At 59.5% G+C, this 57,671-nt stretch carries 54 protein-coding genes (2 of these 54 running past the window's edge); 12 read left to right on the forward strand and 42 right to left on the reverse strand.

The genetic code is table 11. The annotated features are described in order from the left end of the window. The 9 genes from AB4N47_RS17465 to AB4N47_RS17505 form a co-directional block, all read right to left on the reverse strand. On the reverse strand, window positions 1-46 hold the start of the coding sequence (locus tag AB4N47_RS17465) for a phage tail protein I (protein ID WP_341638583.1). The gene continues 590 nt to the left of window position 1, outside the view; 46 of the gene's 636 nt are visible here — the first part of the coding sequence; it begins with the start codon at window positions 44-46; its stop codon lies beyond the left edge, outside the window. Next, window positions 43-1,038 carry a baseplate J/gp47 family protein gene (locus tag AB4N47_RS17470; protein WP_341638582.1) on the reverse strand — a complete coding sequence of 332 codons (996 nt, stop codon included), beginning with the start codon at window positions 1,036-1,038 and terminating at the stop codon, window positions 43-45. Before AB4N47_RS17470 ends, AB4N47_RS17465 begins: the two co-directional genes overlap by 4 nt. Next, complete coding sequence (locus AB4N47_RS17475) at window positions 1,035-1,367, reverse strand: phage baseplate protein (protein WP_016771443.1); 333 nt, start codon at window positions 1,365-1,367, stop codon at window positions 1,035-1,037. Before AB4N47_RS17475 ends, AB4N47_RS17470 begins: the two co-directional genes overlap by 4 nt. Window positions 1,368-1,381: 14 nt before the next feature. After that, on the reverse strand, window positions 1,382-1,990 hold the full coding sequence (locus tag AB4N47_RS17480) for a phage baseplate assembly protein V (RefSeq protein WP_341638581.1): 609 nt from the start codon (window positions 1,988-1,990) through the stop codon (window positions 1,382-1,384). Window positions 1,991-1,993: 3 nt separating this feature from the next. Next, window positions 1,994-2,515, reverse strand: coding sequence for a hypothetical protein (locus AB4N47_RS17485; RefSeq protein WP_341638580.1), 522 nt, complete (start codon window positions 2,513-2,515; stop codon window positions 1,994-1,996). Window positions 2,516-2,586: 71 nt separating this feature from the next. After that, window positions 2,587-2,925 carry a phage holin family protein gene (locus tag AB4N47_RS17490; protein WP_056783240.1) on the reverse strand — a complete coding sequence of 113 codons (339 nt, stop codon included), beginning with the start codon at window positions 2,923-2,925 and terminating at the stop codon, window positions 2,587-2,589. A gap of 139 nt (window positions 2,926-3,064) precedes the next feature. Next, entirely contained in the window at window positions 3,065-3,469 is a 405-nt protein-coding gene (locus AB4N47_RS17495; RefSeq protein ID WP_341638579.1) for a tail fiber assembly protein, read from the reverse strand. 132 nt (window positions 3,470-3,601) lie between these two features. Further along, window positions 3,602-4,018 carry a tail fiber assembly protein gene (locus tag AB4N47_RS17500; RefSeq protein WP_341638578.1) on the reverse strand — a complete coding sequence of 139 codons (417 nt, stop codon included), beginning with the start codon at window positions 4,016-4,018 and terminating at the stop codon, window positions 3,602-3,604. 519 nt (window positions 4,019-4,537) lie between these two features. Continuing rightward, a complete protein-coding gene (locus AB4N47_RS17505) occupies window positions 4,538-5,281 on the reverse strand; it encodes a LexA family transcriptional regulator (protein WP_073476015.1) in 744 nt (247 codons plus the stop codon). A gap of 202 nt (window positions 5,282-5,483) precedes the next feature. On the opposite strand from AB4N47_RS17505, the gene mutS reads away from it, so the two are divergent. Both mutS and fdxA read left to right on the forward strand, forming a co-directional pair. Then, window positions 5,484-8,066: a DNA mismatch repair protein MutS gene (gene mutS / locus AB4N47_RS17510; RefSeq protein ID WP_341638577.1), complete on the forward strand. Its 2,583-nt coding sequence runs from the start codon at window positions 5,484-5,486 to the stop codon at window positions 8,064-8,066. A gap of 163 nt (window positions 8,067-8,229) precedes the next feature. Then, on the forward strand, window positions 8,230-8,553 hold the full coding sequence (gene fdxA / locus AB4N47_RS17515) for a ferredoxin FdxA (protein ID WP_016771449.1): 324 nt from the start codon (window positions 8,230-8,232) through the stop codon (window positions 8,551-8,553). Window positions 8,554-9,086: 533 nt separating this feature from the next. On the opposite strand, the gene rpoS is transcribed toward fdxA, so the two are convergent. From rpoS to AB4N47_RS17555, 8 genes are all read right to left on the reverse strand, one after another. Next, entirely contained in the window at window positions 9,087-10,094 is a 1,008-nt protein-coding gene (gene rpoS / locus AB4N47_RS17520; protein ID WP_016771451.1) for an RNA polymerase sigma factor RpoS, read from the reverse strand. Between the two features lie 106 nt (window positions 10,095-10,200). Further along, window positions 10,201-11,070: a peptidoglycan DD-metalloendopeptidase family protein gene (locus AB4N47_RS17525; RefSeq protein ID WP_016771452.1), complete on the reverse strand. Its 870-nt coding sequence runs from the start codon at window positions 11,068-11,070 to the stop codon at window positions 10,201-10,203. A gap of 212 nt (window positions 11,071-11,282) precedes the next feature. After that, complete coding sequence (locus tag AB4N47_RS17530; RefSeq protein WP_160768345.1) at window positions 11,283-11,918, reverse strand: protein-L-isoaspartate(D-aspartate) O-methyltransferase; 636 nt, start codon at window positions 11,916-11,918, stop codon at window positions 11,283-11,285. A gap of 43 nt (window positions 11,919-11,961) precedes the next feature. Continuing rightward, complete coding sequence (gene surE / locus AB4N47_RS17535; RefSeq protein ID WP_447121762.1) at window positions 11,962-12,705, reverse strand: 5'/3'-nucleotidase SurE; 744 nt, start codon at window positions 12,703-12,705, stop codon at window positions 11,962-11,964. Next, window positions 12,693-13,751, reverse strand: coding sequence for a tRNA pseudouridine(13) synthase TruD (gene truD / locus AB4N47_RS17540; RefSeq protein WP_341638576.1), 1,059 nt, complete (start codon window positions 13,749-13,751; stop codon window positions 12,693-12,695). Before truD ends, surE begins: the two co-directional genes overlap by 13 nt. Next, a complete protein-coding gene (ispF, locus tag AB4N47_RS17545) occupies window positions 13,748-14,221 on the reverse strand; it encodes a 2-C-methyl-D-erythritol 2,4-cyclodiphosphate synthase (RefSeq protein WP_341638575.1) in 474 nt (157 codons plus the stop codon). The genes truD and ispF overlap by 4 nt, the downstream gene beginning before the upstream one ends. A gap of 43 nt (window positions 14,222-14,264) precedes the next feature. Further along, window positions 14,265-15,110: an S-formylglutathione hydrolase gene (fghA, locus tag AB4N47_RS17550; RefSeq protein ID WP_341638574.1), complete on the reverse strand. Its 846-nt coding sequence runs from the start codon at window positions 15,108-15,110 to the stop codon at window positions 14,265-14,267. 88 nt (window positions 15,111-15,198) lie between these two features. Further along, complete coding sequence (locus AB4N47_RS17555) at window positions 15,199-16,311, reverse strand: S-(hydroxymethyl)glutathione dehydrogenase/class III alcohol dehydrogenase (RefSeq protein ID WP_110600129.1); 1,113 nt, start codon at window positions 16,309-16,311, stop codon at window positions 15,199-15,201. A gap of 116 nt (window positions 16,312-16,427) precedes the next feature. On the opposite strand from AB4N47_RS17555, the gene AB4N47_RS17560 reads away from it, so the two are divergent. After that, window positions 16,428-17,324, forward strand: coding sequence for a LysR substrate-binding domain-containing protein (locus tag AB4N47_RS17560; RefSeq protein ID WP_310214472.1), 897 nt, complete (start codon window positions 16,428-16,430; stop codon window positions 17,322-17,324). A 132-nt stretch (window positions 17,325-17,456) separates the two neighbouring features. Here the strand turns inward: AB4N47_RS17560 and ispD are convergent, their stop codons facing one another. From ispD to rpsB, 23 genes are all read right to left on the reverse strand, one after another. Continuing rightward, window positions 17,457-18,164, reverse strand: coding sequence for a 2-C-methyl-D-erythritol 4-phosphate cytidylyltransferase (gene ispD / locus AB4N47_RS17565; protein ID WP_341638573.1), 708 nt, complete (start codon window positions 18,162-18,164; stop codon window positions 17,457-17,459). Beyond that, window positions 18,161-18,439 carry a cell division protein FtsB gene (gene ftsB / locus AB4N47_RS17570; protein ID WP_016771460.1) on the reverse strand — a complete coding sequence of 93 codons (279 nt, stop codon included), beginning with the start codon at window positions 18,437-18,439 and terminating at the stop codon, window positions 18,161-18,163. The genes ispD and ftsB overlap by 4 nt, the downstream gene beginning before the upstream one ends. 169 nt (window positions 18,440-18,608) lie before the next feature. Then, window positions 18,609-19,898, reverse strand: coding sequence for a phosphopyruvate hydratase (gene eno, locus AB4N47_RS17575; protein ID WP_341638572.1), 1,290 nt, complete (start codon window positions 19,896-19,898; stop codon window positions 18,609-18,611). A 155-nt stretch (window positions 19,899-20,053) separates the two neighbouring features. After that, a complete protein-coding gene (gene kdsA / locus AB4N47_RS17580) occupies window positions 20,054-20,899 on the reverse strand; it encodes a 3-deoxy-8-phosphooctulonate synthase (protein WP_016985082.1) in 846 nt (281 codons plus the stop codon). A gap of 4 nt (window positions 20,900-20,903) precedes the next feature. Then, window positions 20,904-22,535 carry a CTP synthase gene (locus tag AB4N47_RS17585; RefSeq protein WP_016771462.1) on the reverse strand — a complete coding sequence of 544 codons (1,632 nt, stop codon included), beginning with the start codon at window positions 22,533-22,535 and terminating at the stop codon, window positions 20,904-20,906. Between the two features lie 274 nt (window positions 22,536-22,809). Beyond that, window positions 22,810-24,138 carry a tRNA lysidine(34) synthetase TilS gene (gene tilS / locus AB4N47_RS17590; RefSeq protein WP_341638571.1) on the reverse strand — a complete coding sequence of 443 codons (1,329 nt, stop codon included), beginning with the start codon at window positions 24,136-24,138 and terminating at the stop codon, window positions 22,810-22,812. A 132-nt stretch (window positions 24,139-24,270) separates the two neighbouring features. Continuing rightward, the gene (locus AB4N47_RS17595; RefSeq protein WP_130912752.1) at window positions 24,271-25,218 is read right to left on the reverse strand and encodes an acetyl-CoA carboxylase carboxyltransferase subunit alpha; all 948 of its coding nucleotides are present in this window, start codon (window positions 25,216-25,218) and stop codon (window positions 24,271-24,273) included. A gap of 139 nt (window positions 25,219-25,357) precedes the next feature. Beyond that, entirely contained in the window at window positions 25,358-28,879 is a 3,522-nt protein-coding gene (gene dnaE, locus AB4N47_RS17600; protein WP_341638570.1) for a DNA polymerase III subunit alpha, read from the reverse strand. Window positions 28,880-28,955: 76 nt separating this feature from the next. Next, the gene (gene rnhB / locus AB4N47_RS17605) at window positions 28,956-29,582 is read right to left on the reverse strand and encodes a ribonuclease HII (protein ID WP_016771466.1); all 627 of its coding nucleotides are present in this window, start codon (window positions 29,580-29,582) and stop codon (window positions 28,956-28,958) included. 11 nt (window positions 29,583-29,593) lie between these two features. Continuing rightward, on the reverse strand, window positions 29,594-30,724 hold the full coding sequence (gene lpxB / locus AB4N47_RS17610; RefSeq protein ID WP_341638569.1) for a lipid-A-disaccharide synthase: 1,131 nt from the start codon (window positions 30,722-30,724) through the stop codon (window positions 29,594-29,596). 2 nt (window positions 30,725-30,726) lie between these two features. Beyond that, window positions 30,727-31,503 (reverse strand): acyl-ACP--UDP-N-acetylglucosamine O-acyltransferase, encoded by a 777-nt coding sequence (lpxA, locus tag AB4N47_RS17615; protein ID WP_016771468.1) that lies wholly within the window; start codon window positions 31,501-31,503, stop codon window positions 30,727-30,729. Beyond that, a complete protein-coding gene (fabZ, locus tag AB4N47_RS17620) occupies window positions 31,500-31,940 on the reverse strand; it encodes a 3-hydroxyacyl-ACP dehydratase FabZ (RefSeq protein WP_016771469.1) in 441 nt (146 codons plus the stop codon). Before fabZ ends, lpxA begins: the two co-directional genes overlap by 4 nt. A 106-nt stretch (window positions 31,941-32,046) precedes the next feature. Next, window positions 32,047-33,102: a UDP-3-O-(3-hydroxymyristoyl)glucosamine N-acyltransferase gene (gene lpxD, locus AB4N47_RS17625; RefSeq protein ID WP_223629961.1), complete on the reverse strand. Its 1,056-nt coding sequence runs from the start codon at window positions 33,100-33,102 to the stop codon at window positions 32,047-32,049. Window positions 33,103-33,105: 3 nt separating this feature from the next. Further along, window positions 33,106-33,609 (reverse strand): OmpH/Skp family outer membrane protein, encoded by a 504-nt coding sequence (locus AB4N47_RS17630; RefSeq protein ID WP_003222140.1) that lies wholly within the window; start codon window positions 33,607-33,609, stop codon window positions 33,106-33,108. Between the two features lie 45 nt (window positions 33,610-33,654). Continuing rightward, window positions 33,655-36,045 (reverse strand): outer membrane protein assembly factor BamA, encoded by a 2,391-nt coding sequence (bamA, locus tag AB4N47_RS17635; RefSeq protein ID WP_076566125.1) that lies wholly within the window; start codon window positions 36,043-36,045, stop codon window positions 33,655-33,657. Between the two features lie 74 nt (window positions 36,046-36,119). Beyond that, window positions 36,120-37,472, reverse strand: coding sequence for a sigma E protease regulator RseP (gene rseP, locus AB4N47_RS17640; RefSeq protein ID WP_341638568.1), 1,353 nt, complete (start codon window positions 37,470-37,472; stop codon window positions 36,120-36,122). A 54-nt stretch (window positions 37,473-37,526) separates the two neighbouring features. Then, window positions 37,527-38,717 carry a 1-deoxy-D-xylulose-5-phosphate reductoisomerase gene (gene ispC / locus AB4N47_RS17645; protein ID WP_341638567.1) on the reverse strand — a complete coding sequence of 397 codons (1,191 nt, stop codon included), beginning with the start codon at window positions 38,715-38,717 and terminating at the stop codon, window positions 37,527-37,529. Continuing rightward, window positions 38,714-39,520 (reverse strand): phosphatidate cytidylyltransferase, encoded by an 807-nt coding sequence (locus AB4N47_RS17650; protein ID WP_341638566.1) that lies wholly within the window; start codon window positions 39,518-39,520, stop codon window positions 38,714-38,716. The genes ispC and AB4N47_RS17650 overlap by 4 nt, the downstream gene beginning before the upstream one ends. Next, the gene (uppS, locus tag AB4N47_RS17655) at window positions 39,520-40,275 is read right to left on the reverse strand and encodes a polyprenyl diphosphate synthase (protein ID WP_016771475.1); all 756 of its coding nucleotides are present in this window, start codon (window positions 40,273-40,275) and stop codon (window positions 39,520-39,522) included. Before uppS ends, AB4N47_RS17650 begins: the two co-directional genes overlap by 1 nt. A 14-nt stretch (window positions 40,276-40,289) precedes the next feature. Further along, window positions 40,290-40,847, reverse strand: a complete 558-nt coding sequence (gene frr, locus AB4N47_RS17660; RefSeq protein ID WP_007954771.1) for a ribosome recycling factor — start codon at window positions 40,845-40,847, stop codon at window positions 40,290-40,292. Next, window positions 40,844-41,587 (reverse strand): UMP kinase, encoded by a 744-nt coding sequence (pyrH, locus tag AB4N47_RS17665; protein WP_003222124.1) that lies wholly within the window; start codon window positions 41,585-41,587, stop codon window positions 40,844-40,846. The genes frr and pyrH overlap by 4 nt, the downstream gene beginning before the upstream one ends. A 208-nt stretch (window positions 41,588-41,795) precedes the next feature. Beyond that, complete coding sequence (tsf, locus tag AB4N47_RS17670; protein WP_016771476.1) at window positions 41,796-42,659, reverse strand: translation elongation factor Ts; 864 nt, start codon at window positions 42,657-42,659, stop codon at window positions 41,796-41,798. Between the two features lie 191 nt (window positions 42,660-42,850). After that, complete coding sequence (gene rpsB / locus AB4N47_RS17675; protein WP_003222119.1) at window positions 42,851-43,588, reverse strand: 30S ribosomal protein S2; 738 nt, start codon at window positions 43,586-43,588, stop codon at window positions 42,851-42,853. 373 nt (window positions 43,589-43,961) lie between these two features. Here rpsB and map point away from each other — a divergent pair, with 373 nt between their 5' ends. The 4 genes from map (at window position 43,962) to AB4N47_RS17695 (ending at window position 49,853) form a co-directional block, all read left to right on the forward strand. Next, entirely contained in the window at window positions 43,962-44,744 is a 783-nt protein-coding gene (gene map / locus AB4N47_RS17680; protein WP_133334983.1) for a type I methionyl aminopeptidase, read from the forward strand. Window positions 44,745-44,784: 40 nt separating this feature from the next. Continuing rightward, window positions 44,785-47,487, forward strand: a complete 2,703-nt coding sequence (locus AB4N47_RS17685) for a [protein-PII] uridylyltransferase (protein ID WP_133334981.1) — start codon at window positions 44,785-44,787, stop codon at window positions 47,485-47,487. A gap of 222 nt (window positions 47,488-47,709) precedes the next feature. Continuing rightward, window positions 47,710-48,909, forward strand: coding sequence for a succinyldiaminopimelate transaminase (dapC, locus tag AB4N47_RS17690; RefSeq protein WP_125925188.1), 1,200 nt, complete (start codon window positions 47,710-47,712; stop codon window positions 48,907-48,909). A gap of 188 nt (window positions 48,910-49,097) precedes the next feature. Next, window positions 49,098-49,853 carry a M12 family metallopeptidase gene (locus AB4N47_RS17695; RefSeq protein ID WP_341638565.1) on the forward strand — a complete coding sequence of 252 codons (756 nt, stop codon included), beginning with the start codon at window positions 49,098-49,100 and terminating at the stop codon, window positions 49,851-49,853. A 24-nt stretch (window positions 49,854-49,877) separates the two neighbouring features. Here the strand turns inward: AB4N47_RS17695 and AB4N47_RS17700 are convergent, their stop codons facing one another. Beyond that, window positions 49,878-51,512 (reverse strand): Na+/H+ antiporter, encoded by a 1,635-nt coding sequence (locus AB4N47_RS17700; protein WP_460154294.1) that lies wholly within the window; start codon window positions 51,510-51,512, stop codon window positions 49,878-49,880. Window positions 51,513-51,790: 278 nt separating this feature from the next. Between AB4N47_RS17700 and AB4N47_RS17705 the strand changes: the two genes are divergently transcribed. The 4 genes from AB4N47_RS17705 to AB4N47_RS17720 all read left to right on the forward strand — a co-directional run bounded on the left by AB4N47_RS17705 (window position 51,791) and on the right by AB4N47_RS17720 (window position 54,952). Then, window positions 51,791-52,153: an ArsC family reductase gene (locus tag AB4N47_RS17705; RefSeq protein ID WP_038860603.1), complete on the forward strand. Its 363-nt coding sequence runs from the start codon at window positions 51,791-51,793 to the stop codon at window positions 52,151-52,153. Between the two features lie 31 nt (window positions 52,154-52,184). After that, the gene (dapD, locus tag AB4N47_RS17710; RefSeq protein WP_123443055.1) at window positions 52,185-53,219 is read left to right on the forward strand and encodes a 2,3,4,5-tetrahydropyridine-2,6-dicarboxylate N-succinyltransferase; all 1,035 of its coding nucleotides are present in this window, start codon (window positions 52,185-52,187) and stop codon (window positions 53,217-53,219) included. Between the two features lie 126 nt (window positions 53,220-53,345). Further along, window positions 53,346-54,551 (forward strand): aminotransferase class V-fold PLP-dependent enzyme, encoded by a 1,206-nt coding sequence (locus tag AB4N47_RS17715; protein WP_341638563.1) that lies wholly within the window; start codon window positions 53,346-53,348, stop codon window positions 54,549-54,551. Further along, the gene (locus tag AB4N47_RS17720) at window positions 54,548-54,952 is read left to right on the forward strand and encodes a SufE family protein (protein WP_110645890.1); all 405 of its coding nucleotides are present in this window, start codon (window positions 54,548-54,550) and stop codon (window positions 54,950-54,952) included. The genes AB4N47_RS17715 and AB4N47_RS17720 overlap by 4 nt, the downstream gene beginning before the upstream one ends. A 125-nt stretch (window positions 54,953-55,077) precedes the next feature. Here AB4N47_RS17720 and tcdA read toward each other — a convergent pair whose 3' ends face one another. Then, the gene (gene tcdA / locus AB4N47_RS17725) at window positions 55,078-55,896 is read right to left on the reverse strand and encodes a tRNA cyclic N6-threonylcarbamoyladenosine(37) synthase TcdA (protein ID WP_102900544.1); all 819 of its coding nucleotides are present in this window, start codon (window positions 55,894-55,896) and stop codon (window positions 55,078-55,080) included. Between the two features lie 214 nt (window positions 55,897-56,110). Here tcdA and AB4N47_RS17730 point away from each other — a divergent pair, with 214 nt between their 5' ends. Continuing rightward, on the forward strand, window positions 56,111-57,671 hold the 5' portion of the coding sequence (locus tag AB4N47_RS17730; RefSeq protein WP_056783195.1) for a glycosyltransferase. The gene runs 1,031 nt beyond the window's last position; the window shows 1,561 of its 2,592 coding nt (coding positions 1-1,561); its start codon is at window positions 56,111-56,113; the stop codon falls past the right edge of the window.

Raw genomic sequence — 57,671 nt, forward strand, 5'->3', positions numbered from 1 at the left:
AGCTGTTGGCTGGCAGTAAGGTCGGGCGCTGAGTTTTTTCACTCATAGCGTCAGCACCTCGACTTCGACCGCGGTGCAATAAGGCGCCTGAAAAGCGGTGGTGACGATCGGCGCCAGCGGTTCGAGAATCTGCAGTTGTACGGCGCCGGCGCTGTGCAACGTGTAGTCGATCCAGCTCGGATCGACCCGACCTTCGAGGCGATGGCAACTGTCGGCATACGCCTGCAATTGTGCTTGCGCGGCGACCCTGGTCAGGCCCGAATCAGGGCCGGAATTGATCTTGGCAATGACGCGGATTTTGTAGCGCTGGATCTCGGCAGCCTTGACGGTGACGAGGTCGGTTTCCGGGCGCACATCAGGGCGGGCAAAGTGCTGACGAACGCCGTCGAGCAATGTCTCGGAAGGTGTGCCATCGCCTTCTCGCGAAAGCACGGTGACCTGCACTTCGCCCGGCGCAGTGCGCCGCCCGTTGCCATCCTTGACCTGCGCGGCGAGGCCGTCGGGATCGAAGGTGTAGGTGACGTTTACCACGCCGGAATCAGTGGACTCGACCTGCACCGTGGGCCGCTCGCCGAGGGTGAATACCTCACGGCGATACTGCATCCGCGAACCCGCCGCCGGTGCATGGGGCGCGAGGTAATAACGCAGCCGAGCGTCGTCATCACTTTCATAAATCGCCGGCACCGGCGGGAATGCCGCCGGGTCGCCGGGATCGAGCAATTGCCGCTCAAGGCCCATGTCCGCCAGCCGCGCATCCAGATTGCTGCCGGTCGCCCACCACGCCAGCATCTGCTTGATGCGTGCGTTGTATTTGCGCTCATGGGTTTGCAGACGCACGCAGAACGCTTCCAGCGCCAGGGTCAGCAATTCGCTTTCGTTTTCCAGACTCGCCTTGAGATTCACGGCGCTGGCCGGAGAGCGAGCCCCCACGTATTCGATGACGAAACTCTTGAACTCGGCGAGCAAGTCTTCGAACGCTTCAACCGTGATCAGCGCGGGTTCGGCCAACTGATTCTGGCCAGGTATCAGCATGCTCATGTCAGCACCTCGAAGGTTTGTTGGCGGTTTTTCCAGGTGCCGGCGAAGCGCAGCAGCAGGCCGTCGCCGTGACGGCTGGCGACAATCACTTGCGGCTGAAAATCGTCGATGCCGTTTTGCGAGTTGTAGAACGCTTGCGCGGCGTGGCTCTGTGCCAGAAGCAGAATGTCGTCACCGAGGTTCTGCCCGAGCAGCGTGGGAATCAGCGAACCGTACAAAGGTCGTTTCTGCCGGGTGCCCAGCGGTGTGGTCAGGGCTCGGGTCGCGCGCTGCACAAATTGCAGCCAGTCGTCGACCGTGGCCCCGCTGTCTCTATCGATTCCGATCATGGGAGGCTCTTGAATCAGGGGCTGATGACGCGGCCCTGGTGATCGACCAAGGGGCCACTGAAGTGCACGCCCGAGGCGTCGATGCTCAGGCCGACGGCGCCCAGTTGCAGGGTGATCAGCTGTGGCGACATGGCCAGACGTGCAGGGCCGATGCTCAGTTCGAGCGACTCGCGAGACCCGTTGAATTGCGCGGGTCCGTTCAGCCAGTGCAAGGCGTGGCTGGCGTCGTCGTAACCGCTTTCGCTGCCGTCCCGATGCACCCGACGGGTCAGCGTCGGCACAGTCGAGGTCGGGGGGAAACGGTCACTGTTCAAGCCGAACAACGCGACACTCTGCGCACCGCTTTCACCGCTGCCGTAGTTGAACAGCAGGCACTGCTCTCCCACCGTGGGGATGCGCGATTCGCTTTGCGCACCGGCGCTAGGGTTGAAGAATTTGATCGCCGGGGTGAACAATCCACCATGGCTGACTTGGCAAGTGTTACTCGCCGCATCAACTGACTGACAGATGCCAATGCGACAGAAACTCTCGGCGCGGCGGTGCAAGTCTTCAATTTCCGCTTCCATTTCCGCCAGACGCTCAATGATCGGGCCAAGCTGCATACGCAGTAATGCATCGAACATCGGTCAGCCCTCCAGCGCGGTGTACTGGTCTGGATCGTCGATGTTGCTGACTTCCCAGGTGCGAGCGAATTTCGGCATGCCCAGCGGATCGTCGAGCAGGGTCGAGCCGAGGTAGAGCGTCTGCTCGAAGGTCAGGGTCCAGGCTTTGTATTGTTGATCCGCACTGATAAGCAACGACGGCAAGCCATCGATATTCAGGGGCAGATCGCATTGATCGCCGGGCAATCCCCAGCGGTTGTCGGTGATCAGGTTTTTCAGCAAGGCGATCAGATCGCACGCTGCAAAAGCGGTCGCAGAAAGCGCCGGGATGACTTGCAGTGACAACGTCATGACATGAGCGATACGCCCATCAGCGCCGCGCACGCCGGACGCATTTCGGGCAAAGTCGATCAGTACCCAGGCTTGAGCGCCCGCCACTGTGAAATCAGCGTGACTACCGACATTGAGGTTGAGACCGGCGGTGTTGCGCAGTGTCGTCGCGATGGCTGTGAACAGTTGCGACGGCTGCTGGATCGGTGTGGGCATAGATGACCTCCTTTTCAATCGTCCACGCGCAGCCCTGCCGCCAACATGGCGGCACGGAGAAATATTCAGGGTTAAGGGTGGTCGCGCGGCGGCACTTCGCAGACGCCGATGCGCTTGGCCGCCCAGCGTTCGTAAAGGCCGATGGCGACATCAGCGCCGGCCATCGCGGTCAGGCAGCCAAACGCGCCAGCGGCCCAGATCGACATGCCGGCGGCATACAGCAGCATGATTGCCGACACGCCGCAGATCATGCAGGCACCAGAGCGTAGCGCCAGCCGCCGTACCAGTGACCAGCCGCGGGCGCCCTCCTTGTCGGCACGCCACATTTCGCCGGACACCCCTCCGACGACGGCGAGGAGGATGACCAGCCAGATCGGCATGTCCGCCAACGCTTGTTGCTCGTTTGTCATGTCACGCCTCCGTGGGCAGTGGGTGATAGATGGGAATCGAGTTCAAATAATGTCTCTTCAGGCAGGCATTCCAAAAAGCCCGGCCTTGCGCCAGGCTTTTCAGCAATGCGGTCCCGCCGATCGATTACTCGAGTTGGAATCAGTAAGGTGCGACTGGCCACGCGATGTTCGCCGGATAACCCGACTGCTGATCGATGTCGCTGAGGGCGATGCAGTATTGCTTTTGGGCCAACAGCCGAGCCTGGTCTTCGCTGGTGGCGACGCCGACGTCGACTTTGAACTGCAGCGAGTTCATCAGTAACCAGTTGGCGGCCCCATTCAGCAATTGCCACTTCTGCTGTTCGGCTTCGTTTCGCAGCTCTTCTTCGGTCGGTGCAGAGAAGGTCCAGACCCCATTGAAGGTTGCGCTCCAACCCACCCGAATATCCGTACTGCCGGTTACATCAACCCAAACCGAGGTTGGCGAAGCGGGTGGTTCAAGACTCACTTCACTTTCTTTCAACTGGACAACTCGGTTGTATTCAACCAGTGCATAAAGACTCATTGGGTCTTCCTCATTTACTCTTTGGCAGGAATGTCGCCGTGCAACTGGCAGGTATTTAAAAGCCCGGCAACAAGGCCGGGCTCTTCAGTAATGCACTGCGCATTTCAATATTGCGGATGCGTCAAATGTCGCTTATGGCACTTCAGGCCAAATGACGCTCAGTGGATAGCCCGGCTGTTTGTTGACTTGGCTCATCGCGATGAAGAACTGCTTGTAGGCCAGCAGTGCGGCCTCTTCAGCAGGTGTTGCCAGCCCCAGCTCGACTTTTTGTACCAGCGCGGACGATGCCAGGGTGAAGTTGACTTTATCGAAACGAGTCACTCTTTCGTTACGCATTTGAATAGCCAACATGGACGGTTGCCCCCACATATCGCTATCAGTAAATGTCCAGACGCCGTCGGTGTTCACCGCGTTCCAGGAATAATCGATCTTGGGCAATGCGCTGACATCCACCCAGACTTGGTCCGCCGGAAACTCATCGGTGATCGGGTTCGCGGTTTCAAAAATGTTGTCGACTTTGCCAGCGACGACACGTGCGTATTTCTTCATGCTCATCATCCTTATTGAGTGCCGGCATCCCGGCGTTTCAGTTCCTGCCCGGTAGGCATTCCAAAAAGCCCGGCGCTTGCACGCCGGGCTTTTCAGTAATGCGCTCCTTCGCCTTCCTTCCAATCCTGTGTTCGAGAAGGAAGCTGACTTTTCGGCGCTACTGGCGCGGTACGAGTCCATTCAGATTGTTTTTCCGACCGCGGTCCCTGCCCGCCGGATAACTGCTTCTGGTGCTTTACGCTGCACACCCGGGTCAGTTGCCAACCCTCTGAACCGTTGAGGCCGGTTCATCGCTGCCTGTTCTTGTGGAACTAAAGAGCCTGTCTTGCCAGCCGCTTTGTCGAGCGGCTTGGTGGCAAGAATATGCATGGATGCATATACAGTCAATGCGTAAATGCATTTATTTATGCATTAAATTTGCGCGTATGCATGAAACCCAAGCGGGCCAAGGGGTGGGGAGATTTATGCAGGCGAAAAAAAAACCTGCCGAGGGGCAGGTTTCAAATCAATCGAAAGGGACTAGCGGGCGTACATGCCCCACCAGAAGACGTGACCGAGGATGACGATCTGCTCTTCCTGGATTTCCTGGAAGCTGTAGTCCTCATCCGGATGCTCGTCGCGATTGAAGCTGCGCAGACGGATGCCGGTGGGCAGGCGATAGAGTTGCTTCACGCGCAATTGGCCGTTGTGATTGATCGCATACAGATCGCCATCAATGATGTCGCCGATGCCGCACTTGCCGGCGTTGACGCCGACGGTGGCGCCATCACGCAGGACCGGCAACATGCTGTTGCCGCGTACTGTCACGCACTTGGCCTGGTCGAATTGCACGCCGTTGTGGCGCAGGCTGCGCTTGCCGAAGCGCAGGCTAGAGCGCTCGCTCTCTTCGATGACGAATCTTCCTGATCCAGCAGCCAATTCAACCTCGCGTAGAAAGGGCACCGACACCTCGTCGTCATCGACGGGCGTGTCGTCGTCCCACAGGCTTATGTCCTTGAGTTCCGCATGCACGTCAGCGCGAGTACCGCCGGTCGTTGGCGTGACATCCGCACGCCCGCGCAGCTGATCGGTGCTGACGTTGAAATATTCAGCGATCTTCGAGATGTGTTTATCCGAAGGATCGACAATCTTCCCGCTGAGAATCCGCGAGAGCGTTGATTGAGGCACGCCGGTGCGACGGTGGAGCTCCGTGGGGGAGATCCCGTGCTGGTCGAGCAGTGCTCTTAAGACGGAGGAAACGTTGCGTTTTTGCATAACGCGCATAGTGCTTGAAGTTTTTCCCGAAGACAAATGCTGATTTGCATAAATCGTGCATAGATCAACGTTTCTCTACAAGTCCACGCTCACCCGACCGCAGTGCCTGCGTCGGGCTGACTGCCCATGGTAACCTTGCGCCCATCGCGGAAAAGCCCGGCCACTGCCCGCGCTTTGCCCTACATCTTTTAACGAGTTGCCCGACAATCCGATGAATAAAGCCGTCTCCGACCTGTCCTCCCACACTCCGATGATGCAGCAATACTGGCGCCTGAAGAATCAGCACCCGGACCAGCTGATGTTCTATCGCATGGGCGATTTCTACGAGATCTTCTACGAAGACGCGAAGAAAGCCGCCAAGTTGCTGGACATCACCCTGACCGCGCGCGGGCAGTCGGCGGGACAGGCGATTCCGATGTGTGGGATTCCTTACCACGCGGCGGAAGGTTACCTGGCGAAACTGGTCAAGCTCGGCGAGTCGGTGGTGATTTGCGAGCAGGTCGGCGACCCGGCCACCAGCAAAGGCCCGGTGGAGCGCCAGGTCGTACGGATCATCACGCCGGGGACAGTCAGCGACGAGGCGCTGCTGGATGAACGCCGCGATAACCTGATTGCAGCGGTATTGGGCGACGAGCGTCTGTTCGGTCTGGCGGTGCTGGATATCACCAGCGGCAACTTCACCGTGCTTGAGATCAAAGGCTGGGAAAACCTGCTGGCGGAACTGGAGCGGGTCAACCCGGTGGAACTGTTGATTCCAGATGACTGGCCAAAAGACCTGCCGGCGGAGAAACGCCGTGGCGTACGTCGTCGTGCGCCGTGGGACTTTGAGCGTGACTCGGCGTTGAAAAGTCTCTGCCAGCAGTTTTCCACCCAAGACCTGAAAGGCTTCGGCTGCGAAAACCTGACCCTGGCCATCGGCGCTGCCGGCTGCCTGCTGGCCTACGCCAAGGAGACCCAGCGCACGGCCCTGCCCCACTTGCGCAGCCTGCGTCACGAACGTCTCGATGACACCGTGGTGCTCGACGGCGCCAGCCGGCGCAATCTCGAACTCGACACCAATCTGGCCGGTGGCCGCGACAACACCCTGCAATCGGTGGTCGATCGCTGCCAGACCGCCATGGGCAGCCGTTTGCTGACTCGTTGGCTGAACCGGCCGTTGCGCGACCTCACCGTGCTGCTCGCCCGCCAGACGTCGATTCGCTGCCTGCTCGACGGCTACCGTTTTGAAAAGCTGCAACCGCAGCTCAAGGAGATCGGCGACATAGAGCGGATTCTGGCGCGGATCGGCCTGCGCAATGCGCGGCCGCGTGACCTTGCGCGTCTGCGTGACGCTCTCGGCGCACTGCCCGAACTGCAAGTGGCGATGACCGATCTGGAAGCGCCGCACCTGCAGCATCTGGCGGCCACCACCAGCACCTATCCAGAACTGGCGGCGCTGCTGGCCAAAGCCATCATCGATAACCCGCCTGCGGTGATCCGTGACGGCGGCGTGCTGAAAACCGGTTACGACAGCGAACTCGACGAACTGCAATCGCTGAGCGAAAACGCCGGCCAGTTCCTCATCGATCTCGAAGCCCGGGAGAAAGCCCGTACTGGTCTGGCCAACCTCAAAGTCGGCTACAACCGTATCCACGGCTACTTCATCGAACTGCCGAGCAAGCAGGCTGAATCGGCGCCGGCCGACTACATCCGCCGGCAGACGCTCAAAGGCGCCGAGCGTTTCATCACGCCCGAGCTGAAAGAGTTCGAAGACAAGGCGCTGTCGGCCAAGAGTCGCGCGCTGGCCCGGGAAAAGATGCTTTATGAAGCGCTGCTCGAAGACTTGATCAGCCGGTTGCCGCCGTTGCAGGACACCGCCGGCGCATTGGCCGAGCTGGATGTGCTGAGCAACCTTGCCGAGCGTGCGCTGAATCTTGACCTGAACTGCCCGCGCTTCGTCAGCGAGCCGTGCATGCGCATTACCCAGGGTCGTCATCCGGTGGTCGAGCAAGTGCTGACCACGCCGTTCGTGGCCAACGATCTGAGCCTGGATGACAACACGCGCATGCTGGTCATCACCGGCCCGAACATGGGCGGTAAATCCACTTACATGCGGCAGACCGCTTTGATTGTGTTGCTGGCGCATATCGGCAGTTTCGTACCGGCCGCCAGTTGCGAGTTGTCGCTGGTCGACCGCATCTTCACCCGTATCGGCTCAAGCGATGATCTGGCCGGCGGTCGCTCGACCTTCATGGTCGAGATGAGCGAAACCGCCAACATCCTGCATAACGCGACCGAGCGCAGTCTGGTGCTGATGGACGAAGTCGGGCGCGGTACCAGCACCTTCGACGGTCTGTCGCTGGCGTGGGCGGCGGCCGAGCGCTTGGCCCATCTGCGCGCCTACACCCTGTTTGCTACGCACTATTTTGAACTGACCGTGCTGCCGGAAGCCGAACCTCTGGTAGCTAACGTGCATCTCAATGCCACCGAGCACAACGAACGGATCGTGTTCCTGCACCATGTTCTGCCTGGGCCTGCCAGTCAGAGCTATGGCTTGGCAGTCGCACAACTGGCGGGTGTGCCGAGCGAAGTGATCTTGCGCGCGCGCGAGCATCTGAGTCGCCTGGAAGACACTGCCCTGCCCCACGAGGCGCCGAAACCGGCGGCCAAGGGCAAGCCGTCGACACCGCAGCAAAGCGATATGTTCGCCTCGCTGCCACATCCGGTGCTCGATGAATTGGCCAAGGTCGATCTGGATGACATGACGCCACGGCGTGCGCTCGAAATGCTCTATGCACTGAAGAACCGGATATAAGCACTGAAGAAGCGGATATAACGCAATTCGCTTCAAGCTGTTAGAATCTCGCGCGGTTCGGGATGCTGCTGGCTCATAGCCTGGTCAGCAGGTATCGCTCCCGAACCTGGCGACCCCAACCGTGAAGGGGCAACGCTGCCGCCGCCTGAGGAGAAAATTAGAAATGACCTTCGTCGTCACCGACAACTGCATCAAGTGCAAGTACACCGACTGCGTAGAAGTCTGTCCGGTGGACTGCTTTTACGAAGGCCCGAACTTCCTGGTGATTCACCCGGACGAGTGCATCGACTGCGCGCTGTGTGAACCAGAATGCCCGGCTGTGGCGATCTTCTCGGAAGACGAGATCCCAAGCGGCATGGAAAACTTCATCGAGCTCAATGCCGAGCTGGCGGATATCTGGCCGAACATCACCGAGCGCAAGGATCCTCTCCCGGATTCCGCTGATTGGGATGGCAAGCCGAACAAGATCGAACAACTCGAACGCTGATCTACCCCGCGCTCGACTGAAAGGCCCCTTGTGGGCCTTTTTGCTTTTGCAGGTTTTACTTTTCTGCAGACGAAAAAAGGGGCGGTATGACCCGCCCACATTTTTTCCCTATTCCCTGTATTCCCTTTTCATCGTCCTGATGAATCGCCTCCTGCGATGTCCGTTCCCCTCTTCCGTGAAGGGCGTGTCTATCCGTCGACACAGCCCTGATATTAGAGAGTTTCCGCAGCGGAGCAATCAGGCTCACGCGCAGGTCTGCGCTGACATAAAGACATAACAATTGAAAATATTTATATAAATCAGTAGGTTAACATTTAGCAGTGATCGCAATCGCCTTCTGCCGAAGTGTAAAAATAACGAACACTTACGACACAGTAAGCAAAGGCTTACAGCGCGAGACTACAAACTCAGAAAATGCTGACCGCTCGTCTGGCACCTCGCCCGACAAACGCGATGCACGATACAGGCATAAACAAAAAGCCCCGACTGATTGAATCAGCCGGGGCTTTTTTTGCGGACGGTCGATCAGGCGCTTATTGAAACAGCGACTCGCTCGACAGGCCATTCTTCTCCAGGATCTCGCGAAGGCGCTTGAGGCCTTCCACCTGGATCTGCCGTACCCGTTCGCGGGTCAGACCGATCTCCAGGCCGACATCTTCCAGTGTGCTGCTTTCGTGACCGCGCAGGCCGAAGCGGCGAATCACCACCTCGCGCTGCTTGTCGGTCAGCTCCGACAACCATTGATCGATGCTCTGCGACAGGTCATCGTCCTGCAGCAGTTCGCACGGATCGGTGGGACGATCGTCAGTGAGGGTGTCCAGCAGGGTTTTATCCGAATCCGGACCCAGCGAGACATCGACCGAAGAAACCCGTTCGTTGAGGCCCAGCATGCGCTTGACCTCGCCCACCGGTTTCTCCAGCAGGTTGGCGATTTCTTCGGGTGAAGGTTCGTGGTCGAGTTTTTGCGTCAGCTCCCGTGCGGCCCGCAGGTACACGTTGAGCTCCTTGACCACATGAATCGGCAACCGGATGGTCCGGGTCTGATTCATGATCGCGCGTTCGATGGTCTGACGGATCCACCACGTGGCGTAGGTCGAGAAGCGGAAGCCGCGCTCGGGATCGAACTTTTCCACCGCGCGGATCAGGCCGAGGTTGCCCTCTTCAATCAGATCCAGCAGCGACAGCCCCCGATTGACGTAACGCCGGGCGATCTTGACGACCAGCCGCAGGTTACTTTCGATCATGCGCTTGCGCCCGGCCGGATCGCCACTTTGCGACAAGCGCGCAAAATGAACTTCTTCTTCCGGGGAGAGCAGAGGGGAAAAGCCGATTTCGTTGAGATACAGCTGCGTGGCATCAAGTGCCCGAGTGTAGTCGATGTATTTATGTTGTTTGAGTGTGGCGGAGTGTCTGGATTTGGAACGAACGGAAGGTGGAGCAGCCCCTTCATCATTCAACATCGAATCCGAATCGATGCCGGTCTCCATAAGGAGAACCTCATCGTCGATGTCAAACTCCGGCACTTCTTTACTGAGAGCCATTGTTATAGTCCTTTGGTGAGTTCGACCCCAAGCTCAAGCGACGCCTTTATCCTTGGCAACGCTGGAGCCTGTCCCCTCTACGCGACGGAACAGGCTGGCCTACAAATCAACGTCTTGGCAGGAACTGCAGCGGATCCACTGGTTTACCTTGGCGGCGAATCTCAAAATGCAGTTTCACCCGGTCTGTACCCGTTGACCCCATTTCGGCAATTGTCTGTCCGACCTTGACCTGCTGCCCCTCCCGAACCAACAGCCTGCGGTTATGTCCGTAAGCACTGACGTAGGTTTCGCTGTGTTTGATGATGACCAATTCGCCGTAGCCCCTTAAGCCACTCCCGGCGTATACGACCGTCCCATCAGACGCAGCTAAAACAGGCTGTCCCAAATCTCCGGCGATATCAATTCCTTTATTCAAACTACCGTTTGAAGAGAATTTTCCAATCAGAACGCCATTAGATGGCCATCCCCAGCCGGTCGGGGCCGGGCCTGCCGGAGGCAGTGGAGCGGGTGCCGGTTTGCTCGCGACGGACGGTACAACCCCTTTGGAACCGGTGGTTGTAGTGGTTGTGGTGCCATTCGCCTGGCGCCGGATTACTGTGGTTTTACTCGACGAAGAAGGCGAGGAACTGGAGTTGCTCACCACCGCTGTCGGCGTTGAACCGCTGCGCCCGTCGAAGCGAATTGTCTGACCCGGATGGATCGTATACGGCGTAGGAATATTGTTCCGGGCCGCGAGGGTTTTGTAGTCCCAGCCGTAACGAAAGGCGATCGAAAACAAGGTATCGCCGGGGCGGACTACATATTGCCCGGTAGTAACGGTTGGACGTTGCGCGACCGAATTATTGCGATCGACAACCCGTACGTTGCTCGATTTGGTGCTGGAGCAACCGACCAGCAAGGTGCTCAAGACAAGGCCAGTCACCAGGCGCTGAAAGCTCGTGTTACCCATACGCTGCGCAATGACTGTGAGACTCACCCGCCGCTCCCTTTGTGGTGGCTGAAAAATTCTGAATGCCGCATTGCGGCATGAGGTGTCGCAAGTATAACGGGCCGAACCGGCTTTACCTTTAATGAAGCGAAATCACCGGACGCACACGTTTGCCAGGGGCAAGTACGCGGCGTTTAAACTCTGGCTGCCGGTGTAAGACCGGCGCCGTTGAAAGGAATTCAGCGCCTGCTTGCAAATGCTCAGGCCAGTGGACCGTTGAGCAAAGGTACGAAACGCACAGCGCCCAAAACGTGTCGGGAAAAGCCATGTTCTTCGCGCACGATCAGCATCAGTTGTTGCACTTCACCGGAGCCGACCGGAATCACCATGCGCCCACCAGGGGCCAGTTGATCCAGTAAAGCCTGCGGTACATCGGTGGCGACGGCGGTGACGATGATGCCGTTGTATGGCGCCAGCGCCGGCCAGCCTTCCCAGCCATCGCCCCAGCGAAATACCACGTTGCGCAGGTTCAGCTCGACCAGACGCTCCTTGGCACGATCCTGCAACACCTTGATGCGCTCGACGGAAAACACCCGCTCAACCAGTTGCGACAACACTGCCGTCTGGTAGCCGGAACCGGTGCCGATTTCCAGCACTTTATCCAGCGGGCCGGCCTCCAGCAGCAGCTCGCTCATGCGCGCCACCATATAAGGCTGGGAGATGGTCTGGTTGTTGCCGATCGGCAGCGCGGTGTCTTCATAAGCGCGATGCGCCAGCGCCTCGTCGACAAACAGATGACGCGGCGTGCGGCGGATCACTTCCAGCACTTTGGCGTTCGACACGCCTTCTTCATACAGCCGCTGGATCAGTCGCTCACGGGTACGTTGGGAGGTCATGCCTATGCCGCTGCGCAGGCGGTCGTCGTGTTCACGCATCAGCTCAGCCCCCCAGCCAGCCATCAAGACTTCTGAAGGCATCATTGAAAGTGCGATCGAGCTGCAACGGTGTGATGGACACATAACCCTGCATCACGGCATGAAAATCGGTGCCCGGGCCGCCATCTTCAGCGTCGCCGGCAGCGGCGATCCAGTAACCGGCCTTGCCGCGCGGATCGACCACTTTCATCGGCGCCGCCGCGCGGGCGCGATGGCCGAGACGGGTCAACTGAATGCCACGGATGTGATCGATAGGCAGATTGGGAATGTTCACGTTGAGTACCGTGCGCGGTGGCAGATCGAGCCCGGCGTGGGCCTCGACCAGTTTGCGCGCAAAGTAGGCCGCAGTCGGCAGGTTATCCACTTGGCGCGAGACCAGTGAAAAGGCAAACGATGGGCGCTCGAGAAATCGTCCTTCAAGGGCTGCCGCCACGGTTCCGGAATACAGCACGTCGTCACCGAGGTTGGCGCCCAGGTTGATGCCGGAAACCACCATGTCCGCCTCGCGCTCAAGCAAGCCGTTGAGGCCCAGGTGAATGCAATCGGTCGGTGTGCCGTTGAGGCTGATAAAGCCGTTGGCCAGGTATTGCGGGTGCAGCGGACGGTCGAGCGTCAGCGAACTGCTGGCGCCGCTTTTGTCCTGCTCCGGGGCGATAACCACGCATTCGGTGTAATCCGCCAGCGCAGCATAAAGCGCGGCGAGACCGGGCGCGGTTACCCCATCGTCGTTAGAAATCAGAATACGCATGGGCTGTCCGTCTGCCCCACCGGCACCAGATCAACGAGCTCGCGCACCAATACGGTGGCAAAGCATCCGGCCGGGAGGACGAATTCCAGTTGCAGAATGTCAGGTTGGGGATAATGCCACGTCAACCCGCCAATGGGCAGCCGCAGGATGCGACGTTCATGGCTCATGCCGGCGTGGATCAACCAGTCGCGCAGATCCGCTTCGCGGGCGGCGATCGCCTGCTCCAGTTCATGGACTGCGCCAGCCGCGGGCGAGTCACCTTCGCCCCACTGCGGACCGGTCGGGTGCAGGTCGAGAATTGCCAGACGCGGGTCGCTGCATTCGGCTTCACCGGCCGGGAAAAAACTGCGGCTGTCGGTGAAGGCCAGCAGATCGCCAACCCGCGCGGTGTTCCAGGTGCCATCGGCGACGCGCGCCGCCAGCACCTGGTTGAACAGAAAGCTGCGCGCCGTCGACAGCAACCGCGAACGCACATTGCGCTGTTCCGGCAAAGCCTTGCGCGCCGCCCACGCCCGGGCATCGACAACGTTGCCGCCGTCATGGCCGAAGCGCTGGGCGCCGAAATAATTGGGAATGCCTTGTTTGGCGATCAGTTGCAGGCGCTGTTCAAGCGCCTCTTTGTCGCCATTGAATTGCGTCAGGCGCAACGTGAAACCGTTGGCCGAATGCGCACCGCGTTGCAGTTTGCGTTTATGACGCGTGGTATTGAGGATCTTCAGCGTGTCGTTTTCAGCGGCCGACAGATCCGGATCGGCCTTGCCCGGCAACTGCACGCTGAACCACTGTCGGGTCAGGGCCTGACGGTCCTTGAGGCCGGCATAGCTGACGGTGCGCAACGGCACGCCGGCTGCCTTGGCGATACGCCGCGCCGCTTCTTCGGTATTGAGGCCGCGCTTTTCCACCCAGATCCACAGGTGTTCGCCGTCACCGCTGAACGGGATATCCAGTACTTCATCGACCTGAAAATCTTCGGCAATGGCTTTCAGTACCGCTGTGCCGAGGGGCTCACCATAGGCCCGCGGGCCGAGCAATTGCAGTTCATTCATGCGCGCAGCAACAAGGCAACGGAGTGCACGGCGATACCTTCTTCGCGACCGACAAAGCCAAGCTTTTCGGTGGTGGTAGCTTTGACGTTCACTTGATCCAACTCAACTTGAAGATCCGCCGCGATCAGCGCGCGCATCGATTCGATATGCGGCGCCATTTTTGGCGCCTGGGCAACGATGGTGTTGTCGACGTTGCCGACTTTCCAGCCCTTGGCGTGGATCAGACTGACCACATGACGCAACAGCACACGGCTGTCGGCGTCCTTGAATTGCGGATCGGTGTCCGGGAAGTGTTTGCCGATATCACCCAGCGCCGCCGCGCCGAGCAAGGCATCGCTCAAGGCGTGCAGCAGGACGTCACCGTCGGAATGAGCGAGCAGCCCGAAGCTGTGTGCAATCTGCACGCCGCCCAGAGTAATGAAATCGCCTTCAGCGAAACGGTGCACATCGTAGCCGTGGCCAATACGCATAAAAAAACGCCCCGATTTTTGTCAGGGCGTGATTCTACCTGCATTAACCGCGCAGAGCGCGTGCGTGATGCTGCAAGTGGTCGTCAATGAAGCTTGAGATGAAGAAATAGCTGTGGTCGTAGCCCGGTTGCAGGCGCAGCTCCAGCGGATGCGCCGCTTGTTTTGCTGCGTGTTGCAAGGCCTCGGGTTTCAATTGCGTGGCGAGGAAATCGTCACGATCCCCTTGATCGACCAACAACGGCAACTTCTCCGTCGCCTCCGCGATCAGCACACAGGCGTCCCACTCCTTCCACTTCGAACGGTCTTCGCCCAAATAGTTGGAAAAGGCCTTCTGACCCCACGGGCAATCGATCGGATGGGTGATCGGCGAAAAGGCCGAAACCGATTTATACCGCCCAGGATTGCGCAAGGCACAGACCAAAGCACCGTGGCCGCCCATCGAGTGGCCGCTGATGCTGCGCTTGTCGGAAGCGGGGAAATGCGCTTCAACCAGTGCAGGCAATTCCTTCACGACATAGTCATGCATCTGATAATGATGCGCCCATGGCTCCTGCGTGGCGTTCAGATAAAACCCGGCGCCGAGACCGAAATCCCAAGCCTTGTCTGCATCGTCCGGGACATCCGCGCCACGTGGGCTGGTATCCGGGGCAACGATGATCAGACCAAGCTCGGCGGCCATGCGCATCGCACCGGCCTTCTGCATGAAATTCTCATCGGTGCAGGTCAGCCCGGACAACCAGTACAGCACCGGCAGCTTGCCGCCCTGCTCCGCTTGCGGCGGCAGGTACACGGCGAAGACCATGTCGCAATCAAGCACTTCGGAGCGATGGCGATAGCGCTTGTGCCAGCCACCGAAACTCTTCTGACAGGAAATGTTTTCCAGATTCATAGCACTTCAGCCGCAAGCTGCAAGCTTGAAGCTGCAAGAGGGCGTTGCGCCTGCTTGCAGCTTGTGGCTTGTAGCTTGCCGCTGCTCCTTAGAAATGAATGACGGTGCGGATGCTCTTGCCTTCGTGCATCAGGTCGAACGCCTTGTTGATATCTTCCAGGCCCATGGTGTGGGTGATGAAGGTATCCAGCGGGATCTCGCCGCTCTGGGCCATGTCGACGTAGCTCGGCAATTCAGTACGGCCACGCACGCCGCCGAACGCCGAACCGCGCCAGACGCGACCGGTGACCAACTGGAACGGCCGGGTAGCGATTTCCTGGCCGGCACCGGCGACACCGATGATGACCGACTCGCCCCAGCCTTTGTGGCAGCACTCAAGCGCGGCGCGCATCAGTTGCACATTGCCGATGCACTCGAAGGAGAAGTCGACGCCGCCATCGGTCATGTCGACGATCACTTCCTGGATCGGACGATCGTAATCTTTCGGGTTCACGCAGTCGGTGGCACCGAGTTGTTTGGCGATTTCGAACTTGGCCGGATTGATGTCGATGGCGATGATGCGCGCAGCCTTGGCTTTCACCGCGCCGATCACGGCCGACAAGCCAATACCACCGAGACCGAAGATGGCCACGGTGTCACCCGGTTTGACCTTGGCGGTGTTGAGCACGGCGCCGATACCGGTGGTTACGCCGCAACCGAGCAGGCAAACCTTTTCCAGCGGCGCGTCTTTGGAGATCTTCGCTACGGAAATTTCCGGCAGTACGGTGTACTCCGAAAACGTCGATGTGCCCATGTAGTGGAAAATCGTTTCGCCCTTGTAGGAAAAGCGCGAAGTGCCGTCCGGCATCAGGCCCTTGCCTTGGGTGGCGCGAATCGCCTGACAAAGGTTGGTCTTGCCCGACTTGCAGAATTTGCACTGGCCGCATTCCGGGGTGTACAGCGGAATGACGTGGTCGCCGACGGCAACCGAGGTCACGCCCTCGCCGATCGCTTCAACGATGGCGCCACCTTCGTGGCCGAGGATCGACGGGAAGATGCCTTCCGGGTCTGCGCCGGACAAGGTGTAGGCATCGGTGTGGCACACCCCGGAAGCGACAACGCGCAGCAACACTTCACCAGCCTTCGGCATGGCGACATCGACTTCTACGATTTCCAGCGGCTTCTTGGCCTCGAAGGCAACGGCGGCGCGCGACTTGATCATGCTGACTCTCCAGTGAACCCAATAAATAAAAAAGCAGACAGACAGTGTAGTTCAGCGCGTCCTGAGGAATAATCCGGACGAAAGCAAAACATTATTGCTGTACAGGGATAATCCAAGTGTCGGAAAACCGCTGGGAAGGCATCGATGAGTTCGTTGCCGTCGCCGAATGCAATCAATTCACCGCCGCTGCCGAGCGTCTTGGGGTTTCCTCCTCGCACGTCAGTCGACAAATCGTACGGCTCGAAGAGCGTTTGCAGACGCGCCTGCTCTACCGCAGCACCCGGCGAGTTACGTTGACCGAAGCCGGGCAGACTTTCCTGCAACATTGTCAGCGCCTGCAGGACGGTCGCGAAGAAGCCTTGCGCGCGGTAGGCGATCTGACCAGCGAACCGAAAGGCATGCTGCGCATGACCTGCGCGGTGGCCTATGGCGAACGCTTTATCGTGCCGCTGGTGACTCGCTTCATGGGGCTTTACCCGCAGCTGCGTATCGATATCGAGCTGAGCAATCGCCAGCTGGATCTGGTGCATGAAGGGCTGGATCTGGCAATTCGTCTGGGTCGGCTACAGGATTCGCGCTTGGTCGCGACACGCCTGGCGCCACGGAGAATGTACCTGTGCGCGTCGCCTTCCTACTTGGAACGGTATGGGCGCCCACACAGTTTGTCGGAATTGAGTCGACACAATTGCCTGATCGGCAGTTCGGATATCTGGCAACTGGAACAGAACGGGCGGGAATTTTCCCAGCGGGTGCAGGGCAACTGGCGTTGCAACAGTGGGCAGGCGGTGCTGGATGCGGCGCTTCAGGGTGTCGGGTTGTGTCAGTTGCCGGACTATTACGTGCTCGAGCACCTGCACAGCGGCGCGCTGATTTCCTTACTCGAGGCGCATCAGCCGCCGAATACGGCGGTGTGGGCGCTGTATCCGCAGCAGCGGCATCTGTCGCCGAAGGTGCGCAAGTTGGTGGATTATTTGAAGGTGGGACTGGCTGAAAGGCCGGAGTACAAACTTTGAGTTATTGACTGCCCGTGCGACCGCTTTCGCGAGCAGGCTCGCTCCCACAATTGACCGAGTTCGACAGCTGAATGCATTCCCTCTGTGGGAGCTAGCCTGCTCGCGAAGGCAATGCCACAGCGACCCCAAACCTCAGCGGCGATTCGCCCACCGCTGGCGCAACCACTCCAGATCTTCCGGCCGGGTCACCTTGAGGTTATCCGCCCGCCCTTCGATCAGACGTGGTGCCAGACCGGCCCATTCCATCGCCGAAGCTTCATCGGTGATCACGGCATCCGCAACCAGGCTGTCGGCCAACGCCCGATGCAACGCGCCGAGGCGGAACATCTGCGGCGTATACGCCTGCCAGATCACGCTGCGATCCACGGTTTCAACCACACGCCCGTTGTTATCAACGCGTTTGAGCGTGTCGCGAGCGGGCACCGCCAACAGACCACCGACCGGGTCATCCGCGAGTTCGGCAAGCAACTTGTCGAGATCATCGCGACTCAGATTCGGCCGGGCCGCATCGTGCACCAGCACCCAGTCGTCATCGTCGGCACCTTGCGCATGCAGATGCAGCAAGGCATTGAGCACCGACGCGGAACGCTCCGCCCCGCCTTCAACCCGCTGAATGCGCGGATCGTTGACGCATGCCAGATTCGGCCAGTAAGGATCGTCTACAGCAAGACTGACCACCAGGCCCTTGAGGCTCGGGTGATCGAGGAAACAGCCGAGGCTGTGTTCGAGAATTGTGCGCCCGCCCAGTTGCAGATATTGCTTGGGACGGTCCGCGGCCATTCGGGCACCGACGCCCGCGGCAGGAATCACGGCCCAGAAGGCCGGCAGGGAATCGATCATTGGGCCAACTGGTAAAGGGTTTCGCCGTCCTTGACCATGCCCAGTTCGTGACGAGCCCGCTCTTCGACGGTCTCCATGCCTTTCTTCAGCTCGCTGACTTCAGCGTCCATCACCCGGTTGCGCTCCAGCAGGCCTTCGTTCTCGGCATGTTGCTCGGCGATCTGCTGTTTCAGCTCGGCGACCTGCGCCAGACTGCCATTGCCCACCCACAGGCGGTACTGCAGACCGGCCAGCAGCAAGAGCAAAACAAGAAACAACCAGTAAGGACTGCGCATCGAATATCAGGTATCCAGTGAAAAAAGACAGCCACGCATAATGTTGCAGCATCTGATAGCACGAAGCCTGGAAAGATCCAGGCTTGTGCTTAAGGCATCAGATTAGTGGCAAATCCATCGCTGTCACGACTTTTCCGACACAATCCGGTGTCCTTTGATCAGGTTGCGCTTAACCGCGGAACTCGGCACGGCCGTTGTACTTGGCCTTGCCGTTCAACTGCTCTTCGATACGCAGCAGTTGGTTGTACTTGGAAACGCGGTCGGAGCGGCACAGCGAACCGGTCTTGATCTGGCCAGCCGAGGTGCCCACAGCCAGGTCGGCAATGGTCGAATCTTCGGTTTCGCCGGAGCGGTGCGAGATCACGGCGGTGTAGCCGGCAGCCTTGGCCATCTGGATGGCTTCCAGGGTTTCGGTCAGGGTGCCGATCTGGTTGAACTTGATCAGGATCGAGTTGGCGATCTTTTTATCGATGCCTTCTTTGAGGATCTTGGTGTTGGTCACGAACAGGTCGTCGCCCACCAGCTGAGTCTTCTCGCCGATCTTGTCGGTGAGGATTTTCCAGCCAGCCCAGTCGGACTCGTCCAGACCGTCTTCGATGGAGATGATCGGGTAACGCTCGGTCAGGCCTTTGAGGTAGTCGGCGAAACCTTCAGCAGTGAACACTTGGCCTTCACCGGACAGGTTGTACTTGCCGTCTTCGTAGAACTCGCTCGCGGCGCAGTCCAGCGCCAGGGTCACGTCGGTGCCCAGCTTGTAACCGGCGTTGGCCACGGCTTCGGAGATCACTTTCAACGCATCTTCGTTGGACGCCAGGTTCGGTGCGAAACCGCCTTCGTCGCCAACGGCAGTGCTCAGGCCACGGGCCTTCAGCACAGCTTTCAAGTGATGGAAAATCTCGGTGCCCATGCGCAGACCTTCCGAGAACGACCTGGCGCCGACTGGCTGCACCATGAATTCCTGGATGTCGACGTTGTTGTCGGCGTGCTCGCCACCGTTGATGATGTTCATCATCGGTACCGGCATCGAGTACACACCCGGGGTGCCGTTGAGGTTGGCGATGTGTGCGTACAGCGGCAGATCCTGATCCTGCGCAGCCGCCTTGGCCGCAGCCAGGGACACGGCGAGGATGGCGTTGGCGCCCAGGGTCGCCTTGTTTTCGGTACCGTCGAGCTTGATCATCGCCTGGTCCAGCGCTTTCTGGTCGCTCGGGTCGGTGCCCAGCAGCAGATCGCGGATCGGACCGTTGATGTTGGCTACCGCCTTGAGCACGCCCTTGCCCAGGTAACGGCTCTTGTCGCCATCACGCAGCTCGAGCGCTTCACGCGAGCCAGTGGATGCACCGGACGGCGCGCAGGCGCTGCCGATGATGCCGTTGTCGAGAAGCACGTCCGCTTCCACGGTGGGATTGCCACGGGAGTCGAGAACTTCACGACCTTTGATGTCGACGATTTTTGCCATTGTTGTAAACACTCCAAAGTTGACGAAAACGACGCAGCTAGAGGAAATCTTTATCGTCGGCAAGCGAAGTACAGCGGGCAGACTTGCAGACGACAACGCTCACGCCCGAGGGCATGAGCGACAAATCGTGCGGTACTTTACCGGAGAATCGAGCGTTACGCGGTTTCTACCGTCGGAAAACTCTTCACCAGTTCGTCCAGAGCTTTGAGCTGGGCCAGGAATGGCTCCAGTTTGTCCAGACGCAAGGCGCAAGGGCCGTCGCATTTGGCGTTGTCCGGATCCGGATGCGCTTCGAGGAACAGACCCGCCAGCGACTGGCTCATGCCGGCCTTGGCCAGATCCAGAACCTGGGCACGGCGACCGCCGGCGGAGTCGGCACGACCGCCAGGCATTTGCAGCGCGTGGGTCACGTCGAAGAATACCGGATACTCGAACTGCTTCATGATGCCGAAGCCGAGCATGTCGACCACGAGGTTGTTGTAGCCGAAGCTCGAACCGCGCTCGCAGAGGATCAACTGATCGTTACCCGCTTCCACGCACTTGTTCAGGATGTGTTTCATTTCCTGAGGCGCGAGGAACTGGGCTTTCTTGATGTTGATCACGGCATTGGTCTTGGCCATTGCCACGACCAGATCGGTCTGGCGCGACAGGAAGGCCGGCAACTGGATGATGTCGCAGACCTCAGCGACGACCGCGGCCTGATCCGGCTCGTGGACGTCGGTGATGATCGGCACGCCGAAGGCTTGTTTGATGTCCTGGAAGATGCGCATGCCCTCTTCCAGGCCAGGACCGCGATACGAGGTCACAGAAGAACGGTTGGCCTTGTCGAAGCTGGCCTTGAATACGTAAGGGATACCGAGTTTCTCGGTGACCTTCACGTACTCTTCGCAAACCTGCATGGCCATGTCACGGCTTTCCAGCACGTTCATGCCGCCGAACAGCACCATGGGTTTGTCGTTGGCAATCTCGATGTCGCCGACGCGGATAATCTTCTGTGCCATCGGGTTACGCCTTCTTCTGGTGTTGAGCCAACGCGGCTTTGACGAAACCGCTGAACAGCGGGTGGCCGTCGCGTGGGGTCGAGGTGAACTCAGGGTGGAACTGGCAGGCGACGAACCATGGGTGATCCGGCGCTTCAACCACTTCGACCAGCGCAGCATCGGCGGAACGACCGGAAATCTTCAGGCCGGCTTCGATGATCTGCGGCAGCAGATTGTTGTTCACTTCGTAACGGTGACGGTGACGCTCGACGATCACATCCTTGCCGTAGCAGTCGTGCACTTTCGAGCCCGGCTCGAGCAGGCAATCCTGCGCGCCGAGGCGCATGGTGCCGCCCAGATCGGACGCTTCGGTACGGACTTCAACAGCGCCGGTGGCGTCTTCCCACTCGGTGATCAGACCGACAACCGGATGGCCGCTGGCACGATCGAATTCGGTGGAGTTGGCGTCTTTCCAGCCCAGTACGTTACGGGCGAATTCGATGACCGCTACCTGCATGCCCAGGCAGATACCGAGGTACGGAACCTTGTTTTCGCGAGCGTACTGAACAGCGGTGATCTTGCCTTCCACGCCACGCAGACCGAAGCCGCCCGGCACCAGAATCGCGTCGACACCTTCGAGCAGCGCAGTGCCCTGGTTCTCGATGTCTTCGGAATCGATGTAGCGCAGATTGACCTTGGTGCGGTTGCTGATGCCGGCATGACTCATCGCTTCGATCAGCGACTTGTAGGCGTCGAGCAGTTCCATGTACTTGCCGACCATGGCGATGGTCACTTCGTGTTCCGGGTTCAGCTTGGCATCGACCACTGCGTCCCACTCGGACAGGTCGGCGCTGCCGCACTGCAAGCCGAAACGCTCAACGACGAAATCGTCCAGACCCTGCGAATGCAGGATGCCCGGGATCTTGTAGATGGTATCGGCGTCTTCCAGAGCAATGACCGCACGTTCTTCAACGTTGGTGAACTGGGCGATCTTGCGACGCGAGGACACGTCGATCGGGTGATCGGAGCGGCACACCAGCACGTCTGGCTGCAGACCGATCGAACGCAGTTCCTTGACGGAGTGCTGGGTCGGTTTGGTCTTGGTTTCGCCAGCGGTGGCGATGTACGGCACCAGCGTCAGATGCATCAGCATCGCGCGCTTGGCGCCGACTTCGAAACGCAACTGGCGGATGGCTTCGAGGAACGGTTGCGACTCGATGTCACCGACGGTGCCACCAATCTCGACCATCGCCACGTCTGCGTCACCGGCACCCTTGATGATGCGGCGCTTGATTTCGTCGGTGATGTGCGGGATTACCTGGATGGTTGCACCCAGGTAGTCGCCACGGCGCTCTTTGCGCAGCACGTGCTCGTAGACACGGCCGGTGGTGAAGTTATTGTTCTGGGTCATGGTCGTGCGGATGAACCGCTCGTAGTGCCCCAGATCCAGGTCGGTCTCGGCGCCGTCGTGGGTGACGAACACTTCACCGTGCTGGAACGGACTCATGGTGCCTGGATCGACGTTGATGTACGGATCCAGCTTCAGCATGGTGACCTTAAGCCCCCGCGCCTCCAGGATAGCCGCCAATGAAGCCGAGGCAATGCCTTTCCCCAATGAAGAAACAACACCGCCCGTGACGAATATGTAGCGCGTCATGAAAAACCCTAGAAGTCTGCGTTAAAGCGGAACGAGCCGCCGGGGAAAGCGAAGGAAGGCCGAAGCCCCCGATCACCTGCATTAATCACAGTGCACCTTTCGAAAAAACCGCCGCGTTGTGACAGACCGGCAGATGAAACACCGGTACGTTGCTCGCTACACATTTTTTGGAATCGCCCAGCAAAGACTGCTTGGTAATCGGCAACTCCTGCAATTCAGGCGAATCCACAGAAGTTGTATCAAGAAGGGAGCGTAGTCTACCGGAATGCTCCTTTCAGCTCAAACCTTGATCTTCGTCTGTTGGCTGCCAGTGCAATGTCCAGCCTTCGTCCATCTGACCAGCAAGACCCGGCAGGTTCGCCACGGCGAGCAATTCTTCGCCACGAAACAGCAGCGGCAATCTGCCACGCACGAAGGCCGGGACCGCGCGCTCGTTGAGCAGACGCTTGAGATCACGACTGCCGCGCTCGGCCATTCGCATGACCTCACCGCCCTGCCGATAGGCAATACGCAAAGGCCCGGATGGAGCTTGCCCGTGGAGCATGACGCGTCCGTTATCCGGCAAGCGTAGCGCTGAAGTCGGGGTCTGCCAGTCGGCACCGATCACTGGCGTACCCAACCAATTGCCGCTCAGCCACCAGACGCGACCGGCGCTGCGGTGCAGCTCTCCGTCGGCCAGACGCCAGATCGGAGAAGCGTCGGCGCCGGCATTGCACAGCGTTGTCCAACCCGACCAATGGTCAGCGTCTGGCAGCCGGGTCAACGGTTCGAGCCAGTGGCTGAGGGCATTTCGCTGGCGCGCGTCAGACAACGCCGTCAATGGTGTCAGCTCCAGCGATGGCACACCCAGCCAGGCGAATTCATGGGGCGTTTCGGCTTGTGCGAGATCAATCTGCGCCAACTCATCGAGCAAGCCCTGCGCCTCACGCAGATGCGCAGCGGTGCGCGCCATGCTCGCCTGCGCTTGCGGCCAACGCTCGGTCAGTACCGGCATGACTCGATGCCGCAGGTAGTTGCGCGAAAACTGCCGATCCTGATTCGACGGGTCTTCGATCCAGCGCAACCGATGCGCCTGTGCATAACTTTCCAGCTCGGCGCGGCTGACATCCAGCAACGGTCGAACCAGCGTGCCCTGCCCCACTGGGCGCTGCAGCGGCATCGCGCCGAGCCCGCGGACACCGGCACCGCGCAACAGCCGAAACAGCAGCGTTTCCGCTTGGTCGTCGCGGTGCTGGCCAGTCAACAGCACGTCATTGCTCTGCGTCAGCGAACTGAACACCGCATAACGCGCATCCCGCGCCGCCCGCTCCAGGCTCGCCCCGCCCTTCACGGTGACCCGCTCTACTTGTAAAGGAATGTCCAGCGCATCGCAAACGGCCCGGCAGTGTTGCGGCCACGCATCGGCCGCAGCCTGGAGGCCGTGGTGGATGTGGATGGCGCTTAACGCAGGAAGGGATTCGGTGTTCGCCAGGGTGGCGAGCAGATGCAGGAGGACGGTGGAATCGAGGCCACCGGAGAAGGCGATACGCCAGTGGGCGGCGTGGCGCCAGGGCTCAAGGTTCAGCAGAAGACGGGATGGCAAATCAATCGGGGACTGACTCATAGCTTTCTCTTTGCCCCAAACAAATGTGGGAGCGAGCCTGCTCGCGGAGACGGTTTAACATTCAACACATTCGTCGAGTGTTATACCGCTTTCGCGAGCAGGCTCGCTCCCACATGGGTATCGCGCTTCGCTTTAGAGACCGTAGCTCATCAGGCGATCGTAACGGCGCTTGAGCAGCGCTTCGTTATCGAACTGCTTGAGCATCGCCAGTTGCGAGCTCAGCTCGGCGCGGATCGAAGCGGCGGCCGCAGCCGGGTCACGATGGGCGCCGCCCAGTGGCTCGCCGATCACCTTGTCGACGATACCCAGGCCTTTCAGACGCTCTGCGGTGATGCCCATTGCTTCAGCGGCATCCGGTGCTTTCTCGGCGGTTTTCCACAGGATCGACGCGCAACCTTCCGGCGAGATCACCGCGTAGGTCGAATATTGCAGCATGTTCAACTGATCGCAAACGCCGATGGCCAGTGCGCCGCCGGAACCACCCTCACCAATTACGGTGGCGATGATCGGGGTCTTCAACCGCGCCATCACACGCAGGTTCCAGGCAATCGCTTCGCTCTGGTTGCGCTCTTCAGCGTCGATGCCAGGGTAGGCACCCGGGGTGTCGATGAAAGTCAGGATCGGCATCTTGAAGCGCTCGGCCATCTCCATCAGACGGCAGGCCTTGCGGTAGCCTTCCGGACGCGGCATGCCGAAGTTGCGGCGAACCTTCTCACGCACTTCACGGCCCTTCTGGTGGCCGATGATCATCACCGGCTGGTCTTCCAGACGGGCGATACCGCCAACGATGGCAGCGTCGTCGGAGAAGTGACGGTCGCCGTGCAGTTCGTCGAACTCGGTGAAGATGTGCTCGATGTAATCGAGGGTGTACGGGCGTTTCGGGTGACGCGCCAGACGTGCGATCTGCCAGCTGGTCAGCTTGCCGAAGATGTCTTCGGTCAGCGTCTTGCTCTTGTCCTGCAGGCGGGAGATCTCATCGCCGATATTCAGCGAATTGTCATTACCGACCAAGCGCAACTCTTCGATCTTGGCTTGCAGGTCGGCGATCGGCTGTTCGAAATCTAGAAAATTCGGGTTCATAGGCGTCCGTCTTGGGTCGTGTCCCAAGTGAGCTTGGGCCGGCCGGTTGTCTATTCGCGCCCTACCTTAAGGGAGAGGCGCGCTGAGGTCGAGATTAAAAATTCAGGTTGCGGGCAAGCGCAATGATGGCACTTGCCGGTCAACGGTATTGGAGGAAGACGTTGTCTCGCCCGAACTGGTCACGCAGGGCTTGAATCAAGGTATCCGCCGGGTCGATCCGCCAGGTCTCGCCGAACTGCAACAAGGTCTTCGCATCCGGGCTGGTGTACTCCATGGTCACCGGGCACGCGCCGCGATGACGCTTGAGCAGTTCGCCCAACCAGCGTAGCTGATCGCCTTTGAGATCCTGGGTGTGCAGCTTCAGGCGCAGGCTTTCGGCCAGATTGGTCCGCGCATCCTCCATGCTCATCACCCGCTTGACCCGCAGGCGCAGGCCGCCGGAGAAGTCGTCATTGCTGACCTCGCCTTCGACCACCACCATCGCGTCGGTCTGCAACAGTGATTGCGCCGAATGGAACGCATCGGCAAACAGGGACGCTTCGATCCGCCCGGAGCGGTCGTCGAGGGTGATGAAACCCATCTTGTCGCCCTTCTTGTTCTTCATCACCCGCAGCGCAATGATCATCCCCGCCACGGTCTGTGTGTCGCGCGCCGGTTTCAGGTCGATGATGCGCTGGCGGGCGAAACGGCGGATCTCGCCTTCGTATTCGTCGATCGGGTGACCGGTCAGGTACAGGCCCAGGGTGTCTTTTTCACCCTTGAGACGTTCCTTGAGGGTCAGCTCCTTGGCCTTGCGATGGGACGCGTAAACATCGGCATCTTCTTCGACGAACAAGCCGCCAAACAGATCGGCGTGACCACTGTCGTGGGTACGCGCGGTCTGCTCGGCAGCCTTGATCGCTTCTTCCATCGCCGCCAGCAGCACGGCGCGGTTACGGTCGATGTTGGCCTGATAAGCCTTTTGCTCGTCGTGGAAATACGGGCCGAGGCGATCCAGCGCGCCGCTGCGAATCAGACCATCAAGAGTACGTTTGTTGATGCGCTTGAGGTCGACCCGCGCGCAAAAATCGAACAGATCCTTGAACGGACCGGCCTGACGCGCTTCGGTGATCGCCTCCACCGGACCTTCACCGACGCCTTTGATCGCGCCGAGGCCGTAAACGATACGGCCGTCGTCGTTCACCGTGAACTTGAACTCAGAAGTGTTCACGTCCGGCGCGTCGAGGCGCAGCTTCATCGTCCGCACTTCCTCGATCAAGGTCACGACCTTGTCGGTGTTGTGCATATCCGCCGAGAGTACCGCAGCCATGAACGGCGCCGGGTAATGGGCTTTGAGCCAAGCGGTCTGGTACGACACCAGGCCGTAGGCGGCGGAGTGGGATTTGTTGAAGCCGTAACCGGCGAATTTTTCCACCAGGTCGAAAATGTTACCGGCAAGATCCGCGTCGATGCCGTTGGTCGCGCAACCCTCAATGAAACCGCCGCGCTGCTTGGCCATTTCTTCAGGCTTTTTCTTACCCATCGCCCGACGCAGCATGTCCGCACCGCCGAGGGTATAACCGGCCATGACCTGAGCAATCTGCATCACCTGTTCCTGATACAGGATGATGCCGTAAGTCGGCGCCAGTACCGGCTTGAGCCCGTCGTACTGGTAGTCCGAGTGCGGATACGCCAGTTCGGCGCGACCGTGCTTACGGTTGATGAAGTCGTCCACCATGCCCGATTGCAGCGGGCCCGGACGGAACAGTGCCACCAGTGCGATCAAGTCTTCCAGGCAGTCGGGCTTGAGCTTTTTGATCAGCTCTTTCATGCCTCGCGATTCAAGCTGAAACACCGCCGTGGTTTCGGCTTTTTGCAGCAACTGGTAGGTCGGTTTGTCATCCAGCGGGATAAAAGCGATATCGAGTGGCGGTTCGTTGTCCTTGGCGCGGTCGCGGTTGATGGTTTTCAGCGCCCAGTCGATGATCGTCAGGGTACGCAGGCCGAGGAAGTCGAACTTCACCAGACCGGCGGCCTCAACGTCGTCCTTATCGAACTGGGTCACCAGACCGTCACCGGCCTCGTCGCAGTAGATCGGCGAGAAGTCGGTCAGCTTGGTCGGCGCGATTACCACACCACCGGCGTGTTTGCCGACGTTACGCACCACACCCTCGAGTTTGCGCGCCATCTCCCAGATTTCCGCCGCTTCTTCATCGACCTTGATGAAGTCGCGCAGGATCTCTTCCTGCTCGTAGGCTTTTTCCAGGGTCATGCCGACTTCGAACGGAATCATCTTCGACAGACGATCCGCCAGGCCATAGGACTTGCCCTGCACCCGCGCCACGTCACGGACCACAGCCTTGGCGGCCATGGAACCGAATGTGATGATCTGGCTTACCGCGTTGCGGCCGTACTTCTCGGCCACGTAATCGATCACCCGGTCACGACCGTCCATGCAGAAGTCGACGTCGAAGTCGGGCATGGAAACCCGTTCCGGGTTGAGGAAACGTTCGAACAGCAGGTCATATTCCAGCGGGTCGAGATCGGTGATCTTCTGTACGTAAGCCACCAGCGAACCGGCACCCGACCCACGGCCCGGACCTACCGGTACGCCGTTGTTCTTGGCCCACTGGATAAAGTCCATCACGATCAGGAAGTAACCGGGGAAGCCCATCTGGATGATGATATCCAGCTCGAAATTCAAGCGGTCGACGTAGACCTGACGTTTGGCTTCGTAGTCTTCGGTGGTGTCCTTGGGCAGCAGCACCGCCAGGCGTTCTTCGAGCCCTTCGAAGGAGACCTTGCGGAAATATTCGTCGATGGTCATGCCATCTGGAATCGGGAAGTTGGGCAGGAAGTGCGTGCCCAGCTTCACTTCGATGTTGCAGCGCTTGGCGATCTCGACGGTGTTTTCGATGGCGTCGGGGATATCGCTGAACAGCTCGAGCATTTCCTCGGCGCTTTTCAGGTATTGCTGATCGCTGTAATTCTTCGAACGACGCGGGTCATCGAGGGCGCGGCCTTCACCGATGCACACACGGGTTTCGTGGGCGGCGAAGTCTTCCTGCTTGATGAAGCGCACATCGTTGGTCGCCACCAGCGGCGCGCCAAGCTTGTCGGCCAGCGCCACGGCGCCGTGCAGCTGTTCTTCATCGTTGGGGCGGTTGGTGCGCTGGATTTCCAGATAGAAACGATCCGGGAACACCGCCATCCACTCGCGTGCCAGCGCTTCGGCTTCCGCCGGGTTGCCGCCGATCATGGCCATGCCGATCTCGCCTTCTTTGGCGGCGGACAGCATGATCAGGCCTTCGCTGGCCTCAGCCACCCACTCGCGCTCGACGATGACCATGCCGTTGCGCTGGCCTTCGATAAAGCCGCGCGAGATCAATTCGGTGAGATTGCGATAACCCTGAGCGTTCATCACCAGCAGGCTGAGGCGGCTCAGCGGTGCATCCGGGTCCTTGTTCGCCAGCCACAGGTCGGCGCCGCAGATCGGCTTGATGCCGGCGCCCATGGCATTTTTATAGAACTTGACCAGGGAACACATGTTGTTCTGATCGGTAACCGCTACCGCCGGCATGTTCATGGCGGTCAGCGCCTTGACCAGCGGCTTGATCCGCACCAGCCCGTCGACCAGGGAGTATTCAGTGTGCAGGCGTAGATGAACGAATGAAGCCGGCATAGTGATCCTGTCCAGTTACATAGAGACAACGAGGCCCGGATTGTACCGGGCCTTGGTTAAAACATCAGCCTTGCGCCTAAACCTGCGTCAGGCTTTCCCGCGCCTCGTAAGCCAGGCGTACCGGGGCGAACGAGCGGCGGTGAATCGGCGTCGGGCCGAGCCGCGCCAGCGCTTCCAGATGAACGGGCGTCGGGTAGCCTTTATGGCCGCCGATGCCGTAACCCGGGTAGATCAATTCGAATGCCGCCATTTCGCGGTCACGACTGACCTTGGCCAGAATCGACGCTGCCGCGATCGCCGGCACCTTGCCGTCGCCCTGAATCACCGCCTCGGCGCGCATCGGCAAATGCGGGCAGCGGTTACCGTCGATCATCGCCAGCTTTGGCTGAATGTGCAGACCGGCAACCGCGCGCTGCATGGCCAGCATGGTCGCGTGGAGGATATTCAGATCGTCGATTTCTTCAACTTCGGCACGGGCGATGCACCAGCTCAGGGCCTTTTCACAGATCTCGTCGTAGAGCTTTTCGCGCTTGGCTTCGGTGAGCTTTTTCGAATCGTCGAGACCGAGGATCGGCCGGTTCGGATCGAGAATTACTGCAGCTGTCACCACCGCACCGCACAACGGGCCACGACCGACTTCATCAACACCGGCAACCAGTTCTTCGACTTCGGCTACCAGAGTGAAATCCAGGCCCATTTGCATGCTTGTCTTGCTCATTGTGGTTTGCCGATCAGGTCAAGGACGGCTTGCGCCGCCTGATTGGAAGCATCGCGCCGCAGCGTGCGGTGGATCTCGTCGAAGCCGCGGGTCTGTTCATCACCGCCATCGATCAATGGCGACAGCGTCTGCGCCAAGGCCTCGACAGTCGCATCATCCTGCAACAACTCCGGCACCAGCAAGCGCTGGGCGAGCAAGTTGGGCAGCGACACGTACGGGCTCTTGACCATGCGCTTGAGAATCCAGAACGTCAGCGACGCCAACCGATACGCCACCACCATCGGCCGCTTGTACAGCAGCGCTTCAAGGGTAGCAGTGCCGGAGGCGATCAACACGGCGTTGCACGCGGCGAGGGCCAAGTGGGATTTACCGTCGAGCAAGGTTACCGGCAAATCCCGGCCAGCAAGCAAGGCCTCGAGTTGCACCCGGCGGTCCGGGTTTGCACAAGGCATGACAAAGCGCACGCCCGGACGCATGGCGCGCAGACGTTCGGCGGTGTCGAGGAACAGCGCACCGAGGCGACTGACTTCACCGCCACGGCTGCCCGGCATCAACGCTACCAGCGGACCGTCGGGCAAACCCAGCTCGGCGCGTGCAGCGGCGCGGTCGGCTTGCAGCGGAATGGTATCGGCCAAGGTGTGACCGACGAAACGCACCGGCACGCCTTTCTCTTCGTAGAATTTCGCTTCGAACGGCAACAGGGTCAGCATCAGGTCGCAGCCTTCGCGGATCTTCAGCACCCGTTTCTGCCGCCATGCCCACACCGACGGGCTGACGTAATGCACGGTCTTGATCCCGGCCTGACGCAGCTTGAGTTCGATATTGAGGTTGAAATCCGGCGCATCGATGCCGATGAACACGTCTGGCTTTGCGGCAATCAGTGTGGCAATCAGCTCTTTGCGGCGCTTGAGCAATTCACGCAGCCGCCCGAGGACTTCGACCAGGCCCATGACCGACAGGCGCTCCATGGGGAAGTACGAGGTCAGGCCTTCGGCCTGCATCAGCGGACCGCCGACACCGATGAACTCGACTGCCGGGTGCTGAGCCTTGAGCGCACGCATGAGGCCGGCGCCGAGAATGTCACCGGAAGCCTCACCCGCCACCAGCGCAATACGCAGATTGGCCATGATCAGCGGGTGATGCCGCGAGTCGATGCCTGGATCGAATCACGGAACACGGCGACTTCCGGGAACTGCGCAGACGGTTCTGCCAGCTCGGCCAGCGCCTGTTCGACCGTCAGGCCCTGGCGGTAGACGGTCTTGTAAGCGCGGCGCAGCGCATGAATCGCGTCTTCGCTGAAACCGCGACGGCGCATGCCTTCGAAGTTCATGCTGCGCGCTTCGGCAGGGTTGCCGAATACGGTGACGAACGCCGGAACATCCTTGCCGATCGCCGTGCCCATGCCGGAAAAGCTGTGGGCGCCGATGTGGCAGTACTGATGCACCAGGGTGAAACCGGAGAGGATCGCCCAGTCGTCAACGTGTACATGCCCGGCCAACGCAGTGTTGTTGACCAGAATGCAGTGGTTGCCGATGACGCTGTCATGGCCGATGTGGGCATAGGCCATGATCAGGTTGTGATCACCCAGGGTGGTTTCCGAACGGTCCTGCACGGTGCCACGGTGAATGGTCACGCCTTCACGAATGACGTTGTGGTCGCCGATCACCAGGCGGGTTTCCTCGCCTTTGTACTTCAGATCCGGGGTGTCTTCGCCTACCGAAGAAAACTGGTAGATGCGATTGTGCTTACCAATGCGGGTCGGCCCCTTGAGGATCACGTGCGGCCCGATCACGGTACCCTCGCCGATTTCCACACCTGCGCCGATGATCGACCACGGGCCGACCTCGACGCCGTCAGCCAGAACGGCGGACGGATCGATGATTGCGCGAGGGTCAATCAAACTCATACTTTCTGTTCCGCGCAGATGATTTCTGCCGAGCAGACCGGCTTGCCGTCCACCGAAGCCTGGCATTCGAACTTCCAGATCTTGCGCTTGCAGCTGATGAAAGTCGCTTCAAGGATCAACTGATCGCCCGGCTTGACTGGCTGGCGGAAGCGCAGCTTGTCGGAACCGACGAAGTAATACAGGGTGCCGTCGGCCGGTTTGACGTCGAGCATCTTGAAACCGAGGATCCCGGCAGCCTGAGCCATCGCTTCGATGATCAGAACGCCCGGCATGATTGGATGCGCAGGGAAGTGACCATTGAAGAACGGCTCATTGATGCTGACATTCTTGTAGGCGCGAATTCGCTTGCCTTCAGTGTCCAGTTCCACCACCCGGTCCACCAGCAGGAACGGGTAACGGTGAGGCAGGTATTCGCGAATCTCGTTGATGTCCATCATTTCAGGGGAAAGCCTATGTAAAGATTGGGAGCGCGACTGACGCGCACTCCTCTAGCAAATCAAGGAGGCAGTCCAGAGGCTGTGCACACTTGATATGGAAATGGTATCAGCCATCAGATGAAGCATTGCCGTCAGGGGTCACTTCCCCTACGCGCTTTTCCAGCTGTTTCAACCGTCGTGCGATGTCATCGAGCTGACGGATGCGGGCCGCGCTTTTGCGCCATTCGGCCGCCGGTTGCATGGCTGTGCCGGAAGAATAGGCGCCCGGCTCGGTAATCGAGTGGGTCACCATGGTCATCCCGGTCAGGAAAACGTTGTCGCAGATATCAATGTGGCCGACCAGACCAACACCACCGGCGAGCATGCAGTGCTTGCCGATTTTGGTGCTGCCGGAAATGCCGACGCACGCGGCCATGGCGGTGTGATCACCGACCTGGACGTTGTGCGCGATCTGAATCTGGTTGTCGAGCTTCACGCCATTGCCAATCACGGTATCGGCCAGAGCGCCGCGGTCGATGGCAGTGTTCACACCGATCTCGACATCGTCGCCGATGGTCACGCCACCGATCTGGGCGATTTTCTGCCAGACGCCTTTTTCGTTGGCGAAGCCGAAGCCCTCACCGCCGATCACTGCGCCGGACTGAATAACCACACGCTTGCCGATGCGCACATCGTGATACAGCGTAACGCGCGGAGCGAGCCAGCCGCCTTCACCGATTTCGCTGCGCGCGCCGACTACGCAATGCGCACCCAACGTGACCTGTGCAGCGATGCGTGCACCGGCTTCGATCACCACGAACGGACCGATGCTGGCACTTGGATCAACCACTGCGTCCGCCGCGATCACCGCTGTCGGATGAACCCCGCCAGCCGCTTTTGGCTTTGGATCGAACAGATGCGAGATGCGTGCATAGGCCAGGTAAGGGTCCGGCACCACCAAGGCATTACCTGCGAAACCTTCGGCGTCGGCTTCCTTGAGCAGCAGTGCAGCTGCTCGAGAACCGGCCAGGTATTTGCGGTATTGGGGATTTGCCAGAAAGCTCAACTGAGCTGGGCCAGCCTCTTGCAAAGTGGCTAGCCCAGTAATTTGCCTCTCGGGGTCGCCACGCAGGGTGGCGCCGAGGTGCTCGGCCAACTGGCCGAGCCTGATAGTCACGGTCATGGGTTACTTCAGCTGATTCATGCGCTCGATAACCTGGCGCGTGATGTCGTACTGAGGTTTGACATCGATGACGGCGCCACGCTCGAACACCAGGTCAAAACCACCCTTCTTGATGACTTCTTCCACAGCGCTGTCCAGTTTCGGCTTCAGTTGCTTGAGCATTTCACGGTCGGCAACGGCTTTGGCTTCGTTCAGTTCCTTGGACTGGAACTGGAAGTCACGGGCCTTTTGCTTGAATTCCAGCTCCAGACGCTCACGCTCGCCCTGCTGCATCTTGTCGCCACCGGCCATCAGACGGTCCTGAATGCCTTTGGCGCTGCTTTCCAGGGTTTTCAGCTTGGTCAGTTGCGGACCGAACTTCTTCTCGGCATCCACGGCGTACTTCTTCGCCGCGTCGGATTCCAGCAGTGCCATCTGATAGTTCAGCACGGCAATTTTCATGTCGGCGAACGCCGGGCCTGCCACCAGTACGGAGGCCAGGAGAACCAATTGAGTCAACTTACGCACGATGCACTCCTACAAAATCCATTGTCGTTATCTTGGGTCAGACGCTTAGAACGTCTGGCCGAGGGAGAATTGGAACACTTGAGTTTCAGCGTCATCCGGTTTTTTGACCGGCATCGCCAGCGCAAAGCTCAAAGGACCCAGTGCGGTGACCCAGGTCACGCCGACACCGACGGAACTGGCCATGTTGCTCAGGCTGATGTCGTTGCACTGAGTGCTGGACGTCGAACCCGCGCTAGCGTTGGTGGTCTTGTCGCACTTGGAATCGAATACGTTACCCACGTCCCAGAACACCGAGGTCCGCAGAGAGCGCTGATCTTTCACGAAAGGCAGCGGGAACAAGACTTCAACGCCACCTTGAATCAACACGTTACCACCGAATGGCAGCGGATCCTGATCCGGATCGGCAAGCGTACCCGAGTTACCCGTTACAGCTGCACCGCGGCTCGGTGTACTGCGTGGACCCAGCGTGCTGTCCTTGAAGCCACGTACGGAGTTGAAGCCACCCGCATAGTAGTTTTCATAGAACGGCAAGCCGTCGGTCGAACCGTAACCGTCGCCATAACCCAGTTCGGTGTGCAGGCGCATGGTGTAGTTTTCAGTGATCGGCTGGAACAGCTGACCACGGTAATCAAGCTTGAAGAAGGACAGGTCGCTACCCGGGATGGTGGTTTCCAGAGTCAGGCTCTGGGACCGGCCACGGGTAGGCAGTACGCCTTTGTTCAAGGTGGATTCGGACCAGCCGGCAGACGCCTTGAAGTTCAGGTATTTGTCGCCTTCCTTGTTAACGAAGTCGAAAATCTCGTCGACGGTGTAGCTACCGGTACTGATTTCGTCCTGCTGAACGGAAGCACCGAAGGTCAGACGCGAAGTCTCGCTGATCGGGTAGCCGATGTTCACACCAGCGCCCAGGCTGTCTACCGCGTAGCTCGAAAGGTCGGTGTCGAGCTCGTCGTAGTCAGTAGTGCGATAGAACGCGTTGTAGCCCAGGCTCACGCCATCGGCGGTCCAGTACGGGTCAACGTAGCCGAAGTTGTAGCGGCTCTGGTATTCGCTGCGGGTCAGACCGATGCTGACGCGATTACCGGTACCGAGGAAGTTGTTCTGGGTGATCGAGCCACCGAGGATCAGACCGGCGCTCTGGGCGAAACCGACGCTGGCGGTGATCGAACCGGAAGCCTGTTCTTCGACGGCGTAGTTCACATCAACCTGGTCGTCGACACCGGGCACGGCCGGGGTTTCAACGTTGACTTCCTTGAAGAAGCCCAGACGTTCCAGACGGGTCTTGGACTGGTCGATCAGGTAGGTCGAAGCCCAGCCGCCTTCCATCTGACGCATTTCACGACGCAGCACTTCGTCTTCGGACTTGGTGTTGCCACGGAAGTTGATGCGATTGACGTAGGCGCGCTTGCCCGGATCGACAGCGAAGAGGACGTCCACGGTGTGGTCGTCATCATGCGGCTGAGGAATACCGTTGACGTTGGCGAAGGTGTAGCCCTCGTTACCCAGACGACGGGTGATCAGCTCGGAGGTGGTGGTCATCAGCTTGCGCGAGAACACCTGGCCCTTCTGCACCAGCAACAGCGACTTTACCTGGTCTTCAGGGACTTTCAGGTCGCCACTGAGCTTGACGTCACGAACGGTGTACTTCTCGCCTTCGGTGACGTTGACGGTGATGTAGACGTGCTTCTTGTCCGGGGTAATCGATACCTGGGTCGAAGCGATGTCCATGTTGATATAGCCGCGATCCAGATAGTAGGAACGCAGACGCTCCAGGTCACCGGAGAGTTTTTCGCGGGCATATTTGTCATCGTTCTTGAAGAACGACAGCCAGTTGGTGGTTTTCAGTTCGAACAGGTCGGTCAGGTCTTCCTCGGGGAAAACCGTATTGCCTACCACGTTGATGTGCTGGATGGCGGCAACGGTACCTTCGTTGATCTTCACCTTCAGACCCACGCGGTTACGCGGCTGCGAAACCACTTCGGTGTCGACGGTAGCGGAGTAACGACCCTGGGCAACGTACTGACGTTGCAGTTCGTTACGCACACCCTCGAGGGTGGCGCGCTGGAAGATCTCGCCTTCAGCCAGACCGGATTGCTTGAGGCCTTTCATCAGGTCTTCAGTGGAAATCGCCTTGTTGCCTTCGATTTCGATACTGGCGACCGAGGGACGCTCGACCACGGTGATGACCAGAACGTTGCCTTCGCGGCCCAGCTGGATATCTTGAAAGAAACCGGTTTTGAACAACGCACGAGTGGATTCCACCAGGCGACGATCATCCGCCTGCTCGCCGACGTTCAACGGCAAGGCACCAAAGACGCTACCCGCGGAGACCCGCTGGAGGCCATTGACGCGAATATCAGAGATAGTGAAGGACTCGGCGTGAACTTCGGCGATCATCAATACGGTGAGAACCGCAGTTAGCAGCAGACGTTTCATGAAGTCCTTTCTTATTCCAACTGGCAATAAACAAACTGCCGCAAAATGCGGCAGATTCGCAATTCAGCGAAGCGTTACAGTCGACCCAGATCGTTGACCAGAGCAAGCAACATCACCCCGACCACCAAACTGATACCGATCTGTATCCCCCAACCTTGCACCCGATCCGACAAGGGGCGACCACGCACCCACTCGATCAGATAAAACAACAAATGCCCCCCATCCAGTACAGGAATGGGCAGCAAATTCAGAACCCCCAGGCTAATACTCAGATAAGCAAGGAAATTCAGGAAATCAGCGACGCCCGACTGGGCAGAAGCGCCCGCCACTTTAGCAATGGTTATCGGTCCACTCAAGTTTTTTACCGAGAGCTCGCCGAACAGCATTTTCTTCAGTGAATCCAGCGTCAGAATGCTCATGGTCCAAGTGCGACGGGCACCCTCGCCAATCGCGGCCAGCGGGCCATAGCTGACTTCGCGGATCATTTCCGGCGGCCAGTCGATGGCTTTGACGCCAGCGCCCAGATAACCGCTTGGCGCTTTGCTTTCACCGCGCGCCGCCAAGGTCACAGGGACGTCGATTTGAGCACCGTCGCGCTCGATGCGCAGCATGATTTTGGTATCAGGACGCGTACGAACGGTATCGACCACTTGCTGCCAGTCATCGAGCGGCTGGCCATCAAGCGACAGCAAACGATCGCCGGTTTTCAGCCCCGCTGCATGAGCCGGACCTTTCGGGTCCAGTTCGGCAAGCACCGGCGGCAACGCCGGACGCCATGGACGAATGCCCAGCGAACGGATCGGATCCGGCTCGTCGGCGCCTTTTAGCCAGTTATCCAGTGCCAGCGTGCGCGGCGATTCTGCCGTCGAACCCTGCTCGCGCACCAGCAATTGAATGGCGCCGCTCTCACCGAGACGGCGCACCAGTTGCAGATTGACTGCCGCCCAACCCGACGTTGGCTCGCCATCGATCGAAACAATCTCCTGACCAGCGTTCAGACCAGCCCTGGCGGCAATGCTGCCAGACTCGACCGCGCCGATGACCGGACGCACCTGCTCGCTGCCGAGCATCGCCAGCACCCAGAAAAACACCAGCGCCAAAAGGAAGTTGGCAATCGGGCCAGCGGCAACAATGGCGATACGCTGACGTACCGATTTGCGATTGAACGACTGATCGAGTTGATCGACCGGCACTTCGCCTTCGCGCTCGTCGAGCATCTTGACGTAGCCGCCCAAGGGAATCGCGGCGACCACGAATTCAGTGCCTTGCTTGTCATGCCAGCGCAGCAACGGCATGCCAAAGCCCACGGAAAACCGCAGAACCTTGACGCCACAGCGACGCGCGACCCAGAAGTGGCCGAATTCGTGGAAGGTGACCAGCACACCCAGGGCGATCAGGGTGCCGGCAATCATATAGAGCGCGCTCATCTACTTTCTCCGCAATCCTGTTCAGTGTCGCGTGTCGCCATTTTGGTGCAAAAACTATCGGCCGTGCCGACTCAACCATTGCTCCGCCAGCACTCGCGCTTTCGCGTCCGCCGTAAACACGGCGTCGAGGTCGTGCAGCGCCACCACCGGCTCCAGATTCAAGACTTCCTCGATGATACTCGCGATTTCCAGGTAGCGAACCCGTCCGTCGAGAAACGCTGCCACGGCCACTTCATTGGCCGCGTTGAGCATCGCCGGCGCGCTGTCGCCAGCTTCGGCCGCCTGACAGGCCAAACGCAGACAGGGGAAACGGCTTTCATCAGGCGCCTCAAAATCCAGTCGCGCAATGGCGAACAGATCCAGTGGCGGTACGCCGGAATCGATACGCTCAGGCCAGGCCAGGGCGTTGGCGATCGGCGTGCGCATGTCGGGGTTGCCCAATTGCGCCAGCACCGAGCCATCCACATAGTCGACCAGAGAATGGATCACGCTTTGCGGATGAATCACCACTTCGACCTGAGTCGGTTTGGCATCGAACAACCAGCAGGCTTCGATCAGTTCCAGACCCTTGTTCATCATGCTTGCCGAATCCACGGAGATCTTGCGCCCCATGGACCAGTTCGGATGCGCGCAAGCCTGTTCCGGCGAAACATGCGCCAGCTCGGACATCGGCGTCTGCCGGAAAGGACCGCCAGAGGCGGTCAGCAAGATCCGCCGCACACCCACCGAGCTCAAGCCGCGCGCGAAATCCGCGGGCATGCACTGAAAAATCGCGTTGTGCTCACTGTCGATCGGCAGCAGCACCGAGCCACTTTTGCGCACGGCCTGCATGAACAGCGCGCCGGACATCACCAGCGCTTCCTTGTTGGCCAGCAGAATCTTCTTGCCCGCCTCGACCGCCGCCAGTGTCGGACGCAAACCCGCCGCACCGACAATGGCCGCCATGACCGCGTCGACTTCAGGCGCGGAGGCAACCTGACACAGGCCCTCCTCACCTACCAGCACACGAGTCGGCAAACCGGCTGCACGCAAGTCATCCTGCAAGCCGCGCGCCGCAGCACCTTCAGGCACTACGGCAAATTGCGGTACATGACGAATGCACAGCGCGAGCAATTCGCTAAGACGGGTAAAACCACTCAATGCAAAAATCTGATAACGCTCAGGATGACGGGCAATCACATCCAGGGTGCTCAGACCGATCGAACCGGTCGCACCCAACACGGTAATCTGCTGGGGACGACTCACGGTGCGGCCATCCAGAGCAATACGGCGAACACCGGAATGGCTGCGGTCAGGCTGTCGATGCGATCCAGCACGCCACCATGGCCGGGCAGCAGATTACTGCTGTCCTTGATGCCGGATTGGCGCTTGAACATGCTCTCGGTGAGATCGCCGACAACGGAAATGAAGACGATCACTGCCGCGCCGATCAGGCCTTTGAGCAGCTCGGCCACGGTCCAGTCGCGCACCAGCCCGACAATCGCGGTAATCACCAGACTCAGCGCCAGACCACCGTAGACGCCTTCCCAGCTCTTGCCCGGGCTGACCTGCGGCGCCAGCTTGCGCTTGCCGAACTGGCGTCCGGAAAAGTAAGCGCCGATGTCCGCGCCCCAGACCAGCACCATCACCGCCATGATCAACCAGTTACCCAGCGGGTACTGCTTGATCTGCACCAACCCCTGCCACGCAGGCAGCAGGATCAGCAGGCCAATCAGCAGCTTGGTCGCCGCTGTGGACCAGTGCGCGCTGGAGCGTGGATACGTCAGCACCAGATAAGTCGCAATTGCCCACCAGATCACCGATGCACCGAGCACCCAAGGCGCAAGGCCCGGCAGCACATACATGACAAACAGCATCAAGGCGACCACGGCGGCAAAGCCGACGCGGAACGATTGTGCGGTGAAGCCGGCCAGACGCGCCCATTCCCAGGCACCGAGGCTCACCACCAGGCCGATGAACAGCGCGAAGCCGGCACCTTTGAGCAGGAAAAACCCGCACAAGGCAATCGGCAGCAGGATCAGTGCAGTGATGATTCGTTGTTTAAGCATTAAACCCGGGCTCCAGCTTCGACCTGTTCGCTCGTTTTACCGAAGCGACGCTGGCGTGAAGCGAAATCGGCCAGCGCGGTGCGCATGGCGTCGTGTTTGAAGTCCGGCCAGAACAGGTCGGAGAAGTACAGCTCGGCGTAGGCCAGCTGCCACAGCAGGAAGTTGCTGATGCGATGCTCGCCACCGGTGCGGATGCACAGGTCAGGCAACGGCAGATCACCGGTGGCCAGACAGGTCTGCAGCAGATCCGGGGTGATGTCCTCCGGGCGCAAGTGCCCGGCCTGGACTTCACGCGCCAGACGCTGCGCGGCCTGAGCGATATCCCACTGGCCGCCATAGTTGGCGGCGATCTGCAGGACAAAGCGGTTGGCACCGACCGTCATGGCCTCGGCCTCGCGCATCGCCGCCTGAAGCTCAGGGTGGAAGCGCGAGCGATCGCCAATGATGCGCAGGCTGATGTTGTTGTCGTTGAGACGCTTGGCCTCACGACGCAAGGCCTTGAAGAACAGATCCATCAAGGCGCTGACTTCATCGGCCGGGCGCTGCCAGTTTTCACTGGAGAAAGCGAACAGGGTCAGGACTTCGACCTTGGCCTCAGCGCACACCTCGATCACCGCCCGCACAGCATCCACGCCCGCTTTATGCCCGGCGACACCCGGCATAAAGCGTTTTTTCGCCCAGCGATTATTGCCATCCATGATGATCGCGACATGGCGCGGCACCGCGGACGGCGCAGTCTGCTTGGTCTTGTCCATTTAAAGCTCGACCCTTATACGGCCATCAGGTCTTTTTCTTTCTCGTCCGTGGCCTTGGTGATCTGGGCCTCGGATTCTTTGGTCAGCTTGTCGATATCGGCGATGGCACGACGCTCTTCGTCTTCGCTGATTTCCTTGTCCTTGACCAGTTTTTTCAGCTCGCCCAAGGCATCGCGACGGATGTTGCGCACAGCTACGCGCGCGTCTTCGGCTGCACTGCGGGCCTGCTTGGTGAAGCCTTTGCGCGTTTCTTCGGTAAGGGCAGGCATCGGGATCAACAGCAACTCGCCCAGGTTGGTCGGGTTGAGGTTCAGACCGGCGCTCTGGATTGCCTTGTCGACGGCAGCGAGCATGTTGCGCTCGAAGGCCACGACCTGCAGGGTGCGCGAATCTTTCACGGTGACGTTGGCAACGCCGCTCAGCGGAGTGTCAGTGCCGTAGTAAGGCACCATGACGCTGCCGAGGATGCTCGGGTGAGCCTTGCCGGTACGAATCTGGCCGAACGCGTGGTTCAGAGATTCCAGGGATTTCTGCATACGCGCTTGGGCGTCTTTCTTGATTTCGTTGATCATTGTTGGCCTTCCTCGATCAAAGTCCCTTCAGCGCCGCCGTGCACGATGTTCAGCAGGGCGCCGGGCTTGTTCATGTTGAATACGCGCAGCGGCATCTTGTGATCGCGGCACAGGCAGATGGCAGTCAGATCCATTACACCCAGCTTGCGATCCAGTACTTCATCATAAGTCAGATGATCGAACTTCTCGGCATGCGGGTCTTTGAACGGGTCTGCGGTGTACACGCCATCAACCTTGGTGGCCTTGAGCACAACGTCGGCGTCGATTTCGATTGCACGCAGGCAGGCTGCCGAATCCGTGGTGAAGAACGGATTGCCGGTACCGGCCGCGAAGATCACGACGTCTTTGGAGTTCAGGTGGCGCATGGCTTTGCGGCGATCGTAGTGATCGGTCACACCGACCATGGAAATGGCCGACATGACGATGGCCGAGATATTGGCACGTTCCAGCGCATCGCGCATGGCCAGGGCGTTCATCACAGTGGCCAGCATGCCCATGTGGTCGCCCGTGACCCGATCCATACCGGCTTTGCTCAGGGCTTCGCCACGGAACAGGTTGCCACCGCCGATGACCAGACCGACCTGCACGCCGATGCCGACCAGCTGGCCGACTTCCAGCGCCATGCGATCCAGAACCTTCGGATCGATCCCGAACTCTTCCGAGCCCATCAGGGCCTCGCCGCTAAGCTTGAGTAGAATGCGTTTATAGCGAGCCTGATAACCACTGCCCTGCTGAGCCATTGCGAATCTCTCCTGCGGCGTATTTAAAATTCTTTGCGAGCTGTTTACAGCTGGCGTTCACTCTAGCTTGGCGCTGCTGCAGCGCCATCGGAACATGGCTTTGTAAGTCAGTTCCGGGTGGAAACCAAATAAAAATTGGTACCCCATCTGAAAAGAGGCTGCGCGCGTAAGCGGGCAGCCTCTTTCGGGCGACAGTTGAAAAACCGTCTTATTGCTTGGCGGCGGCCAGCTGGGCAGCAACTTCTTCAGCGAAGTTGTCGACCGGCTTCTCGATGCCTTCGCCTACTTTGAAGTAAGTGAAAGAAACGATTTCAGCACCGGCTTTCTTGGCCAGCTCGCCAACCTTGACTTCAGGGTTCTTGACGAACGCCTGCTCGACCAGGCTCGCTTCTGCCAGGAACTTGCTGATACGGCCCTTGACCATGTTTTCAACAATGTTTTCTGGCTTGCCTTTGATCTTTTCTTCGTTCAGCTGCAGGAACACAGCTTTCTCACGCTCGATCGCTTCGTCGGAGACTTGCGAAGGCAGCAGGAACTCAGGGTTGCTTGCAGCAACGTGCATAGCGATGTCTTTGGCCAGCTCGACGTCACCGCCTTTCAGGACAACAGCAACACCGATCTTGTTACCGTGCAGGTAGGTGCCGACTACGTCACCCTCTACGCGAACCAGACGACGAATGTTGACGTTCTCGCCAACTTTGGCAACCAGCGCTTCACGAGCCGATTCCTGAGCGGCGATCAGCGGAGCTGCGTCGGTCAGTTTTTCGTCGAAAGCTTTTTCTACGCTGGCAGCAACGAAGTTCTTGAAGTCGTCTTGCAGGGCCAGGAAGTCGGTCTGCGAGTTGACTTCCAGCAGCACGGCTGCCTTGTCATTCGATTTGATGGCGATTGCGCCTTCAGCGGCAACGTTGCCAGCTTTTTTCGCAGCCTTGATGGCGCCCGAAGCACGCATGTCATCAATGGCTTTTTCGATGTCGCCGTCAGCCTTTTCCAGGGCTTTCTTGCAATCCATCATGCCTTCGCCGGTACGCTCGCGCAGTTCTTTGACCAACGCTGCAGTAATTGCTGCCATTTTCAAATTCCTCTTGGATAGGTTTTCAACCATTCCACCCGATCGAACGGGCGTTCAATTCTTCCCGAACCACCCATGTTGGCTGCCGCACATGACAAATACAGACGTGGGCGCCGACAAATGGTTTTCGAGGTGGCAAAAAGGGGGCCAAGCCCCCTTTTTGCTTACTGAGTCAACGCCAGGGGCGTCGATTACTCAGCTGCAGCCTGAGTTTCTTCAGCTGCGAATTCAACAGTACCGCCAGCAACATTGTTGCGACCACGGATTACTGCGTCAGCCATCGAACCCATGTACAGCTGGATAGCGCGGATGGCGTCATCGTTGCCTGGGATGATGTAGTCAACGCCTTCCGGGCTGCTGTTGGTATCGACAACGCCGATGACCGGGATGCCCAGCTTGTTGGCTTCGGTGATCGCGATGCGCTCGTGGTCAACGTCGATCACGAACAGTGCGTCTGGCAGACCGCCCATGTCCTTGATGCCGCCCAGCGAACGATCCAGCTTCTCAAGGTCACGGGAGCGCATCAGCGCTTCTTTCTTGGTCAGCTTGGCGAAAGTACCGTCTTCGGCTTGAACTTCAAGGTCACGCAGACGCTTGATGGAAGCACGAATGGTCTTGAAGTTGGTCAGCATGCCGCCCAACCAGCGGTGATCGACGTACGGCGAACCGCAACGTGCTGCTTCTTCAGCAACGATCTTGCCAGCGGAACGCTTGGTGCCGACGAACAGAATCTTGTTTTTGCCCTGGGCCAGACGCTCTACGAAAGTCAGAGCTTCGTTGAACATTGGCAGGGTTTTTTCAAGGTTGATGATGTGAATCTTGTTACGCGCGCCGAAAATGTACTTGCCCATTTTCGGATTCCAGTAACGGGTTTGGTGACCGAAGTGCACACCGGCCTTCAGCATATCGCGCATGTTGACTTGGGACATGATAGTTCCTTGATAAGTCGGGTTTGGCCTCCACGTATCCCAATGACCAACCAGAGGCATAAAGCCCAAGGCACCCAGGTCATCGTGTCGACACGTGTGTGGATTTAAGCTTTTCGGGGCATCCCCGGAAAGCGGCGCATTTTATACCACAGGGCGCGCAGAAACGGAACCCGGAATCTGTATTCGCACCAGGGACTCGGGCGCAGCCCCCTTGGAATCGGCTCGATGGGCACCATTGTATAGATAGAAGCTGGACATGCAGGCGCGGATTTGCGCCTCCCGTCTGGTAGAATCGCGTTTTTCAGGGTCGCAAAATGTACGCTTGCCACCCAATTCGTATCCGTAAGCGCCGCCGAGCGCAGAGAGAGCCTGTATGACCGTCAACCTCAAAACCCCCGAGGACATCGCTGGCATGCGTGTCGCCGGCAAACTGGCCGCCGATGTGCTGGAAATGATTGCCGAACATGTCAAACCGGGCGTGACCACTGATCAGCTCAATCAGATCTGCCACGACTACATCGTCGATGTGCAGCAAGCGATCCCTGCCCCGCTCAACTACAAGGGCTACCCGAAGTCGATCTGCACCTCGATCAACCATGTGGTCTGCCACGGCATCCCGAACGACAAACCGCTGAAAAACGGCGATACCCTGAACATCGACGTCACGGTGATCAAGGACGGTTACCACGGCGACACCAGCCGCATGTTCCACGTCGGCGAAGTGCCGGTCTGGGCCGAGCGCCTGTCGCAGGTCACCCAGGAATGCATGTACAAGGCGATCGAGATCGTCAAACCCGGCTGCCGCCTCGGCGACATCGGCGAAGTAATCCAGAAGCACGCGGAAAAGAACGGTTTCTCGGTGGTGCGCGAGTTCTGCGGTCACGGCATCGGCAAGGTCTTCCACGAAGAACCGCAGATCCTGCACTACGGTCGCGCCGGTACCGGTATGGAACTGAAGGCCGGCATGACCTTCACCATCGAGCCGATGATCAACCAGGGCAAGGCCGACACCAAGGTTCTCGGCGACGGCTGGACCGCGATCACCAAGGACCGCAAGCTCTCGGCACAGTGGGAACACACCCTGCTGGTCACCGAGACCGGCTACGAGATTTTCACTTTGCGCAGCGATGACACCATCCCGCGCATCTCGGCCTGACACCCAGAACGCTCCCAGCCTATAGAAGGAAAGCCAATCGATGCCGCAGGTGGATCCCGAACTCTTCGACCGCGGCCAGTTCCAGGCTGAACTGGCCCTCAAAGCGAGTCCCATCGCGGCGTTCAAGAAGGCGATCCGCCAGGCTCGCGAGGTCCTCGACACGCGTTTTCGCAATGGCCGCGACATCCGCCGGCTGATCGAGGACCGCGCCTGGTTTGTCGACAACATCCTGCAAAAGGCCTGGGAGCAGTTCAACTGGAGCGAAGACGCCGACATCGCTCTGGTGGCGGTGGGCGGCTACGGTCGCGGCGAACTGCATCCATACTCCGATATCGATCTGCTGATCCTGCTCGACAGTGCCGACCACGAAGTTTTCCGCGACTCCATCGAGCGTTTTCTGACGTTGTTGTGGGACATAGGCCTGGAAGTCGGCCAGAGCGTGCGCTCGGTCGACGAATGCGCAGAAGAGGCCCGCGCCGACCTGACTGTGGTCACCAACCTGATGGAAAGCCGCACCATCTGCGGCCCCGAGCGTCTGCGTCAGCGCATGCTCGAAGTGACCAGCACCGCGCACATGTGGCCGGCCAAGGAGTTCTTCCTGGCCAAGCGTGCGGAACAGAAAGCACGTCACCACAAATACAACGACACCGAGTACAACCTCGAACCGAACGTCAAAGGTTCGCCCGGCGGCCTGCGCGATATTCAAACCATCCTTTGGGTGGCGCGGCGTCAGTACGGCACCCTGAACCTGCGCGCCCTCGCCGGCGAAGGGTTTCTGGTAGAAAGCGAAAACGCCCTGCTCGCCTCCTCCCAGGAATTTCTCTGGAAAGTTCGCTACGCCCTGCACATGCTAGCCGGCCGCTCCGAAGACCGCTTACTGTTCGATCACCAGCGCACCATCGCCGGCCTGCTCGGTTTTGAAGGTGATGATGCCAAACAGGCGGTCGAAGCTTTCATGCAGCAATACTTCCGCACGGTGATGAGCATTGCCCAGCTCAGCGATTTGATCATTCAGCACTTCGAAGAAGTCATCCTCGCCCCGGAAGACGAATCGCCCCCGCAGCCGATCAACGCCCGCTTCCAGCTGCATGACGGCTACATCGAAGCGCGCAATGACAACGTGTTCCGCCGCACGCCGTTCGCCATGCTGGAAATTTTCGTGCTGATGGCCCAACAGCCGGAAATCAAAGGCGTGCGCGCCGACACCATTCGCCTGCTGCGCGAACATCGTCATCTGATCGATGACAACTTCCGCAACGACATCCGCAACACCAGCCTGTTCATCGAGCTGTTCAAGTGCAAGATCGGTATCCATCGCAATCTGCGGCGGATGAACCGTTACGGCATTCTCGGGCGCTATCTGCCGGAGTTCGGTTTTATCGTCGGGCAGATGCAGCACGACCTGTTCCACATCTATACGGTCGATGCGCACACGCTGAATCTGATCAAACACCTGCGCAAACTGCAGTACACCCAGGTTTCGGAGAAATTTCCGCTGGCCGCCAAGCTCATGGCCAAGCTGCCCAAACCTGAGCTGATCTACATGGCCGGTCTGTATCACGATATCGGCAAGGGCCGGCATGGCGATCACTCGGAGATCGGCGCGGTCGATGCCGAAGCGTTCTGCCAGCGCCACCAGTTGCCGGTGTGGGACAGCCGCCTGATCGTCTGGCTGGTGCAGAACCATTTGGTGATGTCCACCACTGCGCAGCGCAAGGATCTGTCGGACCCGCAGGTGATCCACGATTTCGCCCAGGCGGTCGGCGACGAAACCCGCCTCGACTACCTCTACGTGCTGACCGTGGCCGACATCAATGCGACCAACCCGACGCTGTGGAACTCATGGCGCGCCAGCCTGCTGCGCCAGCTCTATACCGAGACCAAGCGCGCCCTGCGCCGGGGTCTGGAAAACCCGGTGGATCGCGAAGAACAGATCCGTCAGACGCAAAGCGCCGCGCTGGACATTCTGGTGCGCGGCGGCACCGATCCGGACGACGTCGAGCAGCTGTGGGCGCAATTGGGCGATGACTATTTCCTGCGCCACACCGCCGGCGACGTGGCCTGGCACAGCGATGCGATCCTGCAGCAACCGGTGGATGGCGGGCCGCTGGTGCTGATCAAGGAAACCACCCAGCGCGAGTTTGAAGGCGGCACGCAGATCTTCATTTATGCACCGGACCAGCACGACTTCTTCGCCGTGACCGTGGCAGCGATGGACCAGCTCAACCTGAACATTCACGACGCCCGGGTCATCACCTCGAGCAGCCAGTTCACCCTCGACACCTACATCGTGCTCGACAACGAAGGCGAATCGATCGGCGACAACCCGGCGCGGATCAAGCAGATCCGCGAAGGCCTGACCGAAGCGCTGCGCAACCCGGACGACTACCCAACGATCATCCAGCGCCGTGTGCCGCGCCAGCTCAAACACTTCGCCTTCGCCCCGCAAGTAACGATCCACAACGACGCCCAGCGTCCAGTGACCGTGCTTGAGCTGACCGCGCCCGACCGGCCGGGCCTGCTGGCGCGGGTCGGGGGGATTTTCCTCGAGTTCGATCTGTCGCTGCAGAACGCCAAGATTGCGACCCTGGGCGAGCGCGTGGAAGACGTGTTCTTCATCACCGACGCGCACAACCAGCCGCTGTCTGATCCGCTGCTGTGCAGCCGTCTGCAGGATGCGATCGTCGAACAGCTGAGCGTCAATCAGGAACCGGATATCAAACTTTCGCGGATCAGTATCTGAATCACCCGTTTATCCCTGTGAATGCAGCCCATGCTTTCCTCCGGTACATACAATCCCCTGTGGCGAGGGGATTTATCCCCGTTCGGCTGCGAAGCAGTCGTAAAACCTGTGTATGCGGACATTCAGTTGAACCGCAGTGAATGGTTTTGCGGCCGCTGCGCAGCCCAACGGGGATAAATCCCCTCGCCACAGAAAGCTCTTGAGCATTTAAAAGAGGCCCCCATGAACAACGCTCTGAACCAGCTCCAGCCGTACCCGTTCGAAAAGCTCCGCGCCCTGCTCGGCAGCGTCACGCCGAACCCGGACAAACGCCCGATCGCCCTGTCGATCGGCGAGCCGAAACACCGTTCGCCGAGCTTTGTCGCCGAAGCGCTGGCGAACAGTCTGGATCAGATGGCGGTGTACCCGACCACCCTCGGTATCCCGGCCCTGCGCGAAGCCATCGCCGGCTGGTGCGAGCGTCGTTTTGGCGTGCCGAACGGCTGGATCGATCCGGCGCGCAATGTGCTACCGGTCAACGGCACCCGTGAAGCGCTGTTCGCCTTCACCCAGACCGTGGTCAACCGTGGCGACGATGCGCTGGTGGTCAGCCCGAACCCGTTCTATCAGATCTACGAAGGCGCGGCGTTTCTCGCCGGGGCCAAGCCGCATTACCTGCCATGCCTGGATGAAAACGGCTTCAACCCGGACTTCGACGCAGTAGCGCCCGAGATCTGGCAGCGCTGCCAGATTCTGTTCCTGTGCTCGCCGGGCAACCCGACCGGCGCGCTGATTCCGGTCGAGACCCTGAAGAAGCTGATCGCCCTGGCTGATCAGTACGACTTCGTGATTGCCGCCGACGAGTGCTACAGCGAACTGTACTTCGACGAACAGACTCCGCCGCCGGGCCTGCTCAGCGCCTGCGTCGAACTGGGCCGCAATGACTTCAAGCGCTGCGTGGTCTTCCACAGTCTGTCCAAGCGCTCCAACCTGCCGGGCCTGCGTTCAGGCTTCGTTGCCGGCGATGCCGACATCCTCAAGGGTTTCCTGCTCTATCGCACTTACCACGGCTGCGCGATGCCGGTACAGACTCAACTGGCCAGCGTTGCCGCGTGGAATGACGAAGTGCATGTGCGCGCCAACCGTGCGCTGTATCGCGAGAAGTTCGATGCGGTGCTGAACATTCTCAGCCCGGTCATGGACGTACAGCGCCCGGACGGCAGCTTCTATCTGTGGCCGAACGTGCAGGGCGATGATGCGGCGTTCTGCCGTGATCTGTTCGAGCAGGAGCATGTGACCGTGGTGCCGGGCTCGTACCTGTCTCGCGATGTCGATGGCGTCAATCCGGGGGCGGGCCGCGTGCGCATGGCGCTGGTTGCGCCGTTGGCTGAATGTGTCGAGGCCGCCGAAAGAATACGCGCATTCGTAACTCGCCAACAGTAACTTTCAAGAGTCCGCATCAGGCCACCTGATGCGGACTAAAAAAAAGAAACGCTACCTTACAACCCCCTCCTTTACTCCTCAATACACTAACTAATAACCTACCTCCCGCAATAACCAACTTACAAACTACAAGTTTTTAACCACTAACTTGCAGTCAACCCTGGATAAAAACCTCAAAGGAATTGACCATGTACAAAACCAGACCCTGTCTGAATCTTGAAATAGAAGATCCAGTTGCCAGCTTTCGAGCGGCCATCAATGAAAACTCGAAAAATATTTCGTACACCAACAACTCAGGCCTGACCTCCCGGACCATGGCACTCAATGCAAAGTGTTGGCACCCGAGCCGCCATCTGACCATTTCGTTTATGGACAACCCACCCGCCTCGCTGAAAGAAGCGATAAAGAGCCATATATGGGAATGGGCGGACTATGTCAGCCTCACCTTTAGCTTCATCGATAGTAAAGACGGCGTAATCCGAATTACAACCGACACTACTCAAAACGCTTCGCAAATTGGCACCGACGCACTAACAGTCGCGGCAGGAAAACCCACGATGTTCATATACGCGCGACCGGGAGATGCGGATTTTCGCACGGTAGTAATACACGAGTTCGGTCATGCGCTCGGTTTTCATCATGAGCATCTGCACCCTGATGCTAACATTCCCTGGAATAGACCGAAGGTCTATCAGGAATATGCGGAAAAATGGGGAATGGATAAGCAAAGCGTGGACCTGAACATTTTTACACCGATAGACGAGGCGATCACCGTCACCCCATACGATCCGACTTCAATCATGCATTATCCTGTCGAGAAGGAACTAACCGATGGGAAGTTTGAGATACCGATGAACACGAAAATAAGTTGGCAGGACAAACGCATCTGCGCACATTTTTATCCGATCGAAATTCCTGACGGCGGCTCTTGCGAATCCCCTTGAATCGCCATCAGGAATCATCTCGTGCTACGACTTGACCTGGCCCAGATTGGCCTCGCTCAAATCCAGTTCCCCGAGCACTTCTCGCAACACGTCATCACCGATCTGGTGCTGACGACTGAGGCTGTAGAGTTCCAGACGTTGCGCGCGCAGTGCTTTCAAGCGCAAACGCCGTTCAAGCAGATCCATCTGGAATGCCAGCGCTTGGGCTTCGGCGGAATCATTGAACACATCAAGTTGATGGCGATATTCGGACATGATCCGCGCCTTGAGCTCCGCTGCCAGCGCCGCTTGAGCGGCATCCTGTGGGACCACTTCTTCGCTTTCCAGCGAGTGAATCGCCGCTTCGGCCGTCCTGCGCCAGGCGTCGCGCACTTCCTGACGACGCTTGTCGTCGGGACTTTTGTCGATGCCGCGCAGCAGCAAGGGCAGCGCGATACAGGCCGAGACCAGCGACAGCAGAATCACCCCGGCAGCAATGAAAATCAGCAAGTCGCGTTCAGGAAAAACCTCGGCGCCGATCAGCATCGGCACCGACATCACGCCTGCCAGCGTCACCGCCCCGCGCACACCGCCCACCGTCAGCAACCAGCATGAACGCGCCGTCGGCACTTGCGTCAGCTCACCCTTGCCGCGCACTCGGCGCAGCAACACCGACAAGCGCCAGATGCTTTGCACCCAGATGAACCGCAGCAGCACCAGCGCGACGAAGATCGCCAGCACATCGAGGCAGCGATAGAACAGCGTCGGCCACAGCGTCGGCTCATGGCTGACCACCGCCTTGATGATGTCTGGCAATTGCAGGCCAAGCAGCAGGAAGATCAAGCCATTGAACGCAAATTCGAGCAGCGCCCAAACGCTGCGATTGAGCAGTCGCGTGCTGGTCTGGCGTGGCAGCAGATCGAGCCAGCTCTGCATCATCCCCGCTGCCACAGCGGAAAGAATGCCCGAGGCCCCCAAACGTTCGGCCAGTACATAAGCGGCGAACGGCAGCAGCAACATGAACACCACATGCGTGGCCGGATCGTCCCAGCCCCGGGCGATCATCCACGCGCGCAGGCGTCCGACCAGCCAGCTCAACCCCACACCGACAGCCAGGCCACCGAGCGCCACCGCGACGAAGGTCAGACTGGCATTGGTCAGCGAAAACACGCCCGTGACCGCTGCAGCGAGGGCGAACTTGAAGGTCACCAGGCCTGAAGCGTCATTCATCAGCGCCTCGCCCTGGAGGATGTGCATCAGCGGCGTCGGAAGTCGGTTCTGCGAAATAGCTGAAACCGCCACGGCGTCCGTTGGTGACAAAACCGCGGCAAGGGCGAAGGCCACTGGCAGCGGAATCGTTGGCAATAGCCAATGAATGAAATAACCGGCGCCGACCACGGTAAACAGAACAAGGCCGACGGCCAGGGTCAGGATCGGTCCGCGCAATTGCCAGAAGGCGCGCTTGGGCATGCGCCAGCCATCGGAAAACAGCAGCGGCGGCAGGAATAGAAACAGGAACAGTTCAGGATCGAGGGCGACGTGCAGGCCAAGCGTCGGCCAGGCGAGCAAGGCACCGGCGGCGATTTGCACCAGCGGCAACGGCAGCGGGATGACCCGCCCGACCAGGCGCGAGACGCTGACCAGCATCAGCAGGATGAGGACGGTGTAAGCAGTTTGCATAAAACCAGAATCTCAGGCGATCGACAGCGTTGAACTGCCATATTAGCGCCTTAGGCTGTGGCTGACCGTTGCACCTATGTCGCAGCCCTCGCTTTTGTAGGAGCTGCGGCACGCCGCGATCTTTCGATCTTCAAGATCAAAAGATCGCAGCCTCGTTTCACTCGTCAGCTCCTACAGGGGTTTTGCATTGCCAAATCGACCTGAGGCGCCGCGAAACCGTCCGGTCATGGCATAATCCGTCACCATTTTTTTCCAGCACCTGTAAAGGGGGCGATTCCTTGGCCGTTTCAAGTAAAACGTTGCACCTTTTCGGCATCAAAGCCTGCGACACCATGAAAAAGGCGCGCACCTGGCTCGATGAACACGCTGTCAGCTACGACTTTCACGATTACAAGACCGCCGGCATTGACCGTGAGCACCTGACCCAATGGTGCGACGAGCACGGCTGGCAAACCGTGTTGAACCGCGCCGGCACGACCTTTCGCAAACTCGACGACGAACGCAAAGCCGATCTCGACCAAGCGAAAGCCATCGAACTGATGCTCGCACAACCCTCGATGATCAAGCGCCCGGTGCTCGATCTCGGTGACCGAACCCTGATTGGCTTCAAGCCAGATATCTACGCGGCCGCTCTGAAGTAAGCAGCCCGTCACTCTTTGTAGAGGTATTCACATGTCCAATTCCCTGTTCAGCATTGCCTTTGGTGTCGGCACCCAGAACCGTCAAGGCGCATGGCTGGAAGTGTTCTACGCACAGCCACTGCTCAATCCTTCGGCCGAACTGGTCGCGGCTGTTGCGCCAATCCTCGGTTACACCGAAGGCAACCAGGCCATCACCTTCACCACCGCCCAGGCCGCGCAACTGGCTGAAGCCGTGAAAGGCGTCGACGCCGTGCAAGGCAAGCTGCTGACCCGCCTGGCTGAAAGCCACAAGCCGCTGGTCGCCACGCTGCTGGCCGAAGACGCGCAACTGACCTCCACGCCTGAGGCCTACCTCAAGCTGCATCTGCTCTCGCACCGTCTGGTCAAGCCGCACGGCGTGAGCCTGGCCGGTATCTTCCCGCTGCTGCCGAACGTGGCGTGGACCAGCCAGGGCGCGATCGATTTGAGCGAACTGGCGGAAATGCAACTCGAAGCGCGTCTGCGCGGCGAACTGCTGGAAGTGTTCTCCGTGGACAAGTTCCCGAAGATGACCGACTACGTGGTACCGGCCGGCGTGCGTATCGCTGATGCTGCACGTCTGCGTCTGGGCGCCTATGTCGGCGAAGGCACCACTGTCATGCATGAAGGTTTCATCAACTTCAACGCCGGCACCGAAGGCCCGGGCATGATCGAAGGCCGCGTTTCCGCTGGCGTCTTCGTCGGCAAGGGTTCGGACCTGGGCGGCGGTTGCTCGACCATGGGCACGCTGTCGGGCGGCGGCAACATCGTGATCAAGGTCGGCGAAGGCTGCCTGATCGGCGCCAACGCCGGTATCGGTATTCCGCTGGGCGACCGCAACACTGTGGAATCGGGCCTGTACGTGACCGCCGGTACCAAGGTTGCGCTGCTGGACGAGCACAACAATCTGGTCAAGGTTGTGAAGGCGCGTGAGCTGGCTGGTCAGACTGATCTGCTGTTCCGTCGCAACTCGGAAACCGGTGCTGTGGAATGCAAGACCCACAAATCGGCGATCGAACTGAACGAAGCGCTGCACGCTCACAACTAAGCGCTGTAGGCCTGTGGGAGCGAGTCTGCTCGCGAAACTTCTGGCGCCCTCAAGGACGCTTTCGCGAGCAGGCTCGCTCCCACAAGGTTTGGCGTACACGCCGCCCAATTTCACAGGGCTGAACTCATGATGATCCCCTCCCCCTGGCGCGCCGATTTCCCGGCTATCGCCGCCCTGCAACGGCAAGACCAGACCTATCTGGACAGCGCCGCCACCACGCAAAAACCACAAGCCCTGCTCGACGCACTGACGCATTACTACGCCAACGGCGCGGCCAATGTGCATCGTGCGCAACACCTGCCCGGTGCCCACGCGACGCAAGCGTTCGAAGACAGTCGGCGCAAGGTTGGCCAATGGCTGAATGCCGGTGACAGCGGGCAAATCATCTTCACCCACGGCGCCACCAGCGCGCTGAATCTGCTGGCTTATGGTCTGGAGCCTCTGTTTCAGCCGGGCGATGAGATCGTCATCAGCGCGCTGGAGCATCACGCCAACCTGCTGCCGTGGCAGCAACTGGCGCAACGCCGTCAGCTGAAACTGGTCATCCTGCCGCTGGATGCCGACGGCCTGATCGACCTCGGCGCTGCCGTACACCTGATCGGCCCGCGCACGCGTTTGGTGGCGGTCAGCCAGTTGTCCAATGTGCTCGGCGCCTGGCAGCCACTGATCGCTTTGCTGGGCATGGCCAAGGCGCAGAACGCGCTGACCGTGGTCGATGGTGCGCAAGGTGTGGTGCACGGCCGGCATGATGTGCAGGCGCTGGGTTGCGACTTCTATGTGTTTTCCAGCCACAAACTCTACGGCCCCGATGGCCTCGGCGTGCTGTTTGGGCGCAACGCGGCGCTGGAGCGATTGCAGCATTGGCAGTTCGGCGGCGAGATGGTGCTCGACGCCAACTATCAGGATTCGCGCTTCCGCCCGGCGCCGTTGGGGTTCGAAGCAGGCACACCGCCGATCGCCAGTGTCATCGGCCTCGGAGCGACCCTCGACTACTTGGCCGGTTTGGATCAGGACGCCGTATCTGCCCATGAAGCGGCGCTGCACGACTACCTGTTGCGCGGCCTCGCCGCCCGCAATGGCATTCGCCTGCTCGGCAAGCCGCAACTGGCGCTGGCCAGTTTTGTCGTCGAAGGCGTGCACAACGCCGATCTGGCGCATCTGCTTACCGAACAAGGCATCGCCGTGCGTGCGGGGCATCACTGCGCCATGCCGCTGATGAAAAGCTTCGAACTGGCCGGCGCGATCCGCGTGTCGCTGGCGCTGTATAACGACTCGGAAGATCTGGAGCGCTTTTTCGAGGCGCTGGATCAGGCGCTGGAGATGTTGCGATGAGCCTGCCGGTGGAGGCGGCCGAAGCGCTGCAGACGTTTCAGACTGCGGCGGGCTGGGAACAGCGGGCGCGGCTGTTGATGCAGTTCGGCGATCGCTTGCCGGTGCTGGATGACGCGCAAAAGTGCGAGGCCAACCGGGTGCATGGCTGTGAGAGTCAGGTGTGGCTGGTCGGGGATTTGCGCGACGGGCACTGGCAGTTCAAGGCAAGCAGCGATGCGCGGATGATTCGCGGGTTGGTGGCGTTGCTGCTGTTGCGGGTCAACGGCTTGTCGGCGGTGGAGTTGCAGCAGGTGGATCTGCCGGAGTGGTTCAATCAGCTGGGGTTGTCGCGGCAGTTGTCGCCTTCGCGCAGTAATGGTTTGAATGCCGTGCTCCAGCGGATGAATGAGTTAGCTCGCTGACTGATCGTTCCCACGCTCTGCGTGGGAATGCCTCAACGGACGCTCCGCGTTCGGCTCTGGATGGGACGCGGAGCGTCCCGGGCTGCATTACCACGCGGAGCGTGGGAACGATCAAAGCCGCAGCATCAAATCTGAGGTTTGACCCGGTCTGCCGGGCGCCGTACACCAGCGACAATCTTGTCCACAGCCTTGGTCGCCGCGACCATACCAAATGTCGCGGTAACCATCATCACCGCGCCAAACCCGCCGGCGCAGTCGAGCTTCACGCCATCGCCGACAAAACTCTTCTGCAGGCAAATGCTGCCGTCCGGTTTCGGGTAGCGCAGCTGTTCGGTGGAAAACACACACGGCACGCTGTAGTGGCGGGTCACGGTGCGGGAGAAGCCGTAGTCACGACGCAAGGTCGAACGGACTTTCGAGGCAAGCGGATCGTTGAAGGTGCGGTTCAAGTCGCAAACCTGAATCAGCGTCGGGTCAATCTGACCGCCCGCGCCGCCGGTGGTAATGATCTGGATCTTGCGACGTTTGCACCAGGCGATCAGCGCCGCTTTGGCATTGACCGCATCGATGCAGTCGATCACGCAGTCAATGTTCGGCGTGATGTACTCGGCCATGGTGTCGCGGGTAACGAAATCGGCCACGGCGTGCACCGTGCAATCGGGGTTGATCCCGCGCAGACGCTCGGCCATCACCTCGACCTTGGGTTTGCCGACGGTGCTGTCCAACGCGTGCAACTGGCGGTTGGCATTGCTGACGCAGACGTCGTCGAGGTCAAACAGCGAAATCTCGCCCACCCCGCAACGGGCCATGGCTTCTGCCGCCCAGGAACCAACGCCACCGACGCCGACGATCGCCACATGGGCGGCGCGCAAGCGTTCCAGGCCTTCGATGCCATACAAACGGGCGATGCCTGCAAACCGCGGATCTTCTGTACTCATGACCATTACCCCAAAAACCGGCGCGCATTATAGGGCTACGCAGCGACAAGTTTTAAGCTGCAAGCGACAAGTGTAAGAACTTAAGTCAGAGACGGCTGCCCAATGTCAGGCATTTTCCCGTCAGTTGTACGGCTGGTTAACCGCCGGTGTAGGATGCGCGCCCCTCGGGCGTCTATCCGACCGATCCTTCGTTCCACAGCCTTTGGAACCCGAAACAGATATGTCATCGCGTAAATTTGGACTCAACCTGGTGGTGGTGCTGGCCATCGCTGCCTTGTTCACCGGTTTCTGGGCGCTGGTCAATCGCCCGGTCACGGCGCCGAACTGGCCGCAGCAAATCTCCGGCTTCTCGTATTCGCCATTCCAGCAGGGGCAATTCCCACAGAAGGATCAGTATCCGTCTGACGACGAAATGCGCCGTGACCTGGAAATCATGAGCAAGCTGACCGACAACATTCGTATCTATTCGGTCGACGGCTCGCTGGGAGACATCCCGAAACTGGCTGAAGAATTCGGCCTGCGCGTCACCCTCGGCATCTGGATCAGCCCGGACCAGGAACGCAACGAACGGGAAATCACCAAAGCCATCGAACTGGCCAACACCTCGCGCAGCGTCGTGCGCGTGGTGGTCGGCAACGAGGCGCTGTTTCGCGAGGAAATCACCCCGGAAGCGCTGATCGTTCTGCTGGATCGGGTGCGCGCTGCGGTCAAAGTACCGGTGACCACCTCCGAGCAATGGCACATCTGGGAGAAATACCCGCAACTGGCCAAGCACGTTGACCTGATCGCCGCCCACGTCCTGCCCTACTGGGAATTCATTCCGGTGGACAAGGCCGGCCAGTTCGTCTTCGACCGCGCCCGCGATCTGAAAAAACTGTTTCCGAAAAAACCGCTGCTGCTCTCCGAGGTCGGCTGGCCGAGCAACGGTCGCATGCGCGGTGGCGCCGATGCCTCGCCGGCAGATCAGGCAATTTATCTGCGCACACTGGTCAACAAGCTCAATCGCCAAGGCTTCAACTACTTCGTGATCGAAGCGTTCGATCAGCCGTGGAAGGCCAGCGATGAAGGTTCGGTCGGCGCCTACTGGGGCGTGTTCAACGCCGCGCGCCAGCAGAAATTCAATTTCGAAGGCCCGGTGGTGGCGATTCCGCAATGGCGCGTGCTGGCCATCGGCTCGGTGGTGCTGGCGCTGCTGTCGCTGACCCTGCTGATGATCGACGGCTCAGCCCTGCGCCAGCGCGGTCGCACGTTCCTGACGTTTATCGCGTTCCTCTGCGGTTCGGTGCTGGTGTACATCGGTTACGACTACAGCCAGCAATACAGCACGTGGTTCAGCCTCACGGTCGGATTTCTCTTGGCGCTCGGTGCGCTCGGGGTATTCATCGTCCTGCTCACCGAGGCCCATGAACTGGCCGAAGCGGTGTGGATTCACAAGCGGCGTCGGGAATTCCTGCCAGTGCTGGGCGATTCTGATTACCGGCCGAAAGTGTCGATCCACGTGCCCTGCTACAACGAGCCGCCAGAGATGGTCAAACAGACCCTCGACGCACTGGCCGCACTCGATTATCCGGACTTCGAAGTCCTGATCATCGACAACAACACCAAGGACCCGGCGGTGTGGGAACCGGTGCGCGATTACTGCGCAACCCTCGGCCCGCGCTTCAAGTTCTTCCACGTTTCGCCGCTGGCCGGTTTCAAGGGCGGCGCGCTGAATTACCTGATTCCGCACACCGCCAAGGATGCCGAGGTCATTGCGGTGATCGACTCCGATTACTGCGTGC

This window comes from Pseudomonas sp. S3_G06, from assembly GCF_054667565.1.

Coding starts and splice junctions, on each gene's coding strand:
- AB4N47_RS17470 (WP_341638582.1), bottom strand. CDS start 1,038: ATGAGCATGCTGATACCTGGCCAGAATCAGTTGGCCGAACCCGCGCTG.
- AB4N47_RS17475 (WP_016771443.1), bottom strand. CDS start 1,367: ATGATCGGAATCGATAGAGACAGCGGGGCCACGGTCGACGACTGGCTG.
- AB4N47_RS17480 (WP_341638581.1), bottom strand. CDS start 1,990: ATGTTCGATGCATTACTGCGTATGCAGCTTGGCCCGATCATTGAGCGT.
- AB4N47_RS17485 (WP_341638580.1), bottom strand. CDS start 2,515: ATGCCCACACCGATCCAGCAGCCGTCGCAACTGTTCACAGCCATCGCG.
- AB4N47_RS17490 (WP_056783240.1), bottom strand. CDS start 2,925: ATGACAAACGAGCAACAAGCGTTGGCGGACATGCCGATCTGGCTGGTC.
- AB4N47_RS17495 (WP_341638579.1), bottom strand. CDS start 3,469: ATGAGTCTTTATGCACTGGTTGAATACAACCGAGTTGTCCAGTTGAAA.
- AB4N47_RS17500 (WP_341638578.1), bottom strand. CDS start 4,018: ATGAAGAAATACGCACGTGTCGTCGCTGGCAAAGTCGACAACATTTTT.
- AB4N47_RS17505 (WP_073476015.1), bottom strand. CDS start 5,281: ATGCGCGTTATGCAAAAACGCAACGTTTCCTCCGTCTTAAGAGCACTG.
- mutS (WP_341638577.1), top strand. CDS start 5,484: ATGAATAAAGCCGTCTCCGACCTGTCCTCCCACACTCCGATGATGCAG.
- fdxA (WP_016771449.1), top strand. CDS start 8,230: ATGACCTTCGTCGTCACCGACAACTGCATCAAGTGCAAGTACACCGAC.
- rpoS (WP_016771451.1), bottom strand. CDS start 10,094: ATGGCTCTCAGTAAAGAAGTGCCGGAGTTTGACATCGACGATGAGGTT.
- AB4N47_RS17530 (WP_160768345.1), bottom strand. CDS start 11,918: ATGACCTCCCAACGTACCCGTGAGCGACTGATCCAGCGGCTGTATGAA.
- surE (WP_447121762.1), bottom strand. CDS start 12,705: ATGCGTATTCTGATTTCTAACGACGATGGGGTAACCGCGCCCGGTCTC.
- truD (WP_341638576.1), bottom strand. CDS start 13,751: ATGAATGAACTGCAATTGCTCGGCCCGCGGGCCTATGGTGAGCCCCTC.
- ispF (WP_341638575.1), bottom strand. CDS start 14,221: ATGCGTATTGGCCACGGCTACGATGTGCACCGTTTCGCTGAAGGCGAT.
- fghA (WP_341638574.1), bottom strand. CDS start 15,110: ATGAATCTGGAAAACATTTCCTGTCAGAAGAGTTTCGGTGGCTGGCAC.
- AB4N47_RS17555 (WP_110600129.1), bottom strand. CDS start 16,311: ATGATCAAGTCGCGCGCCGCCGTTGCCTTCGAGGCCAAGAAGCCGCTG.
- ispD (WP_341638573.1), bottom strand. CDS start 18,164: ATGATCGATTCCCTGCCGGCCTTCTGGGCCGTGATTCCTGCCGCGGGC.
- ftsB (WP_016771460.1), bottom strand. CDS start 18,439: ATGCGCAGTCCTTACTGGTTGTTTCTTGTTTTGCTCTTGCTGCTGGCC.
- eno (WP_341638572.1), bottom strand. CDS start 19,898: ATGGCAAAAATCGTCGACATCAAAGGTCGTGAAGTTCTCGACTCCCGT.
- kdsA (WP_016985082.1), bottom strand. CDS start 20,899: ATGGCACAGAAGATTATCCGCGTCGGCGACATCGAGATTGCCAACGAC.
- AB4N47_RS17585 (WP_016771462.1), bottom strand. CDS start 22,535: ATGACGCGCTACATATTCGTCACGGGCGGTGTTGTTTCTTCATTGGGG.
- tilS (WP_341638571.1), bottom strand. CDS start 24,138: ATGAGTCAGTCCCCGATTGATTTGCCATCCCGTCTTCTGCTGAACCTT.
- AB4N47_RS17595 (WP_130912752.1), bottom strand. CDS start 25,218: ATGAACCCGAATTTTCTAGATTTCGAACAGCCGATCGCCGACCTGCAA.
- dnaE (WP_341638570.1), bottom strand. CDS start 28,879: ATGCCGGCTTCATTCGTTCATCTACGCCTGCACACTGAATACTCCCTG.
- rnhB (WP_016771466.1), bottom strand. CDS start 29,582: ATGCAAATGGGCCTGGATTTCACTCTGGTAGCCGAAGTCGAAGAACTG.
- lpxB (WP_341638569.1), bottom strand. CDS start 30,724: ATGGCCAATCTGCGTATTGCGCTGGTGGCGGGTGAGGCTTCCGGTGAC.
- lpxA (WP_016771468.1), bottom strand. CDS start 31,503: ATGAGTTTGATTGACCCTCGCGCAATCATCGATCCGTCCGCCGTTCTG.
- fabZ (WP_016771469.1), bottom strand. CDS start 31,940: ATGATGGACATCAACGAGATTCGCGAATACCTGCCTCACCGTTACCCG.
- lpxD (WP_223629961.1), bottom strand. CDS start 33,102: ATGACCGTGACTATCAGGCTCGGCCAGTTGGCCGAGCACCTCGGCGCC.
- bamA (WP_076566125.1), bottom strand. CDS start 36,045: ATGAAACGTCTGCTGCTAACTGCGGTTCTCACCGTATTGATGATCGCC.
- rseP (WP_341638568.1), bottom strand. CDS start 37,472: ATGAGCGCGCTCTATATGATTGCCGGCACCCTGATCGCCCTGGGTGTG.
- AB4N47_RS17650 (WP_341638566.1), bottom strand. CDS start 39,520: ATGCTTAAACAACGAATCATCACTGCACTGATCCTGCTGCCGATTGCC.
- uppS (WP_016771475.1), bottom strand. CDS start 40,275: ATGGACAAGACCAAGCAGACTGCGCCGTCCGCGGTGCCGCGCCATGTC.
- frr (WP_007954771.1), bottom strand. CDS start 40,847: ATGATCAACGAAATCAAGAAAGACGCCCAAGCGCGTATGCAGAAATCC.
- pyrH (WP_003222124.1), bottom strand. CDS start 41,587: ATGGCTCAGCAGGGCAGTGGTTATCAGGCTCGCTATAAACGCATTCTA.
- tsf (WP_016771476.1), bottom strand. CDS start 42,659: ATGGCAGCAATTACTGCAGCGTTGGTCAAAGAACTGCGCGAGCGTACC.
- rpsB (WP_003222119.1), bottom strand. CDS start 43,588: ATGTCCCAAGTCAACATGCGCGATATGCTGAAGGCCGGTGTGCACTTC.
- map (WP_133334983.1), top strand. CDS start 43,962: ATGACCGTCAACCTCAAAACCCCCGAGGACATCGCTGGCATGCGTGTC.
- AB4N47_RS17685 (WP_133334981.1), top strand. CDS start 44,785: ATGCCGCAGGTGGATCCCGAACTCTTCGACCGCGGCCAGTTCCAGGCT.
- dapC (WP_125925188.1), top strand. CDS start 47,710: ATGAACAACGCTCTGAACCAGCTCCAGCCGTACCCGTTCGAAAAGCTC.
- AB4N47_RS17695 (WP_341638565.1), top strand. CDS start 49,098: ATGTACAAAACCAGACCCTGTCTGAATCTTGAAATAGAAGATCCAGTT.
- AB4N47_RS17700 (WP_460154294.1), bottom strand. CDS start 51,512: ATGCAAACTGCTTACACCGTCCTCATCCTGCTGATGCTGGTCAGCGTC.
- dapD (WP_123443055.1), top strand. CDS start 52,185: ATGTCCAATTCCCTGTTCAGCATTGCCTTTGGTGTCGGCACCCAGAAC.
- AB4N47_RS17715 (WP_341638563.1), top strand. CDS start 53,346: ATGATGATCCCCTCCCCCTGGCGCGCCGATTTCCCGGCTATCGCCGCC.
- AB4N47_RS17720 (WP_110645890.1), top strand. CDS start 54,548: ATGAGCCTGCCGGTGGAGGCGGCCGAAGCGCTGCAGACGTTTCAGACT.
- tcdA (WP_102900544.1), bottom strand. CDS start 55,896: ATGGTCATGAGTACAGAAGATCCGCGGTTTGCAGGCATCGCCCGTTTG.